The sequence below is a fragment of the Comamonas jiangduensis genome (assembly GCF_030162955.1).
Taxonomy (GTDB): Bacteria; Pseudomonadota; Gammaproteobacteria; order Burkholderiales; family Burkholderiaceae_C; genus Comamonas; species Comamonas jiangduensis.
The window spans coordinates 57,672-115,342 of the sequence record NZ_JARXOV010000012.1; the positions used below are offsets into that span (position 1 = coordinate 57,672).

A 57,671-nucleotide genomic window follows, 5' to 3' on the forward strand; every position below is an offset into this window, starting at 1 on the left:
AAGGTGGGGATCTGGGTGGTCACATTGGCTCGTTCGCTTCGCTGGCCAATATGTTTGCCGCCGGCTTTAACCACTTTTGGCACGCTGAAAACGAAAACCACGGTGGTGACTGCCTGTACATCCAGGGCCATGTCTCGCCCGGCATCTACGCGCGTGCTTACCTGGAAGGCCGTATCTCGGAAGAGCAATTGCTCAACTTCCGCCAGGAAGTGGACGGCAAGGGCTTGTCCAGCTACCCCCACCCCAAGCTGATGCCCGATTTCTGGCAGTTCCCCACGGTGTCCATGGGGCTTGGCCCGTTGATGGCGATTTACCAAGCGCGCTTCCTGAAGTACCTGCACGCACGTGGCATTGCCAACACCGAAAACCGCAAGGTCTGGGTGTTCTGCGGCGACGGTGAAATGGACGAAGTGGAATCGCTGGGCGCTATCTCGCTGGCTTCGCGCGAAAACCTCGACAACCTGATCTTCGTCATCAACTGCAATTTGCAGCGTCTGGATGGCCCCGTGCGCGGTAACGGCAAGATCATCCAAGAGCTGGAAGGCGAATTCCGTGGCTCGGGCTGGAACGTCATCAAGCTGATCTGGGGCAAGGGCTGGGACGAGCTGCTGGCCAAGGACAAGGACGGCGTGCTCAAGAAGATCATGATGGAGTGCAACGACGGCGACTATCAGGCCATGAAGGCCAACGATGGCGCTTACGTGCGCAAGCACTTCTTTGGCCGCGACCCCCGTGCGCTGAAGATGGTCGAGCACATGTCCGACGACGAAATCTGGAACCTGCGCCGTGGTGGCCACGATGCGCAGAAGGTCTACGCCGCTTTCCACGCAGCCAACAGCCACAAGGGTCAGCCTACCGTGCTGCTGGTCAAGACCGTCAAGGGCTTTGGCATGGGCAAGATCGGTGAGGGCAAGAACACTGTGCACCAGACCAAGAAGCTGAGCGACGAGGACATCAAGGCCTTCCGCGACCGCTTTAACATCCCGATCCCTGACAGCCAGATCGCGGACATCCCGTTCTACAAGCCGGCCGACGACACGCCGGAAATGAAGTACCTGCACGAGCGCCGCAAGGCCCTGGGCGGTTACCTGCCGCACCGCCGCCAAAAGGCTGACGAAGCATTCACCGCACCTTCGCTCGATACTTTCAAGGCCATTCTGGAGCCCACGCCCGAAGGCCGTGAAATCTCCACCACCCAGGCCTATGTGCGCTTCCTCACGCAGCTGCTGCGTGACAAGAACATCGGCCCCCGCGTGGTGCCTATTCTGGTGGACGAGGCCCGTACCTTTGGTATGGAAGGTCTGTTCCGCCAGGTTGGTATCTACAACCCCCACGGTCAGCAGTACACCCCGGTCGACAAAGACCAGGTCATGTACTACCGCGAAGACAAGGCTGGCCAGATTCTGCAGGAAGGTATCAACGAAGCCGGTGGCATGGCCTCGTGGATTGCGGCTGCGACGAGCTACAGCACGTCCAACCGCATCATGATTCCGTTCTACGTCTACTACTCCATGTTCGGTTTCCAGCGCATTGGCGACCTGGCCTGGGCAGCGGGCGACATGCAGGCGCGAGGCTTCTTGCTGGGCGGCACCTCGGGCCGCACCACGCTGAACGGCGAAGGCCTGCAGCACGAAGACGGTCACAGCCACATTCTGGCCAACACCGTGCCCAACTGCGTCTCGTATGACCCCACCTTCGCGCACGAAGTAGCCGTGATCATGCAAGACGGCCTGCGCCGCATGGTGCAGAACCAAGAAAATGTTTTCTACTACATCACCTTGTTGAATGAAAACTACCCCATGCCCGGTCTGACCGAAGGCACGGAGCAGCAAATCATCAAGGGCATGTACCTGTGCAAGCCCGGTCAGAAGGTGCCGCAATCGGGCCAGCGCGTACAGCTGCTGGGCTCGGGCACCATCCTGCGCGAATCCTTCTTTGCGCAAGAGCTGCTGGAAAAGGACTGGGGCATTGCCGCCGACGTGTGGAGCTGCCCATCGTTCAACGAACTGACCCGCGACGGCCAGGACTGCGAGCGCCACAACATGCTGCACCCGCTGGAAACCGCCAAGACCGCCTTCGTGACCCAGCAACTGCAAGGCAGCCAAGGCCCCGTCATTGCGTCGACCGACTACATGAAGGCCTACGCGGAGCAAATCCGCCCCTACATTCCCAAGGGCCGCACCTACAAGGTGCTGGGCACGGACGGTTTTGGTCGTTCGGACTTCCGCCGCAAGCTGCGCGAGCACTTCGAGATCGATCGCCACTACATCGTGGTTGCGGCCCTGAAGGCACTGGCCGACGAAGGCAAGCTGCCTGTCACCAAGGTGGCCGAAGCGATTGCCAAGTACGGTATCAAGACCGACAAGATCAACCCCCTGTACGCCTAAGCAAGCACCGGAGACATACACATGGCATTGACAGAAATCAAGGTCCCGGACATCGGTGACTTCGACAGCGTGGGCGTGATCGAGGTGCTGGTCAACGTGGGCGACACCATCAAGGTCGAGCAATCGCTCATCACTGTGGAGTCCGACAAAGCCTCCATGGAAATTCCATCGAGCCACGGCGGCGTGCTCAAAGAGTTGCGCGTGAAGCTGGGCGACCAAGTGGCGCAGGGCGCCATCATCGCGGTGATCGAGACGGCAGACAGCGCCGCTGCGCCCGACGCCGTGCCTGCTGCTACAGAAGCTGCAGCGCCTAGCGCACCAGCTGCGACGGTTTCGGCCCCAAAACCTGCTGAAGTGAGCGCAGCACCTGCGCAAGCAGCTCCTGCAACTGCAGCGAGCTCTATGAATATCGTCATCCCTGACATTGGTGATTTCAAGGACGTGGCCGTCATTGAAATGCTGGTCAAGGTGGGCGATGTGGTCACGGCAGAGCAATCGCTGTTCACCGTGGAGTCTGACAAGGCATCGATGGAAATCCCATCGCCTGCCGCTGGCACCATCACCGCGCTGAGCATCAAGCTGGGCGACACCGTCAACGTGGGCGACGTGGTCGGCACCATGAGCGTGCAGGGCGCAGCCCCTGCTGCCTCGGCACCTGCCGCAGCACCGGCTCCTGTGGCTGCACCAGCTGTACAAAATCAGGCTCCAGCCATTGCTGCACCTGCGCCAGCAGCTACAACTACTGCAGCGCCTGCACACAACCCCACCGTAGCCCCATCGGGCGCGCTGCCCCATGCATCGCCTTCCGTGCGCAAGTTTGCGCGTGAGTTGGGCGTGCCACTGGCAGAGGTCAAGGGCTCCGGCAGCAAGGGCCGCATCACCCAAGAAGACATTCTGGCGTTCACCAAGTCGGTGATGGCCGGTGCCGTGCAAACCCTGGCACAGCAGGCGGCAGCACCTGCCAAGGCATCGTCGGGCGGCAACGTGGGCGGTCTGGAAGTGTTGGCATGGCCCAAGGTCGACTTTGCCAAGTTCGGCCCTGTGGAACGCAAGGATCTGTCGCGCATCAAGAAGATCTCGGGCGCCAACCTGCACCGCAACTGGGTGATGATTCCCCACGTGACCAACAATGACCTGGCCGACATCACCGAGCTGGAAGCCTTCCGCGTGCAAACCAACGCCGAGCAGGCCAAGGCCAAGAGCGATGTCAAGGTGACCATGCTGGCCTTCGTCATCAAGGCCGTAGTCGCTGCGCTGAAGAAATTCCCAGATTTCAACGCCTCGTTGGATGGCGACACCCTGGTCTACAAGCAGTACTACAACATCGGCTTTGCCGCTGACACACCGAACGGCCTGGTCGTTCCCGTGCTCAAGGACGCGGACAAGAAGGGCATTCTGCAAATCAGCCAGGAAATGGGTGAGCTGGCTAAAAAGGCGCGCGACGGCAAGCTGGGCGCGGCCGACATGCAAGGCGGCTGCTTCTCGATTTCGTCCTTGGGCGGCATTGGTGGTACCGACTTCACGCCGATCGTCAACGCACCTGAAGTGGCCATCCTCGGCCTGTCGCGTGGCTCCATCCAGCCTGTGTGGAACGAAGAGAAGGAAAAATTTGTGCCCCGCCTGATGCTGCCTTTGAGCCTGTCGTACGACCACCGCGTCATCGACGGCGCAGCCGCTGCACGCTTTAACGCCTTCCTGGGCCAAGTGCTGGCGGACTACCGCCGCATCCTGCTGTAATGAAGGGCTGATACCTATGGCAATCATCGATATCCAAGTGCCTGACATTGGCGACTTCGCCGAAGTGGGCGTGATCGAGCTGCTGGTGCAGCCCGGTGACACCGTCACCGTTGACCAGTCGCTCATCACCGTCGAGTCCGACAAGGCTTCCATGGAAATTCCTTCCAGCCACGCAGGCGTGGTCAAGGAATTGAAAGTGAAGCTGGGCGACAAAGTCGCGATGGGCTCTGTGGTGCTGACACTGGAAGTGGCAGAGGGCGCTGCTGCAGCCCCCGTTGCTGCACCATTAGCAGAATCTAAGCAAAATCCGACTCCAGCCCAGGCAGCACCGGCGCCAACAGTTCCTGTTTCCGCAGCGGTTGCCAGCAACTTTGCGGGCACGGTGGATCTGGAAGCCGACGTGGTCGTGCTCGGCGGCGGCCCCGGCGGCTACTCCGCCGCCTTCCGCGCCGCCGACCTGGGCCTGAAGGTCGTGTTGGTCGAGCGCTACGCCACCCTGGGTGGCGTGTGCCTGAACGTGGGCTGCATCCCCTCCAAGGCGCTGCTGCACGTCGCTGCCGTGATGGACGAAGTCAAGCACCTGGAAGTCGCCGGCGTCAAGTTCGCGGCCCCAGAAGTCAACATCGACCAACTGCGCGGCCACAAGGAAAAGGTCATCGGCAAGCTGACCGGCGGTCTGGGCCAGATGGCCAAGATGCGCAAGGTGACGGTGCTGCGTGGCTACGGCCAGTTTGTCGGCGCCCACCAGATTGAAGTGCAAGAGACCACCGGCACTGGCCAAGAAAAGACGGGCAGCAAAAAAGTCGTTCAGTTCAAGAACGCCATCATCGCTGCGGGCTCGCAGGCCGTGCATCTGCCTTTCATGCCCAAGGACGAACGCGTGGTGGACTCCACCGGCGCGCTGGACCTCAAGGCCGTGCCCAAGCGCATGCTGATCCTGGGCGGCGGCATCATCGGCCTGGAAATGGGCACCGTCTACAGCACCCTGGGCGCCCGCCTGGACGTGGTGGAAATGATGGACGGCCTGATGCAGGGCGCGGACCGTGACCTGGTCAAGGTCTGGCAGAAGATGAATGCCCCGCGCTTTGACAACATCATGGTCAACACCAAGACCGTGGGGGCCGAAGCCACGCCCGAAGGCATCAAGGTCACGTTCGCCCCCGCCAAGGACGGCGTCACCGTGCCCGAGCCCCAGACCTACGACCTAGTTCTGCAAGCCGTGGGCCGCACGCCCAACGGCAAGAAGATCAGCGCCGACAAGGCCGGTGTGGCCGTGACCGACCGTGGCTTCATCGACGTGGACATCCAGATGCGCACCAACGTGCCGCACATCTTTGCGATTGGCGACATCGTGGGCCAGCCCATGCTGGCGCACAAGGCTGTGCACGAAGCGCATGTGGCCGCCGAAGTCATCGCCGGTGAATTGCAGGGCAACAAGGAGCTGGCATCAGCCGCCTTCAACGCCCGCGTCATCCCAAGCGTCGCCTACACCGACCCCGAAGTGGCATGGGTGGGCCTGACCGAAGACCAGGCCAAGGCACAAGGCATCAAGGTCAAGAAGGGCCTGTTCCCCTGGGCCGCCTCCGGCCGCGCCATCGCTAATGGCCGCGACGAAGGCTTTACCAAGCTGCTGTTCGATGACAGCCCCGAGGCGCACGGCCATGGCCGCATCCTGGGCGGTGGCATCGTCGGCACGCACGCCGGTGACATGATTGGCGAGATTGCCCTGGCCATCGAAATGGGCGCCGACACCGTGGACATCGGCAAGACCATCCACCCGCACCCCACGCTGGGCGAAAGCATTGGCATGGCGGCGGAAGTGGCGCATGGGTCGTGTACCGATGTGCCGCCAGCCCGCAAGTAATTGCTTTTAGGGTAATTAAAAAAGGCAGCTTAAGGCTGCCTTTTTGTTTTGCTTCTTGTGATTTTTTACTGCCCATTGTGCAGATTATTTATGACTACTTGGTTTGGGAAATATTTATTCCATTCCATTCCAGTCCGTAGATAACTTAATTTGGTTAATAGATTTTCGATGAATTATTCAGCACCATCAGCATTGATTGTGTTTTGTAAAATTTTTCCGACCAAGGGATGATTCTTGCTGCGCGAGCTATATATGGCATGAATTTCTTCACTCAGTCCTTGGCTGCAGCCAAGCAACCGGAGCTCTTGTATTTTTCCAAGATCCGCAGCGCCTAATTCAGTGACCGGAAATATGCCCATTCCCTGTGCTGCAAAAATACTTAACAAAGCGCTGTCTTCAAACTCACCCACGATCTGGGGCTGCAGGCCTATGCCCTCAAACCAACGATCCATCCGGTTGCGCAGTGCGGCATGGGACGTCGGTGCCAGTATGGGTAAATTACCAAGACTTTGTGGGAATGCGGCAATTGCCTGGTCAGTCACCAAGCTTGCCGGGCCATACCAATCCACGCGTGACACGAGCAACCGATCACTCGACAAGCGAAAACTAAAGTTGTGGCGAGGGGGTTGGCAGGCCAAAACCAAATCCAGCTTGTGCAACGCCAACTCCGCCATCAGCTGTTCAACTTCACCTTCGTGGCAGACAAGTTTTAAGCCTGCAGTTTTCAATATCGGCTGGAGTAACCTGTGAGCCGCCAGCTTGGCAATACCGTCTGAAAGTCCGACGGACAAACGCATGGATGACCCTGCCGCTGCGGCAGCGGCAGCCTCTGCAGGGATGCGTGCGCCGAGTAGGAAAATTTCATCTGCCCGTAAAAAAACGGCACGACCTGCATCGGTAAGTACCACGCTTCGCCCCGAAGGTTTGAGCAACTGGTGGCCTATTGAGGCCTCTAAATTTCGTACTTGTGAACTGATGGTCTGGATTGCCATATCCAAACGCTCTGCGGCACGCGCAAAGCCACCTTCATTGGCAACAACCCAAAAGTAGTAGAGGTGCCGGTAGTTGAGCATGGCTGGTGCATCAATAGTTCGGAAAAATTGAAGCGTAACTCATTTTTAAGCTGCTTTTTTAGTTTATTCCCCCGGAGAAGAATTGCGGTGCCGGTGCTTTGCTCTGTTTCAAGAGCAAGTTTTTTAACCCATCTTTTTGCATCATGGAATTCCTCTCTACCCTCTGGTTAGGTATGCCACTTTGGATATGGTTTGCTTTTCTAAGCACTGTCATAGCTATTTTGGCATTCGATCTAGGCATTCTTCACAGAGATGCTCAGGCTATTGAAATTAGTGACAGCTTGAAAATGTCAGCTTTGTACATCGGCTTGGGCCTTGCCTGGGCTGCGGCTGTTTATTGGATTTATGTCAATTACTCCGGCGCAGGTGCGCTAGACCCCCAAATTGCAGCCGCTGCCAGCCCCGAAGAGAGAGGGTGGACAGCGGTCAAGCTGTATATGACAGGCTATCTGGTTGAAAAGACGTTGGCGATGGATAACGTCTTTATCATCTCCTTGATATTTACGTATTTTGCGGTGCCGCGCGAGTATCAGCATCGTGTACTATTTTGGGGCATATTGGGCGTGATTGTGCTGCGTGCAATCATGATCGGTCTGGGTGCCGCACTGGTGATGGAATTTGCCTGGGTTATGTACTTGTTTGCCGTCATACTATTGGCCACAGGTATCAAAATGCTCATCATGGTTGACCATCAGCCTGATATTGCCAACAACCCCGTACTGCGATTTTTGAAATCACGCATGCGTGTGACAGAGACATTGCATGGTCAGGCGTTCACGGTGCGTCAGCAGGATCCTTCGACCGGAAAAATGGCAATTTTTGCCACCCCCTTGCTTTTGAGCTTGATTCTGGTTGAAATCGCTGATTTGGTTTTTGCAATTGACTCTGTTCCAGCTATTTTTGCGATTACACCGGATCCGTTTATCGTATACACAAGCAATATCTTTGCCATCTTAGGGTTGAGGGCACTTTACTTTGCACTGGCAGCCATGGTGCATCGATTTCACTATCTCAAGTACGCCTTGGCTTTGGTATTGATTTTTATTGGAGCAAAAATATTCTTGGGTGATTTTATGTTTGACGGAAAAGTACCTGCATCCGTGAGCTTGGTGGTTACAGGTGGACTTTTGGCTGCTGGAATTATTGTCTCTTTGTACAAAACCAGGAAGATAAATTAAATAATTTCTAAATGATAAAATAATGGGGCTTTGTGTCCCATTATTTTATGAATTAAATAATTTTTAATTTGTCAGTGAAATGTAGTTATTGCATAAATAATTTTTAGTGCTTTTCTTTAGATTATATTTGCGCAGCAATGCATAATAAAATTATTGTCTTATTTTATAAAGCAGGTTCTGCGATAACCACTTTGTTTCTACCGCTTCGCTTCGCTTGGTACAGTGCTTCATCAGTGCGTTTCAGTAGTTCTGTGTAATTTTCTGATAGCCGAACCGTACCAACTCCAAGGGACAGCGTGATTTGTCCAACGATCGGATCATCCTGGCTGGCAACGACCTTTCGGATGCGCTCTGCTAGATCTCTGGCAGCGCCCAGTGAGCAGCCTGGCAATACAATCAAAAATTCTTCACCACCCCATCGTGTGACAATGTCACCCACTCGGACGGAGGCATTGATGAGTTTTGCACATTGTCTTAAAACTCTATCGCCTTCATCATGTCCAAATTGATCATTTATTTTTTTGAAGTTGTCAATATCTATAAGAATTAATGCATAAGCTTGTTTTTTTGATTGTGCCGTTTTGCAGCAGAGCTTAAGTTTTCTTTCGCCAACACGTCTATTGAGCAAACCAGTTAATGCATCATGCTCCGCTTGCTTTTTTAGTTCGTGCGTACGCATGACTAAATCAGAAACGTCTTTGCTGACGCTGACAAAATGCGCTATGGAGCCGTTTTCGTCTTTAATTGGGGTAATGGTCTGAGCGGCATAGTACAGATGCCCATCTTTATGCTTGTTGGTAAAGGTGGATTGATAGCTCTCACCTTGTGCCAGTGCAAGGTGTAGATCAGCATAAAAAGTAGGTGTATGTGTGCCAGATTGCAGGAATTTAGGCGTCTTTCCTAAAACTTCACTGCTTGAATACCCTGTTTGATGTTCAAAAGCTTGATTGACAAAAAGAATTTGTGCTTTGTCGTCTGAAATTAAAACTGCGTCTTCTGTGGCATCCAGGGCGCGTGCAAGTAAGGCTTGTCTATGTTCAGCCTCTGCGCGTGCGGTGATATCTTGCTGCACAGAAACATATGCCTGAATTTCGCCAGTTGCATCGCGAACTGCAGAAATATTCCACTCAACCAAATAAATGGTGCCATCTTTACGATAGTTTAAAGCTGATCCTAAAAAATATTTGTCTTCAAGAAGAGTAATTCGTAATTTTTGAAGAAGCTCTTTATCTGTCAAAGGGCCTTGCAGCAAACCGGGGGATTGGCCAAAGAGCTCCTCTAAGCTGTAGCCTGTCATTTTGCAGAACGCGGGATTGCAGTAAATTATTTTGTGTCTCCGACCATTTTCACCAGGGCTTGTAATGAGTACTGCATTAAATGCTTGATCTACAGCTGCTTGCAAAAGATTAAGCATTTCTAATTTCGAGAACGGTATTTCAGTTTTAATAATGGTCACAAGAATCTAGCTGCATCATGCAAGGAATTGCGAAAGCAGCATAACAAAATATAAAAAATCGTGCGCTTGCTTCGGAGTGGTGGCATAAATGGCCGACGTGCAGCCGATAGGCCAGGGCGATGGGCAAAGTCAGTAGGGCCAGATGCCTTACGGACAACCGGAAGGAGTAGGGGGCGCTGACTGCCTGGATAGACAGGCGCATGGCTTGGTTGGCCGTTGCCAGCAGTAGATGCGAGAGCAGCCCGAAGCCGCACGGAAGTGGCTATCTAGTGATTTATGGCAGGCCACAGGGTTGATGCAGTCCGTATTACAGCTTTCTGGCTTCTTTGACTCGCAGCGGGGTTTGGCACTTTGTGCCAGCGCCAGCTAATACGGGGCATGCAGGTGCCGTACATACGCGTCCAACGTGGGCTGCACCTGCGAGCAGATTGACAGGCATCAAGCTCCAGGGCGAGCGTGTGAGCTTCAGAGCCTTTGAGCGCCAAGTGAATGAGCTTGCATGCCCGTGCAGCCATCCGGCTTGCAGCCCCGCTGGTTCAACGCGTGGCAGCAGGCGTAAAGGTTCCCGTTTTAATAGCTGCCTGCGCTTTAAAATCAAGCGCTCAGGCCGGTTTTGAGTCTTTCTAGTGCTTGCAAACAAAGGGCGTGCGCTGCCAGACTGTTTGCGTTGCCACTGCGTCGCTCCTGCGTTTGCCTAGCGCCTGTCCATTTTGATTACCCATCGCACAAAGGCTGTATCTCCATGACCCCACCCAGCAATTTTTCATCGTTTTTGGGGCTGAGCTATGGCTGGTCATACGCTTTGGCGGCTTTCACGCTGACCATCTGTGGCTGCCTGCCGCTGGCGTTGCTGCTGACCATGCATGTGGGCACCTCGGGTGCGGAGCGTGCGAATGCCTTGATGGCCATGATTCCCACCATGGCGGGCGCGATTGCTGTGGTGTGTGCGTTGCTGTATGTCACGGTGCTGCGCCAGCACACGCAGTGGTGTCGGCACGCCCTGATGGGCATGTGGGCGCTGTCAGCGCTGGGCATGGTGGGGTGGTGGAAGCTGTGAGCGGCCCGCTCACGGCGCAGGGTGCATGACCGCAGACCAACCGCCCTGGCGCCACGGCACCTGTCAAAAGCACGCACAAAGACCAGCGGCTTGCGCCGTGCACGCAGCAAGCTGCCTCACACAGCCAGCTCGGGCTGCGGTGTGTGGCGCTCGTTCTGCCTGGAGTTTGAATTTGATAGCTGCTGGCGCAATACAGATAAGCGTTAGATGCTAATTGGATGCGTAATGTGCGTGCAGACTTGCCAGTCTGCGCGAGCGTGCAAGCCGAGACATGGGGAGCTTGCAGGTTTGCGGCAGCGCAATTCCAGCGCAATCAATGCGTTGAATAGGGCCCCTAGCGCGCGCCAACGCTGGCGCGGTGCTGCTTTTCGCGAATAATGCGCGCCATGCTGGAAAACATCCGTCAACGCCGTCGCTTGCACACCGTGGTTCTCACGGTGTTCACGCTGCTGTGGCTGGTGGCCATGCTCTCTGGCGTACGTGTGCGGGCCATGCCAATGCCTGTGCCGATGGGGGGCGATGCGATGCTGTCTGCCATGCAGCACAGCCTGTGCATATCGGAGGCGGCATTGCCGGCCAGCGATGCGGAATACACCGCATGGCTGGAGGCAGGCTTGAATGCCACCGATGCGCCACACCCCGATCTTGACCATAGTGAGCATGCCGGGCCGCATTGCTTGCTGTGCGTGGCATTGATGGGCCCTGCAGCCTTTGCGCTGCAGGTGGTGCAGTACCCCGAGCCTGCCCACCCACACCGCTGGAAGCAGCCACCGCACTTTCCCCCAGCGCTGCAAATCAGCGCGCCCTTGCCCCCACGCGGGCCGCCCTCTCTTTTCCGTGCGTAAATCTGCTGATGCCGCCCTTGCGCTAGATGCCTGGGTGTCGAGCGCGGCCTTGGGTATTGCGGACTGCGGCACCTGCCGTGGTTGCGCACCTTGGGTCTGCGGGCTGGCGTTGGCCATACGCGACTACTTTTTGTGCTGCCTGCTGCTTTGCAAGCGCCCCGCGCTGTGCGCATTCCGCTGGAACAGCGGGTGCTTGCAGGCATGGCCGCCCTGAACACACTCACGTTGAACGCCTGCACCTGATCACTGTGTGCCCGCCACCTGTACCACCGCTGCCGCAACGCCGCTAGCAGTGTGCAAAGGCTGTGGCCCCTCAGGGATGTGGTGTTCCTTGCAATTAGCTTGTTTCACGCCCTGTGGGGGCGGCTGCCTGCGTGCGCCGCCCAGCTTTGCCCTGGGCGTGTACGGGCACGGAAAAGAAATTGAAAACCATGTATTTTTTGACTGCGGCGCAGCCTTGCGCCTCTGTAGCAGCCCGGACATTGAACGTGGCTGCCCCATGCACCCGTACATCTTTGCTCGTACTGCGCCCCGTGGCACTGGCCTGCCTGGCCTTGTGGAGCGCGCAGGTGGGGGCCCAGCAGGCTGAACCTGTCGTTCAGCCCGAGGTGGTGGTGACGGCAGTGCACGACCAGTCGCCCATCCAGCTGGTGATAGACCCTAAACAGCCGCGCCAGCCCGTTCCGGCCAGCGATGCGGCGGATTACCTCAAATCCATTCCGGGCTTTTCAGCGTTGCGCAGCGGCGGCAGCAACAGCGATCCAGTGTTTCGCGGCCAGTTTGGCTCGCGCCTGCCGCTGTTGACCAACGGCGCCCATGTGCTGGGGGCCTGCGGGGGGCGCATGGATTCGCCCAGTTCGTACATTTCGCCCGAAACCTTTGACAGCCTGACGCTGGTCAAAGGGCCGCAGACGGTGCTGTGGGGGCCGGGTACTTCGGCCGGGGTGGTGCGGTTTGACCGCCTGCCGCCCGAGTTTGAGCAGGCCGCAGCTCGTGGCACGGCCAGCGTGATGGCCGGCAGCCATGGCCGCAATGACCAGCGTGCCGAGCTGGAGGTGGGCAACCCGCAGATGTACGCCCGCATCAGCGCCAACCGCTCGCACAGCGACAACTACGAAGACGGTGCAGGCCAGCGCGTGCATTCGGCCTACGAAAAGTGGAATGCCGACGTGGCACTGGGCTGGACACCCAATGCCGACACCCTGGCCGAGCTGACCGTGGGCGCAGGCGATGGCTGGGCCAAATACGCCACCCGCGCTATGGATGGCAGCATGTTCCGCCGCGACAGCGTGGGGCTGCGCGTGGAAAAGCGCCACCTGACGCCGTGGCTGAGCAAGCTGGAGGCGCAGCTGTACCACCACAGCGCTGACCACCTGATGGACAACTACACCCTGCGCACGCCGCCCACCATCGGCATGATGGCCGGTGGCAAAGCCAGCAATGTGCGCCGCATTACCAATGGTGGCCGCCTGGCGCTCACGCTGCAGCCGCTGCAGTCGCTGGAGGTGGTGACCGGGGTGGACAGCTATGTCAGCCCGCATGACAAGCGCGCGGGTACACCCAGCATGTCTTATCAGTTGCAGCCGCGGGTGCGCGATGCCAAGTTCAGTAACTGGGGCTGGTTTGCCGAATCCACCTGGAAGGCCGGCGCCAGCACGCGCTGGGTGGGCGGGCTGCGGCTGGACCAGGCGCAGGTACGGCGCTACACCGGCAATATGTCTGACAGCCGCAGCGATCACATGATGCCCAGTGGCTTTGTGCGCTGGGAGCAGACGCTGGCACAGGGCACTACGGTGTATGCCGGGCTGGGCCACGTGCAGCGCTTTCCCGATTACTGGGAGTTGTTCTCGCCCAGCAACGGTGGCTTGAACCAGGGTAACGCCTTCCAGTTGCTCAAGCCTGAAAAAACCACCCAGCTGGACTTTGGCGCGCAGTGGAAGGGGGAGCGGGCGCAGGCCTGGGCATCGGCCTACGTGGGCCAGGTGCAGGACTACATCCTGTTCAACTACGCAGGCAGCAGCAAGAACGTGCGCAATGTGGATGCGCGCACCGCCGGGGTGGAGCTGGGTGGGCACTACCGCTTCACACCCGCGTGGACGGCGCAGGCCACGCTGGCTGCCAGCTGGCAGAACAACACCACCGATCACCGTCCCTTGCCCCAGACCCCACCGCCTGAGCTGAAGCTGGGCCTGGACTATGCACAGGGTGCGTGGACCGCGGGCACTCTGTGGCGACTGGTGGCCCCCCAGCACCGCTACAGCCGCGACGAGGGCAATGTGGTGGGGCGCGATCTGAAGCCCACAGCCGGTTTTGGCACGCTGGCGCTGAATGCCAGCTACCGCGTGTCGCCCACGGTGAAGCTGCTGGCCGGGATCGACAACGTGTTTGACAAATACTATGTCGAGCACCTGAACCTGCTGGGTAATGCCGGTTTTGGCTACCCAGGTGACCAGCGCATTACCGAGCCGGGGCGCATGTTCTGGGTGCGGGCAGACTTCCAGTTCTGAGTGTGATGTGTGCCATGCCCTGCCTTGGCAGAAAGGCAAGCAGGGCGTGGCACGGCACTGCGCAGTTGGCAGGCTCTGCCGCAGGGGCATCCATGCGCTCTTGCAGCATGAATGCAACAGGCAGCTTCGGCTGCCTTTTGTTTTTGAGATGGGGTGGTATTGAAGAAATTGTGAGCTGCTGGCGCTTGCTGCATAAGCGCTAGAGGCTGTTTTTCTATAAAAACACGCGTTGCCTCATGCCAAGTGCTGCGCATGTGCATGCCATCTGCATCCCGAAAAAAAGCCGCATGCAGCGGCCTTTGGGGTGGTTGAGGCGCCCAGGGCGCAGGCGCGAGCGCCTTCAGGCCTTCTTCAAAAACTCCGACTTGAGCGTAAAGGGGCCTTGCTCGGTTTTGCAGTCTACATCGTGGTCACCGTTGTCATACACCAAGCGGATGCCTTTGATCTTGCTGCCTTTTTTAAGGACGGTGGATGAGCCTTTGACCTTCAAATCCTTGATCAGCAGCACCGTATCGCCATCGGCCAGCGGGGTGCCGTTGGCGTCTTTGATGGTGCGGGGGCCGCTGTCTTCGTCGCTGCTGTCGGCGGCATCGGCCGACCATTCATGCGCGCAATCAGGGCAGATGAACATTTCGCCATCGGGGTAGGTGTTGTCCAAACCGCATTGGGGGCAAGAGGGGAAGCTGGAAGTGCTCAAAAGAAGGCCTTGTCAAAAAACGGCTGCCAGCACAGGCATGGCAACCCAACTATCTTGAGGAAAGCCACAAGCGTAGCGTGTGCGCTTTGGCGCAGGGCATTGCTGGGGTATGGGGGAGGGGAAGGAATTGGTTTCCTCATCTTGAAAGCCCGGCAGGCTTGACACAGTCACAGTCACAGTCACAGTCACAGTCACAGTCCAGCCATTGGACATGCAGCAACGCAACGCCTAGGTTACGCAGTCCTTTATGCCGCTTCCTGAAACGCTTGCATACCTTGCATGCAGTACTGCAAAAAACGGTTGGCCGCAGGTGACAGCTGGCGCCCCGCACGGGTGATGAGTTGCACATCGGCGCTGAGCAGGGCAGGGTTGTTGATGGGCACGGCCACCACGCGGCCTTGCTGCAACTCGGTCGTGACCGCGCATTGGGGCAGCAGCGTCACGCCCTGGCCCGAGGTGACAAAGCCCATGAGTACGCTGATCAGGTTGCTGGTGAGTGCGGGCGAGAGACGGATTTTCTCGGCGTGCTCAGCGTATTCCACCAGTTGCCGGATGCCGTACACGCCCTGCAGCAGGGCCACGGGCCATTCGCTCAGTTGCTGCAGTGAGGTGTGGGCCATGCGGCTGAGCGGGTGGCCGGGCGCCACAATCGCATGCATGGGCTGGTGGGCACTGCCGCGGGAGGTGATGCGGCTGTCCGCAGGGGCGTAGTACACCAGCCCAATTTCTGCCGCATCTTCGCGCACGCGGCGCACGATTTCGTTGGTGCCGTAGATTTCCAGCGCAATCGAGACGTTGGGGTATTGCTGGCGAAACTGGCGGATGGGGCCTTCAATCAGCTCTTGCGCAAAGCCCTCACCGCTGACTACGCTGATATTGCCGCTGCGCAGCCCGCGCACGGCATCCACCTTGGCCAGCATGTCGTGCTGGTGGGACTGGTGCTGGCGGTAGTAGTCCAAAATCAACTGCCCGGCAGCGGTGGGCACCACGCCGGTTCGGTGGCGCTCGATCAGCGTGACGCTGAGTTCTTCTTCCAGCAAGCTGATCTGGCGGCTGACGGCCGAAGGCACAATCCCCAGCTTTTCTGCTGCGGCACGCACGGAACCATTGCTCACAGCTTCAAACAAATAACGAGCGCGGGAGTCTTGAAATGCGTGCATGGGGGGCGGGAGAAAGGCTGTTGTCGAGGGAATAGGCCGTGCAATGCGGTCTGCGATGGTACTGGGGTGTTCTGTTTTTTCGAACAGAAAACCAAAACAAACGCAATAAACACGCGGATATATTTTCCGTCCTTGGCAAGCGCATGCGCGCAGAGTGCTTCGCTCGGTGACTGCTGCTTGCCCCTGACGGCCGCCTGTGGCTTGCCGCGCAGGCGTTGTACAACCACCCGCTACGGACTTTGGCCGAGGGTGGCGCAGCGCGTGTGCGTGCACCGCAGGCTGCTTTTTGCTTTTCTCTATCGCTGCGTCACGCAGCCACTGCTATGGTGGCCGCGTGCAAAAGGATGCCAATGCGTACAGATGTTCAGCCCGGCAAGTCGCCGATGAACTGGGGGGTGGTAGTGCAAGTGTTTGCACTGGCACTGGTGGTTGCTGCTTTGTCCGAGTGGCTGGGCCCACTGCCCGTGGAGTTGGGTATTGGCAAGGTGGTGTTGTTGCCCATGATTTGGGCGCTGCTGATCGGCCTGGTGCTGGGGCTGCTGTCCAAGCGCATGCCCGCCCCCGTCAAGCTGGACTTGCACGGCCAGCACTTTGCCGCTGCCGTGTTGTCGTGCGCGCTGCTGCTGTTTATTGCCAAGCTGGGCTTGCTGGTGGGTGGCTCTTTACCGCAACTGGGCAAAGTCGGTTGGGCGCTGGCCCTGCAAGAGCTGGGCAACCTGATTGGCTGCATTTTGCTGGGCATGCCTGTGGCGCTGATGCTGGGCATCAAGCGCGAAGCCATTGGCGCGACGTTCTCCATCGGGCGTGAACCCGGCTTGGCCATTGTGGGCGAGCGCTTTGGCATGGATTCGCCCGAAGGCCGTGGCGTGCTGGCTGAATACATCACCGGCACCTTGATTGGCGCGATTTTCATCTCCATCTTGGCCGGTTTGGTCACCAGCTTGAACATCTTCCACCCCTACGCACTGGCCATGGGCGCGGGCGTGGGTTCGGGGTCGATGACTGCCGCAGCGGTGGGCGCCGTGGCGGCCCAGCACCCCGAGATGGCCGACCAGATTGCCACCTATGCGGCGGCGGCCAATTTGATCGCCACGACGCTGGGTACCTATCTGACGCTGTTCATCTCACTGCCTTTGGCCGTGCGCGCCTACCGCTGGATGGAGCCTTGGCTGGGCCGCAACCGCAAAGCCGTGGCGATTGACGATGGCAGCGCTGCAGCGCCGGCTGAAGTGGTGCACACGCCCTCTCTGAACTGGGGCATGCGCCTGCTGGCCTGGGTGATGGGTGGCTTGACCGTGCTGATTGCCAACCGCGTGGGCCATGGCGTGCCCATGCTGGACGCGCTGCCGGGCGTGGCCATCATCCTCGCCGTGGTGGTGGTGGGTGACATGATTTACGTGGGTACCCAGCGCAAGTTGCCTGCCGTGTGCTGGATCTCGTTTGTGGCCATGGCCATGACGTTCCCCAGCACACCCTATGCCGCCGAAGTGGCCGCACTGACGGGCAAGGTGAACTTCTTTGCCATGATTACCACCATGCTGACCTTTGCGGGCCTGGCGCTGGCCAAAGACATTCCTGCGTTCCGCCGCCTGGGCTGGCGCATTGTGGTGGTGTCGTTGATGGCCAACGCTGGCGTGTTCCTGGCCGCCACAGCGATTGCGCAGTTCTTTGTGGGCAGCTTGTAAGCGCGCCCCATCTGTTTGAAGGAGAGTTGCCGCCATGAGCGCTATCGACAACACCCCCCACTGGCCCACGCAAGACACCTTGCAAGCGTGGCGCCACGACTTTCATCGCCACCCTGAAACCGCGTTCCAGGAGCACCGCACCAGCGCCCGCGTGGCCCAACTGCTGCAAAGCTGGGGGCTGCAAGTGCACACGGGCCTGGCAGGCACCGGCATTGTGGCCGTGCTGCATGGCAGCCGTGGCGCTGGCCCCAGCATTGGTTTGCGGGCCGATATGGATGCGCTGCACGTGCATGAGCTCAACACCTGCGCGCACAAGTCGGTGCATGAAGGGCGCATGCATGCCTGCGGCCATGATGGCCACACCACCATGCTGCTGGGTGCTGCCCAGACGCTGGCCGCCCAGCCTGACTTTGCGGGCACGGTGCATTTCATCTTCCAGCCTGCGGAAGAAAACGAGGGCGGCGCCCGCGCCATGATGGCCGACGGGCTGTTTGAGCGCTTTCCCATGGATGCCGTCTACAGCCTGCACAACTGGCCCGGTCTGCCCGTGGGCAGTGCTGCCGTGCATTCCACGGCCGTGATGGCGGCTTTTGACATTTTTGATCTGACGCTCACGGGCCAAGGCTGCCACGCGGCCATGCCGCACCTGGGCAAAGACGCGCTGCTGGCCGCGTGCCAGCTGGTGACGCAGCTGCCCGCGCTGATTGCGCGCGAGCAAGAAGTGCACAAGCCCGCCGTGCTGAGCATCACCAGCTTCCACGCCGGTGACACCTACAACGTCATGCCCGAAGCCATCAAGCTGCGCGGCACCGTGCGCTGCTTTGACATGGCCCAGCGCGCGCGCATTGAGCAGCGCTTTCGCGATGCCATTGCAGCCACCTGCCAGCTGCATGGGCTGACCGCCGAGCTGGACTACCGCGTGAGCTACCCCGCCACCATCAACCACCCGGTGCATGCCGAGGTATGCGCCGAGGTGCTGGCCCAGGTGCTGGGCGCTGACAAGGTGCACCTTGATCTGAAGCCCAGCATGGCTTCCGAAGACTTTTCCTTCATGTCGCAAGCGCGCCCCGGTGTCTATATCTGGATGGGCAATGGCGAAGACAGCGCCTCACTGCACAACCCCCAATACGACTTCAATGACCAGGTGCTGCCTTGGGGCGTGAAGTACTTTGTGGCACTGGTGCACGCTTTGCTGCGCGATGGCAAGTTGCCTGCGTCGGCCTGACGGTATCACCATGCGTTGGTGTGCTGCTGCCGTCAGGTGTGCAGTGTGGGAAAGCCGGGTTCATCCCGGCTTTTTGCTGGGTGCTTGCCGGCCATTGCTTCATTAACCGTAGCTGGTGGCGTGCATATTGCATGGTTTTCAGGCTTATTGATTTGGAAATCGTAGGTTTTGCAAGCGCTTTTAGCTCTCTTTTCGAGAGCATCTGCCACAAGCGTACGCCTGCACCGTCATGAGTGGCTGCATTTTTTGCAGGCCCTTGGCATTGAAAAACGCTGAATGCACGCCATATGAAAGGCACAGGCTGGTCAAAAGCCTGTCTTTTTTATGGCTGAAACATTCATGACCCAACAACTCCAACAAGCTTTCAACATTGGCTCTGTGACCTTGCCCAATCGCGTGGTGATGGCACCCTTGACCCGCATGCGTGCCTTTGATGCGCGTACACCCGGTGATCTGCAGGTAGAGCACTACCGCCAGCGTGCCAGTGCAGGGTTGATTTTGACGGAAGCCACCTCGGTCAGCCCCCAAGGCGTGGGCTACCCCAACACCCCCGGTATCTGGTCGCAGGCGCAAGTCGCAGGCTGGAAGCGCGTGACCGATGCTGTCCATGCCGAAGGCGGCCATATTGCGCTGCAACTGTGGCACGTCGGCCGTATTTCAGACCCGGAACTGCTCGATGGCCAACTGCCCGTAGCGCCCAGCGCGATTGCCCCCGAAGGCGAGGTCAGCGTGCTGCGCCCCAAGCGTCCCTATGTCGTGCCACGCGCGCTGGAGACTGCAGAAATTGCCGGCATCGTGCAAGACTTTGTGCAAGGCGCACGCAATGCCAAGGCCGCCGGTTTTGACTTTATCGAAGTGCACGCTGCCAACGGCTACCTGTTTGACCAGTTCTTGCACGATGGCAGCAACCAGCGCACCGACCAGTACGGCGGCAGCATCGAAAACCGCGCACGCTTCCTGTTTGAGGTGATTGACGCTTTGCTGCAAGAGTGGCCCGCCGAGCGCATCGGCGTGCACCTGAACCCCATGAGCAACACGCACAGCATGCACGACAGCAACCCCGTGGCGCTGTTCAGCTATGTGGCCGAGCAGATCGAAGCGCGCAAGCTGGGTTTCATCTTCTCGCGCGAAGAGTTGAAAGGCGGCGTGCTGCCCATTGGCCAGCATATGCGCAAGATTTACAGCGGCACCTTCATTGCCAATGACGGCATGAGCCAGCAAGACGCTGAAAAGCTGCTGGCTAGCGGCGCAGCCGATGCGGTGGCGTTTGGGCGTGTGTTTATTGCCAACCCCGACTTGCCCGCACGCTTTGCGCAGGGCGCAGCGCTGAACCCCTTGGTGGCCCAAACCATCTACAGCGCCGATGCCACAGGCTACAACGACTACCCCACCTTGGATGCCGCTGTGGCGCAGGTGTGAGCCCAGTTGCAAGACGCGGGCGCAGGGCCAGTGCCTTGCAGCCATAAAAAAAGCCAGTCTCAGGACTGGCTTTTTTGTTGTAAGCGCATAACTTTTAATAGCTGCGAGCGCTTGCTAGGTAAGGGCTACCAAGGGTTTTAAGTCTTAAAGCACCTGGCGGTGCAAGCGCTGCACGGTGAGGAGGTTAGAAGCTTTCCCACTCGTCGTTGGCATGGCTGGCTGTGGCCGGTGCCTTGGCTTTAGGGGCGGCGGGTGTGGACAGGCTAAGCGCCGCTGGCTTTTTGCCAGTCACAGAAGTGGTGCTGGCAGGGCGTGCTGCGCTGTTGTCTGCAGGGGCCATGGCAGGGCGCGCAGCGGCGGTGCTCATGCGGCTGGCCAGCGGATCAGTGCCCAAGCTGCCAGAGGTGTGGGACAGCTTGAATACCGCGACCGCCTGCACCAGATCTTGGGCTTGGCCGTGCAAACTGGTAGCGGCGGCAGCCATCTCTTCGACCAAAGCAGCATTTTGCTGGGTGGCCTGGTCCATTTGCGTCACCGCTTCGCCTACCTGGGCCACACCGGCGCTTTGCTCGGAGCTGGCAGCGCTGATTTCGCCCATGATGTCGGTCACGCGGCGGATGCTGCTGACCACTTCATCCATCGTGGCGCCGGCTTGGTCGACCAAGGCTGTGCCTTGTTCCACGCGCTGCACGCTGGCCGTGATGAGGTTTTTGATTTCCTTGGCCGCTTCGGCAGAGCGACCCGCCAAGCTACGCACTTCACCGGCCACCACCGCAAAGCCACGGCCTTGCTCGCCGGCGCGGGCTGCTTCCACGGCTGCATTCAAAGCCAGAATGTTGGTCTGGAAGGCAATACCGTCAATCACGCTGATGATGTCGGCAATCTTGTTGCTCGATTCGCTGATGCCCTTCATGGTGTCTACCACCTGGGCGACCACCTGACCACCTTGCACCGCCACGTTGGAGGCATTTTGGGCCAGCTGATTGGCTTGTTTGGCGTTGTCGGCGTTTTGCTTGACGGTGGAACCCAGCTCTTCCATAGAAGCCGAGGTTTCTTCCAGCGCAGACGCCTGGCTTTCAGTACGGGCCGACAGGTCTTGGTTGCCGTGGGCAATTTCCGAGCTGGCCGTGGCCACGCCGTCCGAGCCTTGGCGCACGGTGCGCACCACCTGCGAGAGGCTGTTTTGCATGTCACGCAAGGCCTTGCGCAACTGGCCAATTTCATCGCCGCTGTGGATGGTCACTTCCTGGCTCAAATCGCCTGCGCCAATGCGCTGGGCAATCGCACGGGCACCTTCTACGCCGTTGGCAATGCCGCGCGACAAGCGCCAGCTGATAAGCACGGCCAACGCAACGGCCAGCAGGCACAGCACTGCAGACAGCTGGTAGAGCTGGCTGAACATGGCTTTCACTTCTTGCTCGGCAGCGGCCACGGCATTGGCTTCACCGTCCACCATCTCTTGCGTTGCCTGAATATAGGCATCCGTGGCTGGAATGAACTTGGTGCGCACAAAGTTCTGCACCGTCTGGTCGTCAGAGGACATGCGCATCTGATTGACTTCTTCGCGGGTGCTCAGCCAGACCTTGCGCAATTCGCCCACTTTCTGAGCGCGCTGCAGCGATGCTGGTCTGTCTTGCGCCATGCTCAAAAAGGCTTTTTGCTTCTCATCGGTGGAGCGTGAGGTCGATGCCATGGATTCTTTGAAAAAATCCAGCATGGCATTGCTCTCGGCAAAACCCACCGCCAAAGAACGGGCCGAGTTTTGGCGCACATCACCTTGCCAGGCGCTGGCAATCTTGAGCAGGGCAGAAGAGCGCTGCATTGCGGTGGTGGCATCGGATACTTTTTCGACTTGCCAAGCCGCTGTTGCTGCGGTGATGAGGAAAATCAAAATCACTAACGCAAAACCTAAATTGAGTTTGTGCGATATTTTTAAATTATTCATGAATGTCTCGGCGGTTATATTGGTATTGGTATGAAGGTGCAATCGCACCTCGTTAATAAATTATTCGGCAATAATCTTTGAGGATTGAGAGATAACACCAATTTCAGCACTGGTCATAAATTGCTCAATATCCATCAAAATCAGCATGCGGGCAGCATCTGCCTGGCTCAGTGTGGCAATGCCCACAATATGCTGCGAAGCCACGGCGTTGCCAAAATCAGGGGCAGGTTTGATGTCTTCGGCCTTCAACGCCACGACGTCTTGCACGGCATCCACTACCATCCCCACCACGCTCTCAGCGACATTCAGCACAATCGTGACGGTCTGGTTGTCATAAGATGGTGCAGAAATACCCAGCTTAATGCGCAAGTCGACAATCGGTACGATGGTTCCGCGAAGATTTAAAACACCCAGAATATAGGCGGGAGCATTGGCAATATGGGTGGCGATTTCATAACCGCGAATTTCCTGAACTTTCAGAATATCGATGCCGTATTGTTCGCCGCCGAGCTGAAAGCTCAGATATTCACCTGCGTGCTGTTTCATAGTATTTGATTTTTGCTTTGTAATATGGAAGAGCAAGCATTGGAAAGCGGAAAACCATGTGCTTGCGTGATCAGCAAAAATCAAGGTCGTAAATACACAGGGGCGCGGCTGGCGTCTCTGTGCTTGCACGAAATATGTCACCATCTTGTAGTGCGCATTCCTGCAAGTGGCAACCCCGCTATCTTTTGCTGCTGACGCAGCCGGTAGACCGGAGGCTTTGCGACCTTCGCTTTCGCTGAAGTGTGCCAAACCGCGGATCATAAGAAGATTTGACGTATGCCGGTGTAAGTGCTTTTTTTAATCCCGATGAAATTAATTTCAAGTGACTTTGCGTGAGTATTGTGCGATGCAGCAAATTGGGCGATCACCTCATTGCATGGCGCGGCACCGCACCAAAAAACGTGTGGTGCAGCACAAAACTAGGTACGCTCTTTGTTGCAGCCACCGTGTGGTTGCGGCGGTGGCCAGCACTGGCTACACATGATTGAAGGGGCACAGCATGGCGATATTGCGCAGACAGTTTGCCGCCGCCTTGGCGGTGACGGGCTTGGGAGTCGGGTTGGCGGGGTGTGCGGTCTCCCAGGAACGTGCAAGCAGCACCCCTGTGGGCGTGGCCGATTCGCTGTATTGGAACGGCCCCATCTTGACCATGAATGATGCCCAGCCCCAGGTAGAGGCCGTGGCCGTGCGCACAGGGCGTATTGTGGCTGCAGGCACTCGTGTGGACGTGGCCCGCTGGCAGGGGTCAACCACCCAGGTGGTGGACTTGCAAGGGCGAACGTTGATTCCGGGTTTTGTCGATCCGCACAGCCATCTGGGGGGCGTGGGGCTGCAGGCCATCTCTGCCAATTTGCTGCCGCCGCCCGATGGGCCCAACACGGGAATCGCGCAGTTGCAAGAGACTTTGCGCGGCTATATCAGCACCTCACCCGATGTACGTGAACTGCAAGTAGCGTTTGGTTTTGGCTACGACGACTCGCAGCTGAGTGAACGGCGCCACCCCACGCGCGACGAGCTGGATGCGGTGTCCACCACTTTGCCGATTGTGGCGATTCACCAGTCGGGGCACTTTGCGGCCTTGAATAGCAAGGCGCTGGAGCGCGCAGGTATTACGGCGCAAACCCCAGACCCACAAGGTGGCGTCATCCGCCGCCTCACCGGTTCGCGCGAACCCGATGGGGTGCTGGAAGAGAACGCTTATTTCGGCGCCTTGCAGCACCTGATGCCCCGGTTGACTGTGGAGCAGTCGGTAGGCTGGCTGGAAAAATCGCAGGCGCTATACTTGCAGTTTGGCTACACCACGGTACAAGATGGCCGCGCTGACCCCGGCGGTGTAGACACTGCGATTGCCGCAGCCAAGATGGGCAAGTTGAAAGTAGACGTCGTGTCTTACCCCGACATTCTGACCATGGGCGAGGGGCGCTTTATGCAAGGCCCGTACTACAGCCGCAACTACCAGCAGCACTTTCGCATTGGTGGGGTGAAGCTGACGCTGGATGGATCGCCACAAGGCAAAACCGCCTGGCTGACCCAGCCGTATCTGCAGCCCCCGGCGGGCCAGCCGGCCAGCTATGCGGGCTACGGCGTCATGAGCAGTGCGCAGGCCACGGCACAAATAGAGAAAGCGTTTGCCAACAACTGGCAAATTCTGGTGCATGCCAATGGCGATGCAGCGATTGACCAGATGATTCAAGGGGTGCAGGCCGCACGCGCACGTTACGACGGTGCAGGCACGCTGCAAGACCGCCGCCCGGTGCTGATCCACGGGCAGACGCTGCGCCGTGACCAGGTGGATACGATCAAGGCGCTGGGCATCTTCCCCTCGCTGTTTCCCATGCACACCTATTATTGGGGTGACTGGCACCGCAGCTCCGTGCTGGGCGATCCGCGGGCGCAAAACATCTCGCCCACCGGGTGGGTGCTGGCGCAGGGCATGCGCTTTACCACCCACCACGATGCGCCCGTGGTGCCGCCATCCTCCATCCGTGTGCTGGATGCCACGGTCAATCGCACCACCCGCAGCGGTCAGGTGCTGGGGCCAGAGCACCGCGTCAGCCCCTGGATTGCGCTGCAAGCCATGACCTTGTGGCCTGCCTGGCAGCACTTTGAGGCCGAGCACAAGGGTTCGATCGAAGTGGGCAAGCTGGCCGATCTGGTGGTGCTCTCTGGCAACCCCCTGACCGTGCCGCACGCGCAGCTGATTGATTTGAAAGTGTTGCAAACCATCAAAGAGGGCGTGGTGGTGTACCAAGCCCCTTGAAATCCCTTCAAGGGGCGTTTGAATTTTCTAAAAAGTGAGCTTCTAGCGCTTGATGCATCAGCGCTAGAAGCCTTTTTTATGCTTGAAAAAAGCAAATTCCAAGGGTTTGCATGGGGGAGCGCTGTATCCGGTCACTTCTACACTGATTGTCGCCAAACAATCCAATGGGAGACAAAAAAATGACGGTATCGCGCAGAACCTGTTTGCAAGCTGGTGTGGCCGCTGCGGCAGGTGCTTGGCTGGGTGCAAGCCCTTCGCTGGCCTTGGCCAGCAAGGCATTTCCGACCCGTGCCATCAAGCTGGTGGTGGCTTTCCCCGCAGGTGGGCCGACAGACCTGACCATGCGCCAGCTGGCTGAAAACGCCTCCAAAATTCTGGGCCAGCCCATCATTGTGGAAAACCGCCCCGGCGCTTCGGGTTCGCTGCCTGCCGCGCAGCTGCAGTCCACCGTGGCCGATGGCTACACCATTGCCCAGTTGCCAATGAGCGTGATGCGCCTGCCTTTCACCACGGGCCTGAAGTGGAACCCCGTGGATGATTTGAGTTACATCCTCAACGTGACTGGCTATGCATTTTGCATGGTGGCCAGCACGCAGTCCGGGCTGAAGAATTGGCAAGAGGTGGTGGCGTGGGCCAAGGCTAACCCCGGCAAGCTGACCATTGGGAGCACCGGCACCTATACCTCGCCGCACGTCACCTCGGCCATCATTGCCCAGCAACTGGGGCTGGACGTGGTGCACGTGCCGTACAAGGGCTCCGCCGAGCTGATGCGCGCCACCATGGCGGGCGAAGTCATGGTGGGGGCCGATACCAGCGCAGTGATTCCCTATGTTGACCAAGGCCGCATGGTGGCGCTGAACGTCTGGACCGAAAAGCGCCTGCCCACACTGCCCAACACCCCCACGCTGATTGAGCTGGGTTTGCCCACCACCCAGTATTCGCCTTTTGGCTTGGTAGGCCCCAAAGGCATGCCTGCCGATGTGCTGACACGCCTGCACGATGCCTTCAAGCAAGCCATGGAGATGGACAGCTACCAGGCCATGTTGCAGCGCTTTGAGATGCTGCCTATCTATATGAATAGCCAAAGCTACCGCCAGTTTGCCGTGGAGTCGACCGCCAAGGAAAAAGCGGCGTTGGCCAAGCTGGGGCCGATGGCAGGCGCTTGAATCTTTCAAAATAAGAGCTGCCAGCGTGCATGCAGCCTGGGTTAGGGCTGATTTTGATTGATTTTTAACGGGCCGCATCAGCCACATCTGATGTGCTGTCGCATCAAAAAAAGCGGCTTGCAGGGCGTGCAAGCCGCTGAATGGGGCGGTGACAAAAAGGTAAATTACCACGGCTGCGCTGCAGCCGTCAGCGCAAGGACTGCTGCAACGCTGCCGTTTTGCGCTGCTGTAGATGGCGGCCCACGGCCAGTACCAAAGCCGCACCCAGCACTGCGGCAACGTATTTGAGTGCGGGGTACTGCTGAGCCACGCTGTCCAGCATGTGGTCGTTGACGATAGTTTCGCCCGCCACCCAGCCAATCAGGCCTGCGCCCAGCAGCACAATCCAAGGGAAGCGGTCCATCAACTTGATCATGAGGCTGGAGCCAAACAGTACCAGCGGAATGCTCAAGGCCAAGCCGAAAATCAGCAGTGTCATATCGCCTTGGGCGGTGGCGGCCACGGCAATCACGTTGTCCAGGCACATCACCAAGTCCGCCATCAAAATGGTACGAATGGCGGTGAATATGCCGCGTTGCTTGCTGCCTTTGCCCTGGGTGTTGTCATCAGTGGCATCGTCGCCTTGGAGCAGGCTCACCCCAATCCATAGCAGCAAGCAGCCACCGAGAATTTCGAGGAAGGGCAGTTGCATCAGCTTGGCCGCCACCACGGTCAGGGCAATCCGCAACGCGATGGCAAAGCCAGCACCCCACAAAATGGCTTTGCGCTGCTGCTCTGGCGGGAGGGAGCGCGCGGCGAGGGCAATAACTACGGCGTTGTCCCCGGAGAGGATGACGTCAATCCAAATAATTTTGAAGATGCCGATCCAGAAATCGGCCGTCAGCAGGGTTTCCATGCGATTGAGTGTAGGAACGGTTACAAGTGGCCGGGGCAGGGCGCAGTCATGCATTCGCTGGTGGCATGGGCATGGAGGCTGTGCTTTACAAATGCCTGCAACAGGCGCATAAGTAATCAAACATAGCTATTCAAAGCCTGTGTCTGTCAAAAATGCCAGTGACCCGCTGCAGGCGTCTGGCAGAGGCTGTGCCGGGTTCATGGGCTGATTTGCATAAAAAATATGCAAGCTTGGTGTGCGTTGCTGAAAAACTAATCAGCAGGATAAATCTTGTCTGCAATTTTTTGCGTTTTTCATTTTTTGCAGCAAAAAGTGACGGCATAATCACGGCTTCTCTCAAGGGGAGTCGCCAAGTTGGTTAAGGCACCGGATTTTGATTCCGGCATGCGAGGGTTCGAGTCCTTCCTCCCCTGCCAGATTTAGTTCTGGTTTGTTTACGCAAATCAGAGCGCCGTAGGGGAGTCGCCAAGTTGGTTAAGGCACCGGATTTTGATTCCGGCATGCGAGGGTTCGAGTCCTTCCTCCCCTGCCACACCACAAAAAACCAAACCCAGTCAGCAGATGCTGAGTGGGTTTTTTTTACGCCTGTGCGGGAGCGGGTATGGGCGGTGGATGCCACTCGTGCTCATTGCTGTGCGCCGCCTCCCAAACCATTTCTGGCCCACTGGGTCAGGCGCTTAGCGCTGCACCAGTTGTACTTGCAGAGCTTCGCCGCTGTCGATGATGTGAAACAGGCGGTCAATATTGGGGTGGCTGCCGGGATGCAGGCGTGCCGCTTCGGTGTGCTCGGCAAACAATGCCAGTCCTTCGTGGGCGGCTGCCACCGTAATTTGGCCGCCATGGCGAGCTGCCAGTGCGTGGTAGACGCGCACCGAGCCTGCTTTGCCGGGCTGATTGGGAATAGCGGTCACCAGTTGGCCCTGTGCATCGCGCAGCTGGAGTTCAGCCACATGGTCGACAGAGGGCAGTTGTTGCAGGTTATCGGCAAAGGCCATGGCAAGCTTTCTAGAGAATTGAAAAAGAGTAAAGGGCGATTGTGCTGCTGTGTTGGCAGTGCTAGGGCTCTGCCGCAGATTGCGTGAGTCAGGCGTCGAAGGCGCTGATGCGGTGCTCTGTATGCTCCAGCAACCACAGCTTGCGCTTGGCACGTGTCATGGCCACATACAGCCGGTTGCGTTCCAAAAATGCAGTGGCTTTGGCAGCAGGTGCAGGAAAACGCCCGGGCTTGAGGAAGGGCAGTGCCACGTAGTCAAACTCCTGGCCCTTGGCTTGCTCAATGCTCAGCAACTGAAAATCAAAGCCTGTGCCATAGCTCCATGCTTTGTGGGTGCGTTGTGCCAGGTCGGCCACACGCTGCAAGACTTGTGGTGCGCTCAGCCCCGCGATCGCCGCCATAAAGCTTTGTACGCGTGCGCGCAGACGCGCTTTGTCGTCATCGGGCATGGGGGTGCCTGCAAACAGCCCCCACACATCGGCTTGTTCCAGCAGCGCTTGGGCATTGCTTTGCAGTGCCAAGGGCAGCTTGAGAAAATTGCCAAACGCCGCAAAGTTGCGCTGGCCGCCTTGCAGGCTCTGCTCACCAATCAGAAAACGCCAGATGGCTTGCGGGTTGGCATGCATTTGTGCAGCCATGGCGGGCAGCTCACTGTCGGCTTGTTGGTGGTCGATACGGCCTTTGCCAAAGTACAGCGCGCCGTCCACAAAGGCGGACAGGATGCGCGCATCCAAGATGCAGGTGCTGCTTTTCCAGTCGGGCGCTTGCATGCCGTGGGCATACAGCAGCCCCAGCAGCAAAGCAATTTCACGTTGCAGGTAAAAATGCTGCAGGCCATGCAAGCTGGCAGTTTTGCCTGCGCTGTCCATCGCCAGCTCAAGCGCGGTGGCGTCGTGCGGGTGGCGCAAGATCACGGTCAAGGGCGCGTTGGCTGGAATAGAGGCCTTGGCTTGCAGCAGTTGGTCTATGCACTGCGCATCGTCTTTCCACTGCCAGTAGGTGACGGTGCTGTAGCGCGTGCTGGGCGCTTTCATGTCGACCTGAAACCACTGGTTCACCGCCTGTGCAATCTGCGGGCCAAAGCGGCGCGACTGGGTGAGTGGCAGGCTGTGGGTAGGCTGGGGCAGAAAATCAACCAGTTGGTGCAACTGGTCTTGGAACACCGACCAGGCTTGGTCTTCAATGTGCTGGTTGAAGTCGCCGGCGCCCAAAAACTGGGCATTGCTGGCCACGAGCATCTGGCGCAACACGGTCAGCGACGCCAGATCCAGGTCGTGCATTTCATCCAGCAGCACCAGGTCATAGGGGGCCTGCAGTTCAGGTGCATCGTCTTGCGCCAGTGCGTAGGTGCAGTCGCCTTCGGCGTAGTAGGCCGTGTCACCGCAGTGGTCAATGCGCAGCCGCTCATAGGCCGCGAACAGACGTGCTTGGGTGTAGTCCAGCATGTGTGCATCGCAAAATTCGGCCAGATCAGCTCCTTCGTCGCGCACGCGTTGCAGCAGCAGCGTTTTTTTGGCCGCGCGGTTGAAGGCGGCAAACGCCTGCATATCGACCTCGGTGGGCAGCTCCAGGCGCTCATCGGGCTGGCGCTCCAGTTGCTCTGCAAGATGCTGCAGGGCCTGCCGTGCGTGCTGGCGCAGTTCCTGCGGGTCGGTCAGAAAGCGCAGGCCGGGATCGGTCTGGCGCAAACTGCGCGCGCACCAGCGCTCCAGCGTGGTGATCTGCACCGTGGCGGGCTTGCTGCGCACCAGCATTTGCAGGCGTTGCTGGAAGGCCTCTACCCCTGATTTGGAGTAAGCCAGCACCAGAATGCGCGCCTCGGGGTTGCTGCGCAGCGCCTGCACGGCGCAGCACGCCAGCGTGGTGGTTTTGCCCGTGCCCGCCAGTGCCGCAATGATGGCAGAGGGCTGTGTGCGGTGGACGATGGCCAGTTGCTCGCTGCTGAGCAGCAAGGGTTGGCCATGTTCGGTGTCAAAGGCGTTGGGGCGTTGCATGGGTGTGTAGGCGTGAAAACTGTACAAATATACAGTTTCTGTAAAAACAGCACCCCAAGCCTACCGCATGGCGAGGCCGCTGCAGAGGGGGCGCCAATGCGGCCGTCGACAGGGCTGTTGTCACCAGTAGGTAAAAGGGATGTGCAGAATTTGAGCAAAATATGCCTCCAGGCCAATATAGACAAGCGCAGGCAGCTATGTTTTTATGTGGTTTGAATGGGCGTTATGGGCGCCAAGCGCTTAGCTCCCGCCATCCTTGCGGATACCAGGGCCCAGCCCCATGCCCATCCCTGCGCCGCCAGTGCCACTACCTTGAGCACCGACACGGTTGCCCGCACCCGCTGGGCTTTCGGCATTGCCGCTGCGCCGGCCAGTCGATGCCGTGCTGCTGCTCGGGCGCAGTGGCCCCTGGTTGGGGATGGTGACATCGGGCGGAATGGCTTCCAAATACAGCGCCGCGCGGATGAACTGCCGCAAGCTGCAGACCAAGGCCGCGGTTTGCACCGGGCGACCGGCCACCATGTCTTGCGCCGCTTGCGCTGCCATGCGCACTTGTTCTTCGGTGCCCAGCAAAATAATGTTGGACAGCGCGGCCTCCACCGTGTCGCGGGTGCGGCGCTGGCGCTCTGAATTGCCTCCGGTGACGGCACTGTCGACATCGGGCAGCAGGCCTTCGTCCGCAGGCACATCTGCGTGGGCGCGCGCGTTGCGCAATTTGCTGACGCTTACTTCAAGATGACCTGCATGATGTAGTCCCACTCCTGGGGCGTGACGGGGGTGATCGACAGCCGGTTGCCCCGTTGCAGCACACGCATCTGCGCCAGGGCGGTGTGCTCGCGCAACTCCGCAATCGAGACATAGCGTGTTTTTTTCACGGCCTGCACATCCACCAGCAGCCAGCGGGGCTGGTCGGGGGAAGACTTGGGGTCGTAATACGGATCAGCGGGGTCAAACTGGGTGGGATCTACGCGCAGATTGCCTGCAATCCGGGCGATGCCGTGGATGCCCGGCTCTGCGCAGCTGGAGTGCCAATACAGCACGCCATCCCCGACTTGCATCTGGTCGCGCATAAAGTTGCGCGCCTGGTAGTTGCGCACGCCGGTCCACGGCATGAGCTGGCCGGGAGCATTCAACGCGTGGTCGATGGAGTATTCGTCGGGCTCATTTTTCATGAGCCAGTATTGCGGGGTGGTGCTGGTCATGTCCTGATTTAAGCATTGCGTGCCCAAGGGTTGAGGGGCATACAACCCAAAACCTGCACAGTTGGTGGGTGCTGTGCCGCTGTGCAACGGTGTGCGCGCCGTGCAGGTGCGGCCGGTGGATTAGGCGCGCGTGGCATCAGCGCTGGGCTGTAGCGCCTGGGCCTGTGCCACCACATGGGCGCAATCATTGATATGCCGCTGGCCCAAATAACGCAAAGCCCCATACCCGACCACGGCCGCAATGGCTTGCCCGGCAAACGGGATGAACTTGGCAAATTGCTTGGCGCCCATGCGTGCGCCTACCGTGCGGGCAATGCGCAACACCATTTGGCGCGTGAGCAACTGGCCAATGAAGACCGAGCCCACCAAAGCCACGGTTTTTTGCACTTGGTCGCGCACGGTGGGATCCAGGGCATCCAATTGCTCGGGCGCCAAGCCGAATTCTTCGCTGATATCAGGCAGCAGCTTGGACAAAATGGCCGCATCCACGGCCCAATCCAGCCCCGGAATAGGAACCGCACTGGCCGCACCTGCCCACAGGGCACGCTGATGCAGCTTGGCGCGGCTGCGTTCAATGGCTTGCTGCAAAGCAGCGGAGGTAGTGGGCATATGCCCAAGCTCAGGATGGCGTTGCGCGCCTTGTGTCGTCATAGGCCAATCAGATGCATCAAGGTGTGCGATATGGCAGTGGTATTACTTGGTCTTGCTGCTCACCAGGTTGTAGAGGAACAGAACCACGATGGCGCCAATGATGGAAGCAATCCATCCCGCGCTGCTGCCCGGTGGGTAAAAGCCCATGGCCTGTCCGGCGTAGCTGGCCAAAAACGAACCCACAACGCCCAGCACGATGGTCATGATCCAGCCCATATCGTCATCACCGGGCTTGAGCGCCCGTGCTATCAAGCCCACGACCAAACCAACCAGCAAGGTGCCGAGTAATGCCATCATCTGCAATGCTCCTAAAAAGTGAATGCAGTCACTCTAGACATATTCTGGGTAGCCGCACGTCGGACAGCGTCGGTTGTGCGTGCTGATGCAAGTCCGATCAGGCCGCACAGCGCCCTGCCGTTTGTTGCGCAGCCCAGTGCTGGGTATGCAGCATGAATTGGTAGAGCAGTTGGGCCGCATCAGGGGTTGCGCTGCAGTGCAACTGGCGTGGTGGCAGGCTGCTGGCGCCGTGTTTGGCCAAATCCTGCACCACGTGGTCGATATAGCGCTGCATGGCTTCCTGGCTGAATTCGGGGTGGAACTGCACCCCCCAGACGTTGTTGCGCCAGCGAAAGGCTTGGTGGGGTTCGTGTGAATTACCCGCCAATACGCAAGCGCCTGGTGGCAGACGGCGCACGCTTTGGTAGTGCACCACATTGGCCTCAAAACGCTGCGGCATGTGCTGCCACAGCGGGTCTTGCGAGACGTCGGCCTGGATGGCGATGGGGACAGTGCCCAGCTCCAGACCGGCAGGGTGCATGCTGACCTGGCCTCCAAGCAGCTGTGCCAGCAACTGGTGGCCAAAGCAAATGCCCAGTACGGGAACGCCCGCCATGCAGACGCGGTGCAGCCATTGCGCCAGTTCCTGCATCCAGGGGGCGCTGTCGGTCACCATGTCGTGCGAGCCGCTGATCACCACCCCGGCGCATTGCTGTGGGTCTGGGTAAGCCACGCTGCCGTGCGTGGTGTTGGCTGCGTGCAGCAGGGCCATCGCCGGGCGCTGCGCCGCCTGAACATGTGCTGGGGCCAACCCGGTGGCAATCCAGTGCTCAAAATCCCCCAGTGTGTGGGCAATGGGTGCAAACGTGCTCCCAGCCTTGACGATGTACAGCGTGCGCATAGCGGCCTTTGATTGGTGAAATCTATGCGCAAAACGAAGCAATTTATGCGCCAGAGCATGTTTTGCTGAAGGGAAAAGGGCGCAACTCGCTGCGCAGCACGCATCGTGGGTGGAGAATGTCGCCATTGTGTTTTGCGAGGGTGCCACAGGCTGGCAGCGGCGCAGACGCTAGAAATTCAAGAAAAACACGCTATGCAACAACTCACAGAATGGCTCCAAAGCCTCAACGGTTTGGTTTGGGGTGTCCCGATGATCGTGCTGATTTTGGGGACTGGTTTTTATCTCCAGCTGCGTTTGGGCTTTATGCCCTTGCGCAATATTGGCTACGGTTTCCGCATGATCTGGAAGAGCCGCTCGGTCGATGCCAAAGAGCACGGCGATATCTCTCCGTATGCGGCGCTGATGACGGCTTTGTCAGCCACGGTGGGTACCGGCAACATTGCCGGGGTGGCCACCGCGATTGCCGTGGGGGGCCCCGGAGCAGTGTTTTGGATGTGGATGACGGCTTTGGTCGGCATGGCCACCAAGTACGCCGAGGTGGTGCTGGCGGTGAAGTACCGCGAAAAGAACGCCAAGGGCCAGTGGGTGGGCGGTCCCATGTACGCCATCAAAAACGGGCTGGGCGCCAACTGGCGCTGGCTGGCTACGGCATTTGCCATTTTTGGTGGTTTTGCCGGCTTTGGCATTGGCGCCATGGTGCAGGCCAACGGTATTTCTTCGGCCATGCACAGCGCGTTCGGGCTGCAGACCTGGGTGTCGGGCCTGGTGATTGCGGTACTGACGGCTGCGGTGGTGCTGGGCGGTATTACCCGCATTGGCGCGGTGGCGGAAAAGCTGGTGCCCGCCATGTGTGTGGTTTACATCTTGTGTGTGCTGTGGGTGCTGGGCACGTTTTATACGGAAATTCCGGCCGCTTTTGCACTGATCGTGCGCGAAGCCTTCAGCCCCACGGCTGCGGTGGGCGGTTTTGCGGGCTCGACCGTGCTGATGGCCATCCGCATGGGGGTGGCGCGCGGTATTTTCTCCAACGAGGCAGGCTTGGGCACGGCTGGTATTGCGCAGGCCGCAGGCCAGAGCAAAGACCCGGTGTTTTCGGGCATTGTGGGCATGATGGGCACGTTCATTGACACCATCATCGTGTGCACCATGACGGGGCTGGCGATTGTGGTCAGCGGCGTGTGGAGCAGCGGTGCCAGTGGTGCCGTGCTGAGCACGCAAAGCTTTGAAGCTGCCATGCCTGGGTTTGGCAAGTATTTGCTGGCGATCAGTTTGGCCGTGTTTGCCTTCACCACCATCTTGGGCTGGGCCTATTACGGCGAGAAGTGCTGGAACTATCTGGTTGGCCCGGTTTGCGAAAAGCCTTTCCGCCTGCTGTGGGTGGCGGGCGTGTTCACGGGGGCCGTGGTGACGCTGGACGTGGCGTGGCTGGTGGCCGATACGCTCAACGCTTTGATGGCGATTCCCAACCTGATTTCGCTGTTGCTGCTGTCTCCGGTGGTGATCAAGCTGACCAAGGATTATTTCGCGGCCAAGCAAGCGGGCCAGAAGTAATGCCTCTGGCCGGAGTCTGGGGCGGTCACTTTGCGTAATGCAGGGCTTGCCTAAGCTGTGTGAGCACTAGTAAGTCGCGGGTAAAACTCAAAAATAAGAGCTGCCAGCGCTTGTAATTGCTTGGTTTTAGATGAAAAAGCATCTGAAATCAAAGCACAACAAGCGCTGGCAGCTATTTTTATGGGAGTGCCAAAGCCCAGCGAGGCTTGGGCGGTTTGCGCCGCCGCGTTACAGCCTCGGGTGCAAACTGAGGCTAAGGTTCTGGCTCAGAGTCCGTATCAGTTCAGCGCGATTTCTTCAGCGATGTAGGCGCGCAAATGCTGCAAGGCGTTGGGGCTTTTCATGCCTGCGCGCTCCAGCACCTCTTGCACGCTGCAGCCCGCATCCAGCCACTGCACCAGCACCGTGTTGCGCAGCACCTGCGGGCCCATGCGCGCAGGCTCGTCCAACCGGCTGGCAGCAGCGGCTTGCTTGAGGGTTTTGGTTACCAAGTGCAGCAAGGTGTGGTTGGACAGCTGCGGCGCTTTGCGGGTGCAAAACAATGCTGGCTGGCCTTGCATGGCGTGGTAGCCCGCACGCGCTTGCAGCCAGTGGCGCAGGGCGCCATCCAGTTTGGCGGAGATAGGCAGGGTGCGGCTTTGCTTGTCGCGCTCACCCTCAATTTGCAGCGCCACGATGGTGCGGGGCGCTTGCTCTTGCTCACTCCAGCGCAGGTGGCCAAGTTCCAGCAAGCGCACTTCCTCGGGCGTCAGGCCCAGTTCCATCAACAGCATGAGCACGGCGCGGTCGCGGCAGCTGATGAGGTCGTCCGGCTGGGGAATTTGCCGCTCCAGCGCCCGCCACATCCGCGCTGACAAGACGGCGCCTTTGGGGTCTTCACTGGGGGGCATGTCTTGCGCCGTAATCCCTTGCGCCGGATTGCTGGCTGCCCAGCGGTGCAGCACGGCGTGGTCATACACACGATCGAGCACGCGCCAGTAGCGCCGGCGGGTGATGTCGCTGGGCTTGGTGTGTTTCGGGCTTTGCGGGCCGTGGTTGATGAAGGCCAGCACCTGCTGCGGCGTGGCATGCGCCCAGGCGTGGGGATCGCCACCGCCGTCAGGGGCCAGAAAGCGCAGCCACGAGTGCCAGATAAACCCGTACGGTTTGGCTGCATTGGGGCTTAAGGGCTCCCAGGGGTTTTGGCCGCAAGTGAGCAGCCAGTGGTCAAACGCGTTGTCACCGCGCATCGCCACCAGCGCGGGTGTTTCAGGAGCTTCAATACAAGAGGGCATGCAAAAAATAGAGCAACAGGTGCAGTCAGGCAGCCATTGTGCGGCATGTTTGCCCGCTTTTAGTGGGGCAGCGGCTTGGGCTGGGTATGCAAAGGCCGCAAATCATCCACGGCCAGCGCTATCAACTCACTGGCTGTCCCCATGGCATGTAAGGTACTGGTGCAGCCCAGCTGAATTTCATCAACCGCGTACTGGCAGTAATTGATATGGCTGTCGCTCATGGATTGCTCCAGGCGCTGCACCAAGGCGTGCAATGTTTCGGCGTCGTCGATGCCTGTGAGCAGCAAGGCGAGCTGGTCATCCGCCCAGCGCGCCAGGGTGTCGGTGCTGCGCAGTTGCAGTTGCAGCTGCTGCGCCATCAGTTGCAGTGCCCCAGTGTGATCGGGACTGGCGGGTTGTATGGACGGGGCGGGGCGGGCAATTGTTTTGACCAGCATCACGCCCAGATGGGTGGATTTGCGTTTGGCATTCAGCAAGCTGCTGCTCAGGCGCTCCATGAATAATTTGTGCGCAGGCAGGCCCGTTGCGCTGTCGTGCCAATCTACGCTGGAGCGTGCAGCCTCTGGCCCGGGGCGCTCGCTCACATCGCTGATGACGGCAATGAAGTGCTGGGTGCGCTGGTGCTCATTGAGCACCGGAGAGATGGACAGGCGCTGTATCCACAGCGTGCCATTGCGGCGCGTGACCATGATTTCGCTTTGCCAGTACTGCTGGGAAGCCACGGTTTGCCACAATTTACCCATATCGGATGGAAAGTCGGCCTCTTCATAGAGCGCTTCTAATGCCTGGCCCACACATTCTTCGCGCGACTTTTCCATCAGCCGCAAAAAAGCCGGGTTGACGTCGGAGATGTTGTGGTTGGCATCCACAATCGCCACGCCTTCGCGCACGTGCTGGAAGACGCTGGCCGCAATGCGCAACTGGGCGTCGGTGCGTTTGCGCGCGGAGATGTCTTGCAGATAGCCAACAAACAGGATGCCGGAAGGCGTCGATGCTTTACCGATGGCCAGATGCAGCGGCACATGCCGACCATCTTTGCGCTTGCCCAGCACTTCACGGTCAGTGACCGTGATGGCTTTTTCGGGGTGGCCGACGTGTTTTAGAAGGTGGGCGTCATGTTGCTCGGCCAAGGGCGAGGGCATCAACATTGAAATATTGCGGCCAATGACCTCGTCTTTGGCATACCCAAAAATGCGTGCGGCTGCGGGGTTGAAATCCTGTACCAGACCGCGCTCGTTGATGGTGATAACGCCATCAACCGCCGTATCTACCATGGCGTTCAGGCGGGCATCATGCACCGCCAAGGCTTGCCACAAATCGCGGTAACGCAGCACCGCATGGGCCAGCCCCAAAATGACAAACACTATGCCGGTGGTGGCAGCAATCGCCAGCGACAGCGTTTGGTGGTTTTCTAGCCCTGTGGGTTGCAGCTGGCTGGCCATGGGGTGGTGACTTAAATCAAAGCGCATGGCGTGCATGGCCACATAGTGCATGCTGGCCATTGCCACCGTCAGCAGCAATGGCGGCAGCAGCCGCCACGCCCAGTGCAGGTTTTCAAGGCCGCGTTGGTACAGCCAGCGGTGTGTTGCAAAAGCCGCAATTGCAAAGACTGGGCCCAGCAGCAGGGAAAGCAGAAACTGTGGGAGCAGAAAGTGCAGCTGCGCTTGCAACTGCATGGCGGCAATCCCGCTGTAGTGCATGGCAGCAATACCGAGGCCCACCAAGAAGCCGCTGGTGACAATCCGCTGGTTGGAAGGATGCTTGACCTGCAAAGCGTGCAACGCCAGCCAGGCTGCCACCATCCCGGGAATGATGGACAAGAGGATGCCCAGGGTGTCATAGCGCACCGGCATGGGTAGGCGCATTGCCTGCATGCCCATAAAGTGCATGGCCCAAATACCCAGCCCCAGCAGCATGCTGGCGCACAGGAGCAAAACGCGGCGGTGACTGGTTAGGGAAGTGCGTCGGTTGGTGTGCGCCATATACAAGGCGGCGCAGTTGCTGCCAAAGGCTATCAGCAACGACAGTAGAACCAGGGCGGTGTTGTGGCTGGCCTGCACCAAGGGGCTTGCCAGGGGCGTGTGAGCGCTGTCAGAAACAAATGAACCAAGCACGTTGGTGTCCTTTGAAGCAAGTGGGTCGTCAAAGCTGCAATCGAATCAACATTACATGACAGCCTTGATTGTCACTGAACACCGGCAAAAAACAAGCAGTAAGAGTGCGCGGGTGCATGGCAGTGTCTTTGTGTGGCGGGTCAGTACAGATAGCTCTTGTAGAGCGCCGGGTTTAGCTGCGGGATGCAGCAGCGGCCAAGCCATTGCGAAAATGCGCCTGCATAGCTTGGCGCGTGGCTTCGGCGTTGCGGTTGTTGAGATGCTGCATGATGGCGCTGTGCTCTTTCAGGCTGTCTTCAATACGGCCACGCTTGAACAAGGACTGGTGGCGGTTCAGCTTCATGACCTTGCGTAAATCGGCCACGGTTTGCGATAGAAAGCGGTTGTCACACATGGCCAGCAACGCCATATGAAACCGTTCATTGATGTGAAAGAACTGGTCGGCATTGCTGACGGCCTGTTCTAAATCGTGGTGCAAATCGTGCAGTTGCTGCAACTGCTCATCGCTGGCTTTTTCGGCAACCACGGCAGCCGCATCGCTTTCCAGCAAAGACAGCAGGTGGTAGACGTCATGCAAATCTTTTTCTGAAACCTCCGTCACATAGGCACCGCGTCGGGGTTTCATGGTCACCAGCCCTTCGGCGGCCAACACTTTCAGCGCTTCGCGCAAGGGGGTGCGGCTGATGCCAAATTTTTCCACCATCTTCATCTCGTCGATCCAGCTGCCGGGCTCTAATTCCCGGCTGTAAATTTGCTGGCGAACGAGCTCCGCAACCTCTACATACAGAGGCTTGGGAGTGAGCAGGGCGGTGGTTTCCGTCATAGGTTTTTAGGGGCTAACCCTAGGTCTGTGCATGTGGTTATGTATTCATAATTATGAATAATGAGCGGTGCTGATCAACTGGCGTTTACCAGCACAAAACCACAACGGAGACTGTTTTAGCCATGGGTAATGATGTCAAACAAGGCCAAGCTGCGGCCAATGGGAGTGCGGTATTTTCAAGCAACAATTTGGCAGATTGGGAAAAAGCCTCTGCCAAAGCCGCTCCCGGTGGCGATGTGCGCAATCTGAACTGGACAACGCCCGATGGCATTGAGGTCAAGCCGTTGTATACGGCTGCCGATACTGCAGACCTGCCCTATACCGACACCTTGCCCGGTTTTGCCCCCTACATCCGCGGCCCCCAGCCCACCATGTACGCAGGCCGCCCTTGGACGATTCGCCAGTACGCGGGTTTCTCAACGGCGGAAGAATCGAATGCTTTTTATCGCAAGGCATTGGCGGCTGGCGGTCAAGGCGTGTCCGTCGCCTTTGATTTGGCCACGCACCGTGGCTACGACAGCGACCATCCCCGCGTAACCGGTGATGTCGGCAAGGCTGGGGTCGCCATTGACTCGGTCGAAGACATGAAAGTGTTGTTTGACCAGATCCCGCTGGACAAGGTCTCGGTCTCCATGACCATGAACGGCGCAGTACTGCCGATTCTGGCCGGTTATGTGGTGGCTGCTGAAGAGCAGGGCGTGGCGCAAGACCAGCTCTCTGGAACCATTCAGAACGACATCCTGAAAGAGTTCATGGTGCGCAACACCTACATCTACCCGCCCCAGCCGTCGATGAAAATCATTGGCGACATCATCGAGTACACGAGCCTGAACATGCCCAAGTTCAACTCGATCTCGATTTCGGGCTACCACATGCAAGAAGCCGGGGCCAACCAGGCGCTGGAGCTGGCCTTTACGCTGGCCGATGGCAAGGAATACGTCAAAACCGCGATTGCCAAGGGCATGGATGTGGATGCATTTGCTGGCCGCCTGTCTTTCTTCTGGGCCGTGGGCATGAATTTCTACTTGGAAATTGCCAAGATGCGCGCCGCCCGCCTGCTGTGGTGCCGCATCATGCAGGGCTTTAATGCCAAGAGCCCCAAGAGCCTGATGCTGCGCACGCACAGCCAGACTTCGGGGTGGAGCTTGACCGAGCAAGATCCCTATAACAACGTGGTGCGCACCACGATAGAGGCCATGGCCGCCGTGTTTGGCGGCACCCAGTCGCTGCACACCAATGCGCTGGACGAAGCGATTGCGCTGCCGACCGAGTTCTCAGCCCGCATTGCGCGCAATACGCAGCTCATCATCCAGGAAGAAACCCACATCACCAACGTGATCGACCCCTGGGCGGGCTCGTACATGATGGAAAAGCTCACCCAGGAAATGGCGGACAAGGCCTGGGCCATCATTGAGGAAGTGGATGCCATGGGCGGCATGACCGCAGCGGTGGACAGTGGCTGGGCCAAGCTCAAGATTGAAGCGGCTGCCGCTGAAAAGCAGGCGCGCATTGACTCTGGCAAAGAAGTCATTGTGGGCGTCAACAAATACAAGCTGGCCAAAGAAGACCCGATCGAGATCTTGGACGTGGACAACGTCAAGGTACGTGACAGCCAGATTGCGCGCCTGAAAGATATCAAGGCAAAACGCGATGCAACCAAGGTGCAGCAAGCGCTGGATGCTCTCACAACTGCAGCGCAGTCGGGCCAAGGCAATCTGCTGGAGCTGTCCATCCAGGCCGTGCGCCTGCGCGCGACAGTGGGTGAAGTTTCTGATGCGCTGGAGAAGGTGTATGGCCGCCACCGCGCTGATACGCAAAAGGTGACCGGTGTGTACGCTGCCGCTTATGACTCCGCCGCAGGCTGGGATCAACTCAAGTCTGAAATCAACACGGCCTCTGAGCAACTGGGCCGCCGTCCTCGCGTAATGATTGCCAAGTTGGGCCAAGACGGCCACGACCGTGGTGCCAAAGTGGTCGCAACGGCCTTTGCCGATTTGGGTTTTGACGTGGATATGGGCCCACTGTTCCAAACACCTGAAGAGTGCGCCCGCCAGGCCATTGAAAACGACGTGCACGCCGTGGGTGTCTCCACCTTGGCAGCGGGGCACAAAACCTTGGTGCCAGCGATCATTGAAGAGCTCAAAAAACAAGGTGCAGACGACATCATCGTATTTGTCGGCGGCGTGGTGCCCGCGCAAGACTATGACTTTCTCTACCAAGCAGGGGTCAAGGGCGTGTACGGCCCCGGCACGCCCATCCCTGCCAGCGCCAAAGATGTGCTGGAGCACATCAAGCGAGCCGCTTCGGTGTAAGCGCCGTTGTCCCTATCTATCTATAGACAGAGAGATTGCCCAGTGACACCTGAGCAAATGCAAGCGGGCATTTTGCAAGGCGACGCCGCCGTGCAGCGCAGGGCGATGGCCAAAGCCATTACCTTGCTGGAATCCACCCGTGCCGACCACCGCCAGCAAGGCGACGACTTGCTGACGGCTTTGTTGCCGTACACCGGCAAAGCACTGCGCCTGGGTATCAGCGGCGTGCCGGGCGTAGGCAAGTCCACGTTCATTGAGGCGTTGGGCACCTATCTGACGGCACAAGGCCACAAAGTGGCGGTGCTGGCGATTGATCCATCTTCCACCGTCTCGGGCGGATCCATCTTGGGGGACAAAACCCGGATGGAGCAGCTCTCGGTCAACCCCAAAGCCTATATCCGCCCCAGCCCTTCCAGCGGCACGCTGGGCGGCGTGGCCGAGAAAACCCGCGAATCCATGCTGGTCTGCGAAGCCGCAGGCTACGACGTGGTGATTGTCGAGACCGTGGGTGTGGGGCAGAGTGAGATTGCTGTGCATGGCATGACCGATATGTACTGTGTGCTGCAACTGCCCAATGCCGGTGATGACTTGCAAGCCATCAAAAAGGGCGTCATGGAGCGTGCGGACCTGGTGGTGATCAACAAGGCTGATATTGACCCCAATGCGGCCACGCGGGCACAGGCGCAAATCACCTCCAGCTTGCGATTGCTGGGCATGCACGGCAACCCTGACCATGCCAACACCGGCGCACTGTGGCAGCCGCGTGTGCTGCAGCTCAGTGCATTGAAAGGCGAGGGCGTCGATAAATTCTGGGCAGCCGTGCAACAGTTTCAGCAACTCCAAACCGCGAATGGGCGTTTGGCAGCTCGGCGCGAGAAGCAGTCGCTGGACTGGATGTGGGAGCGGATTGACGCAGGGCTGAAGCTCGCTTTCAAGCAGCACCCGCAGGTGCAGGCCTTGTTGCCGCGCATGCAGGCCGAAGTTGCCAGCGGCAAATTGGCTGCAAGCACTGCAGCAAGAAATCTGCTTGCAGCACAAAGCCAACAAGCGCATACAGCTAGCAAATTTGAATAAATACAGCGCACATGCAATGTTCAATCAACATTACATGCTGAATAAACAAGCCATCCCTATCGGAAGAGGACCCAAGGACGACATATGGAACACAACAACATCTTGGCCCAGTTAGAAGCCAAAAGAGAACAGGCCCGCCTCGGCGGCGGGCAAAAACGCATCGACGCGCAACACAAGAAGGGCAAACTCACCGCCCGAGAGCGCATCGAACTGCTGCTGGACGACGGCACGTTTGAAGAATGGGACATGTTCGTCGAACATCGCTGCACCGACTTTGGTATGGAAAACACCAAGATCCCCGGCGATGGTGTCGTGACTGGCTACGGCATGATCAATGGCCGCTTGGTGTTTGTGTTCAGCCAAGACTTCACCGTGTTCGGCGGCGCTTTGTCCGAAACCCATGCTGAGAAAATCTGCAAGGTCATGGACCAGGCCATGAAGGTGGGTGCGCCTGTGATTGGTCTCAACGATTCTGGCGGAGCACGTATTCAAGAGGGGGTAGCGTCTTTGGGCGGCTATGCCGATGTGTTCCAGAAAAACGTCTTGGCCTCCGGCGTAGTGCCGCAGATTTCCATGATCATGGGCCCTTGCGCCGGTGGCGCCGTGTATTCACCTGCCATGACCGACTTCATCTTCATGGTCAAGGACAGCAGCTACATGTTCGTGACCGGCCCCGAAGTGGTCAAAACCGTGACGCACGAAGAAGTTACGGCCGAAGAGCTGGGCGGTGCCATCACCCACACCACCAAGAGCGGTGTTGCTGACATGGCCTTTGAGAATGACGTTGAAGCATTGATGATGCTGCGACGCCTCTACAACTACCTGCCGCTGAACAACAAAGAAAAAGCACCCGTACGAGACACAACCGATCCTGCGGACCGTGCCGACATGTCGCTGGACACGCTGGTGCCAGACAACGCCAACAAGCCCTACGACATGAAGGAGCTGATCATCAAGACGGTGGACGATGGCGATTTCTTTGAGCTGCAGCCCGATTACGCGAAGAACATCATCATTGGCTTTGCGCGCATGCGGGGGCAGACCGTGGGCATCGTGGCCAACCAGCCACTGGTGCTGGCCGGCTGCCTGGATATCAAGTCGTCCATCAAGGCGGCGCGTTTCGTGCGTTTTTGTGATGCCTTCAACATCCCCGTCATCACCTTCGTGGACGTGCCAGGCTTCATGCCCGGTACTTCGCAGGAATACGGCGGCATCATCAAGCACGGTGCCAAGCTGCTGTATGCCTACGCAGAAGCCACTGTGCCAAAAATCACCGTCATTACCCGCAAGGCCTACGGCGGTGCGTATGACGTGATGGCCTCCAAGCACCTGCGTGGCGACGTGAATCTGGCCTGGCCGAATGCGGAAATTGCCGTGATGGGCGCCAAGGGGGCGGTGGAAATCATTTTCCGTGAAGACAAGAACGACCCTGAAAAGCTGGCAGCCCGCGAAGCCGAATACAAGGCCCGTTTTGCCAACCCTTTTGTGGCCGGCGCACGAGGCTTCATTGACGACGTGATCCAGCCGCACGAAACTCGCAAACGGATCTGCCGCTCGCTGGAGATGCTCAAGACCAAGGAGTTGGAAAACCCTTGGCGCAAACACGGCAACATACCGCTGTAAGGCACTGCGACCATGCGCCCGAACCTCTTGTTTTTGTTTGATTTACGCAATGACCAGCAAGATCCGGACGTGATCGACGATATGGTGCGCTCGGGCGTGCAATTTGGTGGTACCAACCTGTGGGTGCTGTTTTTTGCCATTTTGATTGCGTCCGTCGGGCTCAACACCAACTCCACCGCCGTAATTATTGGCGCGATGCTGATTTCGCCGCTCATGGGCCCCATCGTGGGCCTGGGTTACGGCGCGGCAGTGCAGGTGCAGCGCTGGCTTGGCGTGCGATTAGAAAAAACGCAAGAAGCAATGCAGTTGATCGAACGCTTGGATTCCCGTTCGCTCAATTCTCGAGACAAAAAACAAAGGAAGCAGACAACATGTTCACCAAAATCTTGATCGCCAACCGTGGCGAGATCGCCTGCCGCGTGATCGCTACCGCCCGCAAGATGGGTATCGCCACCGTGGCGGTGTATTCCGAGGCTGATAAAGAGGCCCGCCACGTCAAGCTGGCTGATGAGGCCGTGCATATTGGCGCAGCGCCCAGCCGCGAGTCCTACCTAGTGGCTGACCGCATCATTGCCGCCGCCAAGCAGACCGGCGCCCAGGCCATCCACCCCGGCTACGGCTTTTTGAGCGAGAACGAGGCCTTTGCCAAGCGCTGCGAAGACGAGGGCATCGCCTTCATCGGCCCCAAGGCGCACTCGATTGCTGCCATGGGCGACAAGATCGCCTCCAAGAAGCTGGCCAATGAGGCCCAGGTCAACACCATCCCCGGTTACAACGACCCCATCGCTGGCCCCGAGCAGGCGGTGGAAATCGCCAAGGGTATCGGCTACCCCGTGATGATCAAGGCCTCGGCCGGCGGCGGCGGCAAGGGCCTGCGCGTGGCCTTCAATGACAAGGAAGCCTTCGAAGGCTTTGCCAGCTGCCAAAACGAAGCGCGCAACAGCTTTGGTGACGATCGCATCTTCATCGAGAAGTTTGTCGAGCAGCCGCGCCACATCGAAATCCAGATCCTCGGTGACAGCCACGGCAACGTCATCTACCTGAATGAGCGCGAATGCTCCATCCAGCGCCGCCACCAGAAGGTGATCGAAGAAGCTCCTTCACCTTTCATTTCGGATGCCACGCGCAAGGCCATGGGTGAGCAGGCCGTGGCCCTGGCCAAGGCTGTGCAGTACCAGTCGGCCGGCACGGTGGAATTCGTGGTCGGCAAGAACCAGGACTTCTACTTCCTGGAGATGAACACCCGCCTGCAGGTGGAGCACCCGGTGACCGAGTGCATCACTGGCCTCGATTTGGTCGAGCAGATGATCCGCGTGGCCGCCGGCGAAAAGCTGACGATCAAGCAGGAAGACGTCAAGCGCGACGGCTGGGCGATGGAATGCCGCATCAACGCCGAAGACCCATTCCGCAACTTCCTGCCTTCCACCGGCCGCCTGGTGCGCTTTAACCCGCCCGAGCAGACCATGTGGCAGGCAGATACCGAGCACCTGCACGGTGTGCGCGTGGACACCGGCGTGTACGAGGGCGGCGAGATCCCGATGTTCTATGACTCGATGATCGCCAAGCTCATCGTGCACGGCAAGGACCGCGCCGAGGCGATCGCCAAGATGCGCGAAGCCCTGAACGGTTTTGTCATCCGTGGCATCAGCTCCAACATCCCGTTCCAGGCGGCGCTGCTGGCGCACCCCAAGTTCCAGACGGGTGACTTCAACACCGGCTTCATTGCCGAGCACTACGCGCACGGCTTCAACAGCAGCGACGTGCCGCACAGCGACCCGGACTTCCTGGTGGCCCTGGCTGCCCACATGAACCGCCGCTACCGTGCACGTGCCTCCACCATCAGTGGCCAGATGCGCGGCCACGAGGTGGTGGTCTCGGCCGATTACACCGTGGTCGTGCTGGGCGCCGAAGGGGAGAGTCAGCACCATGCCGTCACCGTGAGCGATTTCGAGTACGACAGCCGCAAGAGCACGGTCACGCTGAACGGTAAGCGCTATGAGTTCCAGAGCTTCAGCGCCATGCGCGAAGTGCGTCTGCAAGGCATTTGCAACGGCCAGCCCTTCACGGTGCAGGTCGAGCGCGGCACGCCCAAAAATCCGCTGGCATTGCGCATCATCCACAACGGCACGCAGATCGAAGCCATGGTGCTGTCGCCACTGGGGGGCAAGCTGCACGAGATGATGCCTTACAAGGCGCCGCCCGATATGTCCAAGTTCTTGCTCTCGCCCATGCCCGGTTTGCTGGTGGATGTGGCTGTGCAAGAAGGGCAGAAGGTGCAGGCGGGCGAAAAGCTGGCTGTAATCGAAGCCATGAAGATGGAAAACATCTTGTTCGCTACCCAGGATGGCGTGGTGCGCAAAATCAGCTCCGGCAAGGGTGCCTCGCTGGCGGTTGATGATGTGATCATCGAATTCGAATAACGTTTTTGCGATCACGCCACAACGTGCAAGGGCGCTGCAAGCCAGTTTTGTACACTGGCTTGAACCGTCAGGCTCTAAGAAATGGGGACTACCATGCGCCTGCTTCAGCCCTTGCATGTTTACATTTCCACATTATTTTTCTTCATGACCTTGCTGGTCGGCGGATTGATCGGTGGACTGGGCTATCACATCAGCGCAGGCATGCTGCAGACTGCGGCCCATGAGCAGTGGAAGCGCATTGGCCCGTCTGTCCAGCAAGAGCTGCACAACACCCTGGAGCCTGCGGAAATGGCGGTGGAATTTCTCCGCCTGCACCGTATTACATGGGCAACAACGCTCCAGGAACGCCTCAATGCTCTGAACGCTTTGAGCCAGGTGTTCAAGGGCGCAAAGGCTGTCAGCGCGGTGTATGCGGCTTACCCGAATGGGGATTTTTTCCTGCTGCGTCAACTCGATGAGCGCTCACGAGAACAACTGTCAGCGCCGGCAGAGGCGCACATGATGGTGCAAAGCATTGAGCGAGGCGCCGACAATGTGGGGCGCTACATTTTTCTGGATGCCGCTGGCGAAATTATCGAGAGTGTGGACCGCCCTGATTACGTCAGCACGTTCGATCCGCGCGACCGTGCATGGTGGCGTGAGGCCACAGTGTCCACAACGCTGATACAAACACGCCCCTACCTGTTTCACACCACGCACTCCGTTGGCATCACCCTGGCATCTGCAGCAAGCTGGGGTGGGGTGGTGGTGGGGGCCGATATCAATTTGGCCACACTGAGCGATCGCCTGACGCAGCAAAAATTCACGCCAGGAACCCAGCTGGCTTTGGTCAATAGCCGTGGCGAACTGCTTGCCAACGAGCACATCGGAGCACTGCTGGATGCTGCAAACGGCACGAACAGCAACATGCCCTTGCTAGAGTCCTTGCACAGCGTACCTTTGAACCATCTGTTCAAAGACCCTGGCGCAAAAGATATGGAGCAGTTTACTGACCCTGGTGGTCAATCGTGGTGGACAGCATCCATACAGGTGCCTGACAAAGCGACGCAAGACATGCGGCTGCTGTTGGCAGTGCCAGAGATGGAACTGACGGCTGCTGCGCGGCAGCAGTTGCAATGGTCAACAGTGGTCACGTTGTCAATCATTTTGCTGTCCATGCCGGTTGCTTGGCTGCTGGCACAAGCTATTTCCAGGCCGTTGCGCCGCTTGGCTTTGGATGTCCAGGCGATTGAGCAATTCGATTTTGAGCAGCCTATCCAGGTCGACAGCTTGATCAAAGAAACCCATGAACTGGGCGTCACGCTCCAAAGCATGCAGGACACCATTCGGCGTTTTTTGGACCTGAGCATGGCAGTCGCCGCAGAAGAGCAGTTTGACCGCTTGCTGCCGCGCTTGCTCAAAGAAACCATGTTGACGGCAAGTGCCGCTTCGGGCTTGCTGTACCTGGCCGATGGTGACCAGCTTTATCCAGCCTGTGGGCGCTTGGCGGATGGCACTGCCTTGGATGACCAGGCTTTGGCCACGCTGGCAACCATTCCGCTGCCGCCCTCAACCTCGCCTGATCCATGCTCCTGCGGGCCTTTGCTGGAACGTTGTTTGCGCGAAAACGCGGTGACCAGTCAGCCGCTGACCATTGCAGATATCCAGGGCTTGCAACTGGCACCCAGTGCTATCGCCCAAGGGCTATCGCACAGCGTGGTCATTCCGCTGCTCAACCGTCGCCGCGAATATGTGGGGGCCATGGTGTTATTTATGCCATCTCCGCCCGTGGATACGCAGGTGGCTTTTGTGGCTGCGCTATCAGGCAACGCGGCCGTCTCGCTGGAAGCGCGTGCCTTGATTGAGCAACAAAAGAAGCTGTTTACCGCTTTTATTGAATTGATTGCTGGTGCGATTGATGCCAAGAGCCCCTATACCGCCAGTCACTGCGCGCGCGTGCCAGAACTCACCAAAATGCTGGCCCAGGCTGCCTGCGATCAGACCGATGGAGCATTTGCAGACTTCGCACTTTCTGCGCATGACTGGGAGGCCGTACATGTCGCATCGTGGCTGCATGACTGCGGCAAAGTCACAACCCCTGAATTTGTGGTGGACAAGGCAACCAAGCTCGAAACCATTTACAACCGCATCCACGAAGTGCGCATGCGTTTTGAAGTGCTCAAGCGCGATGCACACATCACCATGTACGAAGCGATCGCAGCCGGCGCCCAGCCCGAGCAAGCCCGCGCAGCCATGCTCCAGACCTGTCGCGAATTGGATGAGGAGTTTGCCTTTGTGGCCGCTTGCAACCAGGGCGGTGAAAAGCTGGGTGCTGCAGAGCAAGAGCGGCTGCGCCACATTGCCCAACGTACCTGGACACGCACCTTGGATGACACCCTCGGTATCTCGCTGGCAGAGGCCCAGCGCCAGCAGTCCACACCATTGCCTGCGCAAGAGTTGCTGCTGGCCGATAAGCCCGCACACCGCATTGAGCGCTCGCCCCACGATCAGATTGCACCCGACAATGTCTGAGGTTTCAAGATGCAAGTGCCTGAGTTGCTCTACAACCGTGGTGAATTGCACAATCTGTTGGTAGCTCGAGGCACGTTGTCGGACGAGGAGCGTTACAAAATCAATGAGCACATCATTCAAACCATCAAGATGCTCACTTGCCTGCCATTTCCGCAGCATCTGCGGGCGGTGCCTGAAATTGCAGGCGGGCACCACGAAAAAATGGATGGAACCGGCTACCCCAAAGGCCTGCGCCGCGAAGACATGAGTCCGGTAGCACGCATGATTGCCGTGGCTGATATTTTTGAGGCGCTGACTGCTGGTGACCGCCCCTACAAACCGCGCAAGCCCTTGTCCGAAGTGCTTGACCTGATGGCTGACATGCGGCGCCACCACCATATAGACCCCGATATTTTTGAGCTGTTCTTGCGCTCTGGCGTATATCTGGACTATGCCCAGCGCTTCATTCCCGTTGAATTTATTGACTCCGTAAACATTGAGGACTATCTGCCATGAGCAACCCCCGCCCATTTAAAGTTTTAGGCATCCAGCAAGTGGCCATTGGTGGCACTGACAAGCAGCGCATGAAGAAGCTGTGGGTCGATATGCTGGGTCTGGAGCAAACCGGCACCTTCCAGAGCGAGCGCGAGAATGTGGACGAAGACATTCTGGCCATGGGCACCGGTGCCATGAAGGTAGAGGTGGACATCATGCAGCCCATGGACATCGACAAAAAGCCCGCCGTGCACACCACGCCGCTGAACCACATTGGCCTGTGGATTGACGATCTGCCCAAGGCCGTGGAATGGCTCACTGCCCAAGGCGTACGTTTTGCCCCCGGTGGCATCCGCAAGGGTGCCGCAGGCTATGACATCACCTTTTTACACCCCAAAAGCAATGACGAGTTTCCGATTGCGGGAGAGGGCGTGTTGATTGAGTTGGTGCAGGCACCGGCCGATGTGATTGCCGCGCTGGGCTAAAACCGGAATGCTTCAGCCAAACTTGGGGGCTTGAAGCTTGGCCACTGCGCTGGTTTCACCGCTATCAACGTTAAGCTTGAAGCATGAATACCAGCGACATGACTGCTCAAGCCCACTTTGACCGCCAATACAACGCCCGCGCCAGTGTGCAAGATGCGCTGGCCTACATGGCGCGCTACACCCAAGAAAGCCACGCGGCGTTGGCCTTGCCCGGCGCAGTACGCAACCAGCGCTACAGCCCGCGCGCGACTGATCTTTTAGATATTTATTTGCCTCCAGCGCTTGCTGTACAAGCGCCAGCAGCTCCTGTTTTTATCTATATCCACGGCGGCTATTGGCGCGCCTTGGGCAAAGATGATTCGGCGTTTATGGCGCCAGCGCTCACCCAGGCAGGCGCCATCGTCGTGGTGTCTGATTACGATCTGGCCCCTGCGGTCACGCTCGATCACATCGTCGATCAAATCCGCCAGGCCTATGCATGGGTGGTGCGCAACATCGCGATTTATGGGGGCGATGCCCGCAACATCTGTGTGTGCGGAAGCTCCGCAGGCGGCCATTTGGTGGGCATGTTGCTGGCCAAGGGTTGGCAAGAAGACTACGACTTGCCCGCCAGCGCCACACCGGCATCCGCCTTCCCTTTTAGTGGGCTGTTTGATTTGCAGCCTCTCATCACCACGCACATCAACGCCTGGATGCACCTGGATGACGCCGCCGCCCTGCGCAACAGCCCGCGTTTTGCGCTGCCCGATGCCAGCACGCACAGCCATTGCCAGTTGCGCGTGGCGTGCGGAGAGTTCGAAACCACCGAGTTCAAGCGCCAGTCGCGCGAATATCTGGCGGCCTGGCAGGCCCGCTGTTTACCCGGGCAGTGGGTAGATGCGCCGGGCACCAACCATTTTGATTTGCCATTGGCCTTGGCAGACCGCCAATCGGTCGTACACCAGACGGCTTTAGCGCTGATGGGGTTGCCTCACGCGTTGGCCTGAAATTCACAGGCCCGCGCCACATGCCACCGCTTAAAAGTGGTAGCCCATCTGAATGCCAAACACCGTAGCCGAGCTTTTGCCAAAGCGCGCCATCGGTGTCTGGGTGGTGGAGACTTCTGCGCCGCCCAGTCTTTGGTAGCTCACCCAGGGGCTGATTTTGACCACCTCGTTGTCATACACCAGCCCCAAGGTGTAGCCCTGTCTACCGCTGCTGGGGCGCAACGGTGACAACGGCATGGATGGGCTTTTTTTGTCATGGGCCAGCGCCACAAAGCCCGTCCACTGCGGCGAGAATTTTTGTGCCAAGCCCAGGGTGTAGGTGATGGCGTTGTCCAAATCCGTCAGACTTTTTCCCCGGGTGATGGTGGCAAAAGCCTGGGGCCGCAACTCAAACGCTTCCCAATTTCCCCAGCGGATCTGCCCAAACAGCAAGGTGCTGGCGGTAATGCCGGTTTGCACATCCAGATTGAATGTCTGGGGTGAGGTGGATGCCGTCTGGGTTGACCCAGGCCACAGGTTTTCGGTGGTCTGAACGCGGTGGCGGATGGCCGAGTAATACGTGGCCACCACGCGCAAGGCAATGTCTGGCTGTTCGTAGCTGATGCCCAGCAAATAACCCGGCTCGGTACTGCGGGCAAATTTCACGTGATAGCCGCCGAGCGCAGCACCATACGCCATGCCTTGGAGGGTGACGCTGCCGTGCGATTGCTGCAGCCGCAGGCCGCCATGTACGCCCCATTGCGCATTGAACTTGTAGCGCAGCACTCCCTGCAACTCGCGCGTGGAGAGCTTGACTTCGGTACCTCCCAGCAAGGGCGAAGCACTGCGGTCATAGCGGATATGCAGCCCAAACGGGCGGGTCAGCATCAACGCCATCGACAGCTGGGGGCTGAGGTCTTGCTTGTAGCTCAAGCCCCATTGCCCGTAGCTGGGGGCAACATTGCCGGTCGAAAAACCCATGGCGTCGCGGCCTTGCACGGAAGGGCGGGAGTAGTAGCCGTCCACGCCCACGTAGCGGCCTTTTTCAAACAAGGGGGACAAGCTTTGGGCGGTGCGGTCCAGCCCGCCCGCCGCGGCGCAGGTGCTGCCCAAAGCAAGCAAAACAAAGGCACAGCGGCCTAGAGCGTGGGCCGCAGGAGTGGGGTGTGACATGGGGTGTTGCGCACGCAGCTTATTGTTAGCTGTGGTTTATTTTGTAATTAAAAGAAACTATAAAACGATTTCAACCGTTCACTTTTCGGCCGAGGTGCCATTCGTCCGTGTTGGCACGCACAGCGCAGGCATTGCCTCTGTCAAGCAAGCTTGCACAAAGCTGAGGGCATGTGAGCATGCTTGCAACAGGGGCAGGGCATTAGCTCCACAAAACAGAGCATGCTGTGTAGGCTGTGCGGCGTTGCGCACCTTCCAACTATCTCAGAGACAAGCACCATGACCTACGCCCGCCGCCTGTTCACCCTGGCTCCTTCTGCTTTGGCCACTGCTGCGCTGTGCATGGCCAGCGCCAGCGCTAGTGCCGCCAACCCCATCAAAGTGGGCGTGGCCCTGGATATTTCTGGCCCGTTTGCAGGCCCCGGCGCCGAAATCAAAGACGGCCTGAACCTGGCAGCCAAGCTGCTGGACAACAAACTCGGCGGCGTGCCTGCTGAATTCATTCAGGCCGACACCGCTGGCAACCCCGAAACCGCGCGACAGGTGGCAGACCGCTTTATCAAGCGCGACAAGGTCGATTTCTTCACCGGCCCTGTTGGCTCCAACGTGGTGTTGGCCCTCGGCCCCACGGTGTTTGGCGCCAAGGTGCCATTTTTGTCGGCCAACCCCGGCCCCAGCCAGCTGGCTGGCAAGCAGTGCAACCCGTTCTTCTTTGGCACCAGCTACCAAAACGACGCCATGCACGAAGCGGCAGGCAAACATGCCGCCGACAAGGCCTACAAAAAAGTCGTCGTGCTGGCCCCCAATTACCCCGCAGGCAAAGATGCGGTCAACGGTTTCAAGCGCGGCTATGCCAAACCTGTGGCCGATGAGGTCTACACCAAAGTGGGCCAACTGGACTTTGCAGCCGAGCTGGCCCAGCTGCGCGCCGCCAAGCCCGATGCGGTCTACATCTTCCAGCCCGGCGGCATGGGCATCAACTTCATCAAGCAGTTCATGGGCGCGGGCTTGAACAAAGACATGGTCTTGATCTCCTCGCCCTTTACGGCCGACCAAGACATCATCGCCGCCGTGGGCGAGCCCATGGTGGGCATCTACAACGCCTCCAGCTACGCGCACGACCTGGACAACGCCGCCAACAAGCAATTTGTGGCCGAGTTCCAAAAGGCCTATGGCCGCCTGCCCACGCTGTACGCCGCGTTTGCCTACGACGTGGTCATGAACCTCAACGCTGCCGTCAAGGCCGTGGGCGGCAAGCTCGATGACAAGGCCGTCGTGGCCAAGGCCATCAAAACCGCCAAGTTCGACTCGGTGCGCGGCAATGTGCGCTACGGCAACAACCAGTTCCTCACCCAGGACTATTACCTGCGCCAGGTCGTCAAAACCAAAGACGGCCTTATCACCAACGCGCTACAGCCGGGCAAGATTTTCACCGCCCATCAAGACAGTTTTGCGGCTGAATGCGGCATGAAATAAGCGCTGGCAGCTATTAAAACCTATGGAAACCATTGCATGGGATGACTTCACGCGCGTGGAGTTGCGCGTGGGGCGCATTGTTAGCGCTGAAGTCTTTGCCCAGGCGCGCAAGCCCGCGTACCTGTTGCAGGTGGACTTTGGCCCCGCGCTGGGCATCAAAAAATCTAGCGCGCAAATCACCGCCCACTACACGCCCGAAAGCTTGATCGGCAAGCAAGTGGTGGCGGTGGTCAACTTTCCACCCAAACAGATCGGCCCCGTCATGTCGGAATGCCTGGTCACCGGCTTTCACGATGAAGCCGGCGGCGTGGTGCTTTGTGTGCCCGATCAGGCGGTGCCCTTGGGCACCAAGCTGCTGTAGCTCGTTATTTGGTAAGACCATATGGATTCGGTTTTTCTGTTGGAACAGGCCTTGAACGGCCTGGGCTACGGCCTGATGCTGTTTTTGCTGGCGGCGGGCCTCACCCTCGTGTTCGGCATCATGGACACGCTCAACCTCGCCCACGGCGCCCTGTTCATGGCGGGGGGCTATGTCTCTGCCAGCGTGCATACGCACAGCGGCTCTTTCTTGTTGGCGATTGCCGTGGGCATTGTGGTCACCGTGGCTTTGGCCGCCGTGCTGGAGGCCGTGCTCATTCGCAAGCTGTACGTGCGTGACCACCTCTCGCAGGTTCTGGCCACCTTTGGCGTGATCTTGATGGCAGACGACACCGTCAAAGCCATCTGGGGCCCATCGCCCATCATGGCGCCCACACCGGCTGCGCTGTCGGGGCCGGTGGAGCTATTCGGTTTTCTGCCTTATCCGTCCTACCGCTTGGTTGTTTTGGCTGCAGGCTTGTGCGCTGCGCTGGCGTTGTACCTGCTGGTCAACCACACCAAGCTCGGCATGTGGGTGCGCGCTGGCGCGTCCAACCGCCAGATGGCCGAGTGGATGGGCATTCGCGTCAACCGCGTGTTTGCGATTGTGTTTGGCATGGGCGCAGCGCTGGCGGCATTGGCGGGCGCGCTCATGGCGCCGATCAGCGCCGTGCAAGTGGGCATGGGGGAGAGCATTTTGATTCCTGCCCTCGTGGTCATCGTCATCGGTGGCATTGGCTCCGTGCGCGGCGCGTTGATTGCGGCGTTGCTGGTCGGTTTGGTCGATACCGCAGGCCGCGCCTTGCTGCCACCGTTGTTGCGGGAGGTGCTCTCGCCCAGCTTGGCGGCCGACATTGGCCCTGCCGTTGCCAGCATTGCCATGTATGTCTTGATGGCCGGCGTGCTGGTGTTCAAACCATCGGGCTTGTTTCCCGCCAAAGCATAGGTGGTGTTTTCTGTGATGGATCGCAAATTGGTCAATGTAGACAGCCCGCCAGCCAATCCCCCGGCTTTAGCCTCCAACGCCCACGCCCGCTGGGTCAGCCACAGTGTGCTGGCCGTGCTGGTGTTGCTGCTGGGCGCTTTCCCCTGGGTCGCGCCCGCGCTGGGGCTGGACTATTACGTGGACTTTGTGCGCCGCATGCTCATCGTCAGCATGGCCGCGCTCAGTCTGAACTTTCTGATTGGCCGCGCAGGGCTCGTCGCCCTGGGCCACGCCGGTTTTGTGGGCGTGGGCGCTTATGCCGTGGTGGCCATGGTGGAGGGCGGCTTTAGCAACGCTTGGCTCATCTGGCTGGTCGCCGCCGTGGCGGGCATGCTGATCTCCGCTGTGATCGGGCTGGTGGCCATGCGCACGCAGGGCGTGTACTTCATCATGATTACGCTGGCTTTTGCGCAAATGCTGTACTACCTGGCTGTGTCGCTGCGCGCTTATGGCGGGGACGATGGCTACACCATGTATAGCCCACTGTTGCTGTGGGAGGGTGTGAATGCAGAGGGAAATTGGCTGTTTACCCTTGTCCTGCTTGTGCTGGCAGCTATATTTTTATTGCTGTCGCGGATTGAGCGCTCGTACTTTGGCCGCGCCTTGGAAGGTATTCGCGACAACGAAACGCGGATGCAAGCCATGGGCTACCCCACAGTGCGCCTCAAGCTGCTGGCTTTTGCACTGGCGGGCGGCATTGCCGCCTTGTCCGGCGCGCTGCTGGCCACGCAAAACCTGTTTGTCAGCCCCAGCCTGATGCAGTGGAACCAGTCGGCCCTGCTGATTGTGATGGTGGTGATTGGCGGCATCGGCCTGCGCTGGGGCGCGCCGCTGGGTGTGGCCGTGTGGCTGGTGTTGGAAGAAATCCTCAAACAAACCACCGACTACTGGCACGCGCCTATGGGCATGCTGTTAATAGCCGTGGTGTTCCTCGCGCCCAAGGGCTTGGCGGCTTTCTTTGCCAAAAAAGACAGCGCAGCTAAAAAGCATAGCTATCAGCGCAAGGAGGGCAAGGCATGAGCCTGCTTTCCATTCAAAACTTGGTCAAACGCTTTGGTGCGTTGACCGCGACGGATCATGTATCGCTGCAAGTGGAGCAGGGGGAAATCCACGCCCTCATCGGCCCCAACGGCGCAGGCAAATCCACGCTGGTGCATTTGATCTCGGGCTTGCTGGCTGCCGATGGCGGCTCGCTCAAGCTCGACGGCCAAGAACTCATCCACCTCGCCCCCCACCAGCGCGTGGCGGCGGGCTTGTCGCGCTGCTTTCAAATTACGAGCATCTTCCCCAAGCTGACCGTGGCCGAAAACCTGCTGCTGGCCGTGCAAGCCCACCAGGCCAATAGCTTTCGCTGGTTCAAAGTGCGCGACAAAGATGCGGAACTCAAAGCCAAAGCGTGGGCGCTGGCCCACCGCGTGCAGTTGCAAGAGCAATGGAACACCGTGGCAGGCACCTTGCCCCACGGCGCGCAGCGCAAGCTCGATGTCGCCTTGGCCATTGCCGCCACGCCCAAATTGCTGCTGCTGGACGAGCCCATGGCTGGAATGGGGCCGGCCGAATCCGAAGAAATGGTGGAGCTGATCCAGCAACTCAGAAAAGATATGGCGATTTTGCTGATTGAGCACGATATGGACGCCGTGTTCCAACTGGCCGACCGCATCACCGTGCTGGTCTACGGCAAGGTATTTGCACAGGGCACAGCCGCGCAAATCCAGCACGACCCACGCGTGCAAGCCGTGTATTTGGGGCAGGAAGAGGGGGAGGAGATATGACAGACATGGAGGAGTACCTCGACATTCCCATGATTACACGTAGTCGGCCTTTGCTCGAAGTGCGCAATATCGAAGCAGGCTATGGCGCCAGCCAAGTGCTATTTGGCGTGAGCTTAACGATTGAACCGCACCAAGTCGTCAGCCTCATGGGCCGCAATGGCATGGGCAAATCCACCACCATCAAATGCATCACCGGCGCGCTGCCCCTGCGCAAGGGGCAGATTTTCTTTGAGGGGCAGGAGATTACGAACCTGCCAGCGGATGAAATTGCACGTCGTGGCATTGCGCTGGTGCCCGAAGGGCGCATGTGTTTCCCCAATCTCACGGTGCGCGAGCATTTGGTGGCGTTTGCACGCAAAGCTGATGCTAAACAGGATGCCGCTTGGGATTTGCAGCGAATCTATGAGTTGTTTCCGCGCCTGAAAGAACGTGAGCACAACATGGGCAACCAGCTTTCGGGTGGTGAGCAGCAAATGCTGGCGATTGGGCGGGCCTTATCGACCAATCCCAAGTTACTGATTTTGGATGAGGCAACGGAGGGGTTGGCGCCGGTGGTGCGAGAGGAGATTTGGCAATGTTTGGGAAGGTTGAAGGAAGATGGGCAAGCGATTTTAATTGTTGATAAATTTGTAAAAATAATTGAATCTTTATGTGATATTAATATTCATATAGAAAAAGGCATTAATTCTTCATCAAAAAATGCAAATATTTTTCAAAATGATAGATTATAAAAAAATAGATATTTTAAATATAATAAAATTATTTATACCAAATTTCCACAATAGAATTGTGTTGGTATTGGTTATTTCTGGTGTTTCCATTATGACAACGCCATTATGGGTTGATTTAGTTAATTTTTTCTTGGAAAAGCAGTACAACTACTCACTTACAGGTGAAAAAGATGAATTCTGGGGGTTTATGCTATGTTTGCTTGGCTCAATATATGGAGTCCTGACAAATATTGTACTAAAATTTATAGATTTTAAAGAATGTAAATATAAAAACCAAGAACAAAAAAATGAGTTGTTAAATAAAATTAATCATGATAAAGATGTTTTTATTAAGTTTGATAAAATCATTTCAGAGGAGAAGCTGAATTCATTTTTAAATTACATTAGGACTAATGATGCAATGATGAGCAATCATACGGATATGCTGGAGGATT

Annotated in this window: 48 protein-coding genes, 2 tRNA genes and 1 riboswitch (2 of these 51 cut by a window edge); of the genes, 31 read left to right on the plus strand and 19 right to left on the minus strand. The window is 58.4% G+C overall.

The window, feature by feature from the left end; all coding sequences use genetic code 11:
• The 3 genes in view from aceE to lpdA are tightly spaced (at most 21 nt apart) and all read left to right on the plus strand, a layout consistent with a single transcriptional unit that may run on beyond the window.
• On the plus strand, positions 1 to 2,387 hold the 3' portion of the coding sequence (gene aceE / locus QEP12_RS10715) for a pyruvate dehydrogenase (acetyl-transferring), homodimeric type (protein ID WP_219164567.1). The gene continues 331 nt to the left of window position 1, outside the view; 2,387 of the gene's 2,718 nt are visible here — the last part of the coding sequence; the start codon falls outside the window, past its left edge; it ends in the stop codon at positions 2,385 to 2,387.
• A 21-nt stretch (positions 2,388 to 2,408) separates the two neighbouring features.
• Positions 2,409 to 4,124, plus strand: coding sequence for a dihydrolipoyllysine-residue acetyltransferase (gene aceF / locus QEP12_RS10720; RefSeq protein ID WP_284214233.1), 1,716 nt, complete (start codon positions 2,409 to 2,411; stop codon positions 4,122 to 4,124).
• A gap of 16 nt (positions 4,125 to 4,140) precedes the next feature.
• A complete protein-coding gene (gene lpdA / locus QEP12_RS10725) occupies positions 4,141 to 5,988 on the plus strand; it encodes a dihydrolipoyl dehydrogenase (protein WP_284214234.1) in 1,848 nt (615 codons plus the stop codon).
• Between the two features lie 173 nt (positions 5,989 to 6,161).
• On the opposite strand, the gene QEP12_RS10730 is transcribed toward lpdA, so the two are convergent.
• On the minus strand, positions 6,162 to 7,061 hold the full coding sequence (locus tag QEP12_RS10730; RefSeq protein ID WP_174863526.1) for a LysR family transcriptional regulator: 900 nt from the start codon (positions 7,059 to 7,061) through the stop codon (positions 6,162 to 6,164).
• Positions 7,062 to 7,204: 143 nt separating this feature from the next.
• On the opposite strand from QEP12_RS10730, the gene QEP12_RS10735 reads away from it, so the two are divergent.
• Complete coding sequence (locus QEP12_RS10735; protein WP_219164571.1) at positions 7,205 to 8,239, plus strand: TerC family protein; 1,035 nt, start codon at positions 7,205 to 7,207, stop codon at positions 8,237 to 8,239.
• 163 nt (positions 8,240 to 8,402) lie between these two features.
• Here the strand turns inward: QEP12_RS10735 and QEP12_RS10740 are convergent, their stop codons facing one another.
• The gene (locus tag QEP12_RS10740; RefSeq protein ID WP_284214235.1) at positions 8,403 to 9,695 is read right to left on the minus strand and encodes a sensor domain-containing diguanylate cyclase; all 1,293 of its coding nucleotides are present in this window, start codon (positions 9,693 to 9,695) and stop codon (positions 8,403 to 8,405) included.
• A gap of 742 nt (positions 9,696 to 10,437) precedes the next feature.
• On the opposite strand from QEP12_RS10740, the gene QEP12_RS10745 reads away from it, so the two are divergent.
• From QEP12_RS10745 to QEP12_RS10755, 3 genes are all read left to right on the plus strand, one after another.
• Positions 10,438 to 10,752 carry a hypothetical protein gene (locus tag QEP12_RS10745; protein WP_284214236.1) on the plus strand — a complete coding sequence of 105 codons (315 nt, stop codon included), beginning with the start codon at positions 10,438 to 10,440 and terminating at the stop codon, positions 10,750 to 10,752.
• 386 nt (positions 10,753 to 11,138) lie between these two features.
• On the plus strand, positions 11,139 to 11,597 hold the full coding sequence (locus QEP12_RS10750; RefSeq protein ID WP_174862634.1) for a hypothetical protein: 459 nt from the start codon (positions 11,139 to 11,141) through the stop codon (positions 11,595 to 11,597).
• A 431-nt stretch (positions 11,598 to 12,028) separates the two neighbouring features.
• Positions 12,029 to 14,104: a TonB-dependent copper receptor gene (locus QEP12_RS10755; protein ID WP_284214237.1), complete on the plus strand. Its 2,076-nt coding sequence runs from the start codon at positions 12,029 to 12,031 to the stop codon at positions 14,102 to 14,104.
• Positions 14,105 to 14,444: 340 nt separating this feature from the next.
• Here QEP12_RS10755 and QEP12_RS10760 read toward each other — a convergent pair whose 3' ends face one another.
• Both QEP12_RS10760 and QEP12_RS10765 read right to left on the minus strand, forming a co-directional pair.
• Positions 14,445 to 14,801, minus strand: a complete 357-nt coding sequence (locus QEP12_RS10760) for a zinc ribbon domain-containing protein YjdM (protein WP_284214238.1) — start codon at positions 14,799 to 14,801, stop codon at positions 14,445 to 14,447.
• Between the two features lie 245 nt (positions 14,802 to 15,046).
• On the minus strand, positions 15,047 to 15,961 hold the full coding sequence (locus QEP12_RS10765) for a LysR family transcriptional regulator (protein ID WP_284214239.1): 915 nt from the start codon (positions 15,959 to 15,961) through the stop codon (positions 15,047 to 15,049).
• Between the two features lie 350 nt (positions 15,962 to 16,311).
• Between QEP12_RS10765 and QEP12_RS10770 the strand changes: the two genes are divergently transcribed.
• From QEP12_RS10770 to QEP12_RS10780, 3 genes are all read left to right on the plus strand, one after another.
• The gene (locus QEP12_RS10770; protein WP_284214240.1) at positions 16,312 to 17,646 is read left to right on the plus strand and encodes a DUF3100 domain-containing protein; all 1,335 of its coding nucleotides are present in this window, start codon (positions 16,312 to 16,314) and stop codon (positions 17,644 to 17,646) included.
• A gap of 43 nt (positions 17,647 to 17,689) precedes the next feature.
• The gene (locus QEP12_RS10775) at positions 17,690 to 18,871 is read left to right on the plus strand and encodes a M20 aminoacylase family protein (RefSeq protein ID WP_284214275.1); all 1,182 of its coding nucleotides are present in this window, start codon (positions 17,690 to 17,692) and stop codon (positions 18,869 to 18,871) included.
• A gap of 339 nt (positions 18,872 to 19,210) precedes the next feature.
• Positions 19,211 to 20,290 carry an alkene reductase gene (locus tag QEP12_RS10780; protein ID WP_284214241.1) on the plus strand — a complete coding sequence of 360 codons (1,080 nt, stop codon included), beginning with the start codon at positions 19,211 to 19,213 and terminating at the stop codon, positions 20,288 to 20,290.
• A gap of 184 nt (positions 20,291 to 20,474) precedes the next feature.
• Here the strand turns inward: QEP12_RS10780 and QEP12_RS10785 are convergent, their stop codons facing one another.
• Together QEP12_RS10785 and QEP12_RS10790 are read right to left on the minus strand one after the other, a co-directional pair.
• Positions 20,475 to 22,235 (minus strand): methyl-accepting chemotaxis protein, encoded by a 1,761-nt coding sequence (locus QEP12_RS10785; RefSeq protein WP_284214242.1) that lies wholly within the window; start codon positions 22,233 to 22,235, stop codon positions 20,475 to 20,477.
• A gap of 60 nt (positions 22,236 to 22,295) precedes the next feature.
• A complete protein-coding gene (locus tag QEP12_RS10790; protein WP_284214243.1) occupies positions 22,296 to 22,781 on the minus strand; it encodes a chemotaxis protein CheW in 486 nt (161 codons plus the stop codon).
• Positions 22,782 to 22,946: 165 nt separating this feature from the next.
• A riboswitch (cyclic di-GMP riboswitch) is annotated at positions 22,947 to 23,038 on the minus strand.
• Positions 23,039 to 23,280: 242 nt separating this feature from the next.
• On the opposite strand from QEP12_RS10790, the gene QEP12_RS10795 reads away from it, so the two are divergent.
• Positions 23,281 to 25,041 carry an amidohydrolase gene (locus tag QEP12_RS10795; protein ID WP_284214244.1) on the plus strand — a complete coding sequence of 587 codons (1,761 nt, stop codon included), beginning with the start codon at positions 23,281 to 23,283 and terminating at the stop codon, positions 25,039 to 25,041.
• 179 nt (positions 25,042 to 25,220) lie between these two features.
• On the plus strand, positions 25,221 to 26,207 hold the full coding sequence (locus tag QEP12_RS10800) for a Bug family tripartite tricarboxylate transporter substrate binding protein (protein WP_284214245.1): 987 nt from the start codon (positions 25,221 to 25,223) through the stop codon (positions 26,205 to 26,207).
• A gap of 187 nt (positions 26,208 to 26,394) precedes the next feature.
• On the opposite strand, the gene QEP12_RS10805 is transcribed toward QEP12_RS10800, so the two are convergent.
• Together QEP12_RS10805 and QEP12_RS10810 are read right to left on the minus strand one after the other, a co-directional pair.
• Positions 26,395 to 27,102, minus strand: coding sequence for a TerC family protein (locus tag QEP12_RS10805; protein ID WP_284214246.1), 708 nt, complete (start codon positions 27,100 to 27,102; stop codon positions 26,395 to 26,397).
• 130 nt (positions 27,103 to 27,232) lie between these two features.
• Positions 27,233 to 27,430, minus strand: coding sequence for a hypothetical protein (locus tag QEP12_RS10810; protein WP_284214247.1), 198 nt, complete (start codon positions 27,428 to 27,430; stop codon positions 27,233 to 27,235).
• A gap of 11 nt (positions 27,431 to 27,441) precedes the next feature.
• On the opposite strand from QEP12_RS10810, the gene QEP12_RS10815 reads away from it, so the two are divergent.
• Both QEP12_RS10815 and QEP12_RS10820 read left to right on the plus strand, forming a co-directional pair.
• Positions 27,442 to 27,518 (plus strand) — tRNA-Gln (locus QEP12_RS10815).
• Positions 27,519 to 27,557: 39 nt separating this feature from the next.
• A tRNA-Gln gene (locus tag QEP12_RS10820) sits at positions 27,558 to 27,634 on the plus strand.
• 145 nt (positions 27,635 to 27,779) lie between these two features.
• Here QEP12_RS10820 and QEP12_RS10825 read toward each other — a convergent pair.
• The 7 genes from QEP12_RS10825 to QEP12_RS10855 all read right to left on the minus strand — a co-directional run bounded on the left by QEP12_RS10825 (position 27,780) and on the right by QEP12_RS10855 (position 33,120).
• A complete protein-coding gene (locus QEP12_RS10825; protein WP_284214248.1) occupies positions 27,780 to 28,097 on the minus strand; it encodes a DUF2322 family protein in 318 nt (105 codons plus the stop codon).
• An 88-nt stretch (positions 28,098 to 28,185) separates the two neighbouring features.
• Positions 28,186 to 30,090 (minus strand): UvrD-helicase domain-containing protein, encoded by a 1,905-nt coding sequence (locus QEP12_RS10830; RefSeq protein WP_284214249.1) that lies wholly within the window; start codon positions 30,088 to 30,090, stop codon positions 28,186 to 28,188.
• A 240-nt stretch (positions 30,091 to 30,330) separates the two neighbouring features.
• Positions 30,331 to 30,804: a hypothetical protein gene (locus QEP12_RS10835; RefSeq protein WP_348521125.1), complete on the minus strand. Its 474-nt coding sequence runs from the start codon at positions 30,802 to 30,804 to the stop codon at positions 30,331 to 30,333.
• An 11-nt stretch (positions 30,805 to 30,815) separates the two neighbouring features.
• Positions 30,816 to 31,292, minus strand: coding sequence for an EVE domain-containing protein (locus QEP12_RS10840; RefSeq protein ID WP_284214250.1), 477 nt, complete (start codon positions 31,290 to 31,292; stop codon positions 30,816 to 30,818).
• Between the two features lie 120 nt (positions 31,293 to 31,412).
• Entirely contained in the window at positions 31,413 to 31,901 is a 489-nt protein-coding gene (locus QEP12_RS10845; RefSeq protein WP_284214251.1) for a hypothetical protein, read from the minus strand.
• Positions 31,902 to 31,985: 84 nt separating this feature from the next.
• A complete protein-coding gene (locus QEP12_RS10850; RefSeq protein ID WP_219164586.1) occupies positions 31,986 to 32,240 on the minus strand; it encodes a GlsB/YeaQ/YmgE family stress response membrane protein in 255 nt (84 codons plus the stop codon).
• A gap of 97 nt (positions 32,241 to 32,337) precedes the next feature.
• A complete protein-coding gene (locus QEP12_RS10855) occupies positions 32,338 to 33,120 on the minus strand; it encodes a glutamine amidotransferase (RefSeq protein WP_284214252.1) in 783 nt (260 codons plus the stop codon).
• Between the two features lie 192 nt (positions 33,121 to 33,312).
• Between QEP12_RS10855 and QEP12_RS10860 the strand changes: the two genes are divergently transcribed.
• The gene (locus tag QEP12_RS10860) at positions 33,313 to 34,671 is read left to right on the plus strand and encodes an alanine/glycine:cation symporter family protein (protein WP_284214253.1); all 1,359 of its coding nucleotides are present in this window, start codon (positions 33,313 to 33,315) and stop codon (positions 34,669 to 34,671) included.
• 278 nt (positions 34,672 to 34,949) lie between these two features.
• Here the strand turns inward: QEP12_RS10860 and QEP12_RS10865 are convergent, their stop codons facing one another.
• The 3 genes from QEP12_RS10865 to QEP12_RS10875 form a co-directional block, all read right to left on the minus strand.
• The gene (locus QEP12_RS10865; RefSeq protein WP_284214254.1) at positions 34,950 to 35,945 is read right to left on the minus strand and encodes a tyrosine-type recombinase/integrase; all 996 of its coding nucleotides are present in this window, start codon (positions 35,943 to 35,945) and stop codon (positions 34,950 to 34,952) included.
• A gap of 59 nt (positions 35,946 to 36,004) precedes the next feature.
• Positions 36,005 to 38,059: a PAS domain S-box protein gene (locus QEP12_RS10870; RefSeq protein ID WP_284214255.1), complete on the minus strand. Its 2,055-nt coding sequence runs from the start codon at positions 38,057 to 38,059 to the stop codon at positions 36,005 to 36,007.
• Positions 38,060 to 38,231: 172 nt separating this feature from the next.
• On the minus strand, positions 38,232 to 38,882 hold the full coding sequence (locus QEP12_RS10875) for a GntR family transcriptional regulator (protein WP_219164592.1): 651 nt from the start codon (positions 38,880 to 38,882) through the stop codon (positions 38,232 to 38,234).
• 122 nt (positions 38,883 to 39,004) lie between these two features.
• Here QEP12_RS10875 and scpA point away from each other — a divergent pair, with 122 nt between their 5' ends.
• The 9 genes from scpA (at position 39,005) to QEP12_RS10920 (ending at position 50,767) form a co-directional block, all read left to right on the plus strand.
• Positions 39,005 to 41,194, plus strand: coding sequence for a methylmalonyl-CoA mutase (scpA, locus tag QEP12_RS10880; RefSeq protein WP_284214256.1), 2,190 nt, complete (start codon positions 39,005 to 39,007; stop codon positions 41,192 to 41,194).
• 42 nt (positions 41,195 to 41,236) lie between these two features.
• A complete protein-coding gene (gene meaB, locus QEP12_RS10885; RefSeq protein ID WP_174863507.1) occupies positions 41,237 to 42,268 on the plus strand; it encodes a methylmalonyl Co-A mutase-associated GTPase MeaB in 1,032 nt (343 codons plus the stop codon).
• Between the two features lie 84 nt (positions 42,269 to 42,352).
• Positions 42,353 to 43,891 (plus strand): acyl-CoA carboxylase subunit beta, encoded by a 1,539-nt coding sequence (locus QEP12_RS10890; protein WP_219164595.1) that lies wholly within the window; start codon positions 42,353 to 42,355, stop codon positions 43,889 to 43,891.
• Positions 43,892 to 43,903: 12 nt separating this feature from the next.
• The gene (locus QEP12_RS10895) at positions 43,904 to 44,281 is read left to right on the plus strand and encodes a DUF389 domain-containing protein (RefSeq protein ID WP_219164596.1); all 378 of its coding nucleotides are present in this window, start codon (positions 43,904 to 43,906) and stop codon (positions 44,279 to 44,281) included.
• The gene (gene accC, locus QEP12_RS10900) at positions 44,263 to 46,311 is read left to right on the plus strand and encodes an acetyl-CoA carboxylase biotin carboxylase subunit (RefSeq protein ID WP_219164597.1); all 2,049 of its coding nucleotides are present in this window, start codon (positions 44,263 to 44,265) and stop codon (positions 46,309 to 46,311) included. The genes QEP12_RS10895 and accC overlap by 19 nt, the downstream gene beginning before the upstream one ends.
• 144 nt (positions 46,312 to 46,455) lie before the next feature.
• Positions 46,456 to 48,822 carry a cache domain-containing protein gene (locus QEP12_RS10905; protein ID WP_284214257.1) on the plus strand — a complete coding sequence of 789 codons (2,367 nt, stop codon included), beginning with the start codon at positions 46,456 to 46,458 and terminating at the stop codon, positions 48,820 to 48,822.
• A gap of 9 nt (positions 48,823 to 48,831) precedes the next feature.
• The gene (locus QEP12_RS10910; protein ID WP_284214258.1) at positions 48,832 to 49,317 is read left to right on the plus strand and encodes an HD-GYP domain-containing protein; all 486 of its coding nucleotides are present in this window, start codon (positions 48,832 to 48,834) and stop codon (positions 49,315 to 49,317) included.
• Positions 49,314 to 49,781 carry a VOC family protein gene (locus QEP12_RS10915; protein WP_284214259.1) on the plus strand — a complete coding sequence of 156 codons (468 nt, stop codon included), beginning with the start codon at positions 49,314 to 49,316 and terminating at the stop codon, positions 49,779 to 49,781. Before QEP12_RS10910 ends, QEP12_RS10915 begins: the two co-directional genes overlap by 4 nt.
• Before the next feature lie 83 nt (positions 49,782 to 49,864).
• Entirely contained in the window at positions 49,865 to 50,767 is a 903-nt protein-coding gene (locus tag QEP12_RS10920) for an alpha/beta hydrolase (protein WP_431308081.1), read from the plus strand.
• Positions 50,768 to 50,797: 30 nt separating this feature from the next.
• Here QEP12_RS10920 and QEP12_RS10925 read toward each other — a convergent pair whose 3' ends face one another.
• Positions 50,798 to 51,919, minus strand: a complete 1,122-nt coding sequence (locus tag QEP12_RS10925; RefSeq protein WP_246254492.1) for an OmpP1/FadL family transporter — start codon at positions 51,917 to 51,919, stop codon at positions 50,798 to 50,800.
• Positions 51,920 to 52,195: 276 nt separating this feature from the next.
• Here QEP12_RS10925 and QEP12_RS10930 point away from each other — a divergent pair, with 276 nt between their 5' ends.
• The 7 genes in view from QEP12_RS10930 to QEP12_RS10960 are tightly spaced (at most 50 nt apart) and all read left to right on the plus strand, a layout consistent with a single transcriptional unit that may run on beyond the window.
• Positions 52,196 to 53,392: an ABC transporter substrate-binding protein gene (locus QEP12_RS10930; protein ID WP_174864254.1), complete on the plus strand. Its 1,197-nt coding sequence runs from the start codon at positions 52,196 to 52,198 to the stop codon at positions 53,390 to 53,392.
• 22 nt (positions 53,393 to 53,414) lie between these two features.
• Entirely contained in the window at positions 53,415 to 53,753 is a 339-nt protein-coding gene (locus QEP12_RS10935) for a tRNA-binding protein (RefSeq protein WP_174864253.1), read from the plus strand.
• A gap of 21 nt (positions 53,754 to 53,774) precedes the next feature.
• A complete protein-coding gene (locus tag QEP12_RS10940) occupies positions 53,775 to 54,695 on the plus strand; it encodes a branched-chain amino acid ABC transporter permease (RefSeq protein WP_284214260.1) in 921 nt (306 codons plus the stop codon).
• Between the two features lie 15 nt (positions 54,696 to 54,710).
• Positions 54,711 to 55,754, plus strand: coding sequence for a branched-chain amino acid ABC transporter permease (locus QEP12_RS10945; protein WP_284214262.1), 1,044 nt, complete (start codon positions 54,711 to 54,713; stop codon positions 55,752 to 55,754).
• Entirely contained in the window at positions 55,751 to 56,506 is a 756-nt protein-coding gene (locus tag QEP12_RS10950) for an ABC transporter ATP-binding protein (protein ID WP_284214263.1), read from the plus strand. Before QEP12_RS10945 ends, QEP12_RS10950 begins: the two co-directional genes overlap by 4 nt.
• Positions 56,507 to 56,556: 50 nt before the next feature.
• Positions 56,557 to 57,237 carry an ABC transporter ATP-binding protein gene (locus QEP12_RS10955; protein ID WP_284214277.1) on the plus strand — a complete coding sequence of 227 codons (681 nt, stop codon included), beginning with the start codon at positions 56,557 to 56,559 and terminating at the stop codon, positions 57,235 to 57,237.
• On the plus strand, positions 57,206 to 57,671 hold the 5' portion of the coding sequence (locus tag QEP12_RS10960; protein ID WP_284214264.1) for a hypothetical protein. Its footprint extends 314 nt past the window's final position; the window shows 466 of its 780 coding nt (coding positions 1-466); its start codon is at positions 57,206 to 57,208; the stop codon falls past the right edge of the window. Before QEP12_RS10955 ends, QEP12_RS10960 begins: the two co-directional genes overlap by 32 nt.

Coding starts and splice junctions, on each gene's coding strand:
- QEP12_RS10945 (WP_284214262.1), top strand. CDS start 54,711: ATGGATCGCAAATTGGTCAATGTAGACAGCCCGCCAGCCAATCCCCCG.
- QEP12_RS10950 (WP_284214263.1), top strand. CDS start 55,751: ATGAGCCTGCTTTCCATTCAAAACTTGGTCAAACGCTTTGGTGCGTTG.
- QEP12_RS10910 (WP_284214258.1), top strand. CDS start 48,832: ATGCAAGTGCCTGAGTTGCTCTACAACCGTGGTGAATTGCACAATCTG.
- QEP12_RS10930 (WP_174864254.1), top strand. CDS start 52,196: ATGACCTACGCCCGCCGCCTGTTCACCCTGGCTCCTTCTGCTTTGGCC.
- QEP12_RS10800 (WP_284214245.1), top strand. CDS start 25,221: ATGACGGTATCGCGCAGAACCTGTTTGCAAGCTGGTGTGGCCGCTGCG.
- QEP12_RS10765 (WP_284214239.1), bottom strand. CDS start 15,961: ATGCACGCATTTCAAGACTCCCGCGCTCGTTATTTGTTTGAAGCTGTG.
- QEP12_RS10890 (WP_219164595.1), top strand. CDS start 42,353: ATGGAACACAACAACATCTTGGCCCAGTTAGAAGCCAAAAGAGAACAG.
- scpA (WP_284214256.1), top strand. CDS start 39,005: ATGGGTAATGATGTCAAACAAGGCCAAGCTGCGGCCAATGGGAGTGCG.
- QEP12_RS10875 (WP_219164592.1), bottom strand. CDS start 38,882: ATGACGGAAACCACCGCCCTGCTCACTCCCAAGCCTCTGTATGTAGAG.
- QEP12_RS10735 (WP_219164571.1), top strand. CDS start 7,205: ATGGAATTCCTCTCTACCCTCTGGTTAGGTATGCCACTTTGGATATGG.
- QEP12_RS10785 (WP_284214242.1), bottom strand. CDS start 22,235: ATGAATAATTTAAAAATATCGCACAAACTCAATTTAGGTTTTGCGTTA.
- QEP12_RS10920 (WP_431308081.1), top strand. CDS start 49,865: ATGAATACCAGCGACATGACTGCTCAAGCCCACTTTGACCGCCAATAC.
- QEP12_RS10940 (WP_284214260.1), top strand. CDS start 53,775: ATGGATTCGGTTTTTCTGTTGGAACAGGCCTTGAACGGCCTGGGCTAC.
- QEP12_RS10935 (WP_174864253.1), top strand. CDS start 53,415: ATGGAAACCATTGCATGGGATGACTTCACGCGCGTGGAGTTGCGCGTG.
- QEP12_RS10730 (WP_174863526.1), bottom strand. CDS start 7,061: ATGCTCAACTACCGGCACCTCTACTACTTTTGGGTTGTTGCCAATGAA.
- QEP12_RS10860 (WP_284214253.1), top strand. CDS start 33,313: ATGCAACAACTCACAGAATGGCTCCAAAGCCTCAACGGTTTGGTTTGG.
- QEP12_RS10780 (WP_284214241.1), top strand. CDS start 19,211: ATGACCCAACAACTCCAACAAGCTTTCAACATTGGCTCTGTGACCTTG.
- QEP12_RS10750 (WP_174862634.1), top strand. CDS start 11,139: ATGCTGGAAAACATCCGTCAACGCCGTCGCTTGCACACCGTGGTTCTC.
- QEP12_RS10855 (WP_284214252.1), bottom strand. CDS start 33,120: ATGCGCACGCTGTACATCGTCAAGGCTGGGAGCACGTTTGCACCCATT.
- QEP12_RS10830 (WP_284214249.1), bottom strand. CDS start 30,090: ATGCAACGCCCCAACGCCTTTGACACCGAACATGGCCAACCCTTGCTG.
- QEP12_RS10755 (WP_284214237.1), top strand. CDS start 12,029: ATGTATTTTTTGACTGCGGCGCAGCCTTGCGCCTCTGTAGCAGCCCGG.
- QEP12_RS10895 (WP_219164596.1), top strand. CDS start 43,904: ATGCGCCCGAACCTCTTGTTTTTGTTTGATTTACGCAATGACCAGCAA.
- QEP12_RS10770 (WP_284214240.1), top strand. CDS start 16,312: ATGCGTACAGATGTTCAGCCCGGCAAGTCGCCGATGAACTGGGGGGTG.
- QEP12_RS10850 (WP_219164586.1), bottom strand. CDS start 32,240: ATGATGGCATTACTCGGCACCTTGCTGGTTGGTTTGGTCGTGGGCTTG.
- QEP12_RS10925 (WP_246254492.1), bottom strand. CDS start 51,919: ATGTCACACCCCACTCCTGCGGCCCACGCTCTAGGCCGCTGTGCCTTT.
- QEP12_RS10905 (WP_284214257.1), top strand. CDS start 46,456: ATGACCTTGCTGGTCGGCGGATTGATCGGTGGACTGGGCTATCACATC.
- QEP12_RS10825 (WP_284214248.1), bottom strand. CDS start 28,097: ATGGCCTTTGCCGATAACCTGCAACAACTGCCCTCTGTCGACCATGTG.
- QEP12_RS10745 (WP_284214236.1), top strand. CDS start 10,438: ATGACCCCACCCAGCAATTTTTCATCGTTTTTGGGGCTGAGCTATGGC.
- accC (WP_219164597.1), top strand. CDS start 44,263: ATGTTCACCAAAATCTTGATCGCCAACCGTGGCGAGATCGCCTGCCGC.
- QEP12_RS10795 (WP_284214244.1), top strand. CDS start 23,281: ATGGCGATATTGCGCAGACAGTTTGCCGCCGCCTTGGCGGTGACGGGC.
- lpdA (WP_284214234.1), top strand. CDS start 4,141: ATGGCAATCATCGATATCCAAGTGCCTGACATTGGCGACTTCGCCGAA.
- QEP12_RS10790 (WP_284214243.1), bottom strand. CDS start 22,781: ATGAAACAGCACGCAGGTGAATATCTGAGCTTTCAGCTCGGCGGCGAA.
- QEP12_RS10865 (WP_284214254.1), bottom strand. CDS start 35,945: ATGCCCTCTTGTATTGAAGCTCCTGAAACACCCGCGCTGGTGGCGATG.
- QEP12_RS10915 (WP_284214259.1), top strand. CDS start 49,314: ATGAGCAACCCCCGCCCATTTAAAGTTTTAGGCATCCAGCAAGTGGCC.
- QEP12_RS10805 (WP_284214246.1), bottom strand. CDS start 27,102: ATGGAAACCCTGCTGACGGCCGATTTCTGGATCGGCATCTTCAAAATT.
- QEP12_RS10845 (WP_284214251.1), bottom strand. CDS start 31,901: ATGCCCACTACCTCCGCTGCTTTGCAGCAAGCCATTGAACGCAGCCGC.
- aceF (WP_284214233.1), top strand. CDS start 2,409: ATGGCATTGACAGAAATCAAGGTCCCGGACATCGGTGACTTCGACAGC.
- QEP12_RS10840 (WP_284214250.1), bottom strand. CDS start 31,292: ATGACCAGCACCACCCCGCAATACTGGCTCATGAAAAATGAGCCCGAC.